Source organism: Ensifer adhaerens (genome assembly GCF_020035535.1).
Lineage (GTDB): Bacteria > Pseudomonadota > Alphaproteobacteria > Rhizobiales > Rhizobiaceae > Ensifer.
The window spans coordinates 4,091,422-4,145,100 of sequence record NZ_CP083349.1; the positions used below are offsets into that span (position 1 = coordinate 4,091,422).

The window sequence follows — 53,679 nt, forward strand, 5'->3', positions numbered from 1 at the left end:
CGAACAGCGTGTTGTAGAACAGAACGCCGCTCGCCGAGATCGGTGAGGAATGCGGCACCAGCGCCACTTCGCCGAGCCGGCGCGCGCCCTCGTCGGTATCGAGCACCTTGTTCAGCACTTCCTCGCCGCGCGATGCCTTCGCCTCGACGATCCGGCCGCCTTCGAAGCGCACCTGGATGTTGTCGATCAGCGTGCCCTGGTGCGACAGCGGCTTGGTCGAGGAGACGTGGCCCTCGACCCGCAGCGCATGCGGCGTCGTGAAGACCTCTTCGGTCGGGATGTTCGGGTTGCAGGTCACGCCGTTCTTGGCTTCCGATGCACCGCCGCACCACAGATGCCTATCGGCAAGCCCGACAGTCAGGTCGGTGCCCGGGCCGGTGAAGTGCAGCGCCGCAAAGCGCTCGCCGTTCAGCCAGGCCGAGCGCCGGGCGAGGTTGGCGTTGTGCTCCTTCCAGGCGGCGACCGGATCGGCGACGTCGATGCGCGAGGCGGCGAAGATCGCGTTGGCGAGCTTCTCGACGGCCACGTGTTCCGGATCATCAGGGAAGACCAGCTTCGCCCAGGACGGATTCGGGTAGGAAACGATGTTCCAGTTGATGTCGAAGTTCGAGATCTTTTCGAGCGCGGGTTTGTAGGCGATCGAGTTCGCCTTGTTGGCACGCGCGACCTTGGCCGGGTCCTGCGCCGACAGCATCATCGGGTTGTCGCCGGAGATCGCAAGCCGTGCAGCGCCGCCGGCAAAGGCCTCGGCCATGCCCTTGAACAGCCAATCGCTCGCCCGGTCGAAGCTTTCGTCGGGAGCGTAGGCGTAGCGCGCGAGCGTCGTGTCCTCGTCGGAATAGAGCGTCGTCACCAGTCCCGCACCCGCCTTGTATGCGTGCTTGGTGATGAGGCGGACGAGCGGCATGGCCGCCACCGGCGCGGTCATCACCAGGTCCTGGCCGCGCTGAAGCTGCAGGCCGACCTGGATCGCGACTTCCGCGAGCTTGTCGAGTTTTACCGGATCAATCGGATTGGGCGTATTGGCGGGATAGGTCATGATCTGCCTGTCTTTTGAATCGGAAGAAGAAGACTTAGAGCGCTTTGCGGCGAAAATGAAGGCTGGTGGTCATCGTGGTGTCGCGGCTCAATCCGTCCGGAGAACGGCCCGCATTCGCTCGATGTTGCTCCGGTGCACCGCCTCGTAAGGTGCGAAATAGCGGATCGCGCCGGAGGCGATCTCTTCGGCCGCGAATTCCTCGAGCGTGCCGACTACCGTCCCGGCCGAAATGGCGCCCATCAGTCTTTCGATATAGCCGCGATTGGCATCGATCAGGTCCGGCCCATAGCCGCCGGTGGCGATGCGCTCGCGGTCGCCATGGGCCGGCAGGATTCGAGCAATCGGCCATTGCCGCAGACGCCTGAGCTCCGCGATGTGCGTCGCCGTCTGGTCGGCCTCGCTGATGAAGGTTGTCGTATCCTCGAGCGTATCGCCGGCCAGCAGCAGCCTTTCCTCAGGCAGCCAGATGACATTGCCGTCGGCGCTGTGGATGGCGAAGTGATGCAACTCGACGCGACGTTCCCCGACGGTCAGCGCAAGCGTCTCCGCAAACAGCCGGTTCGGCATGACGAGGGGATGGATCGGCGGCGTCGCCGTCTCGATCCGTTCGCGATTTTCTTCAAGCTTCTCTGCCGTCAGCCTGAGCGCGATGATCTCGCAGTCGGCGAAGACGGCGTTTCCGGCCACATGGTCCTTGTGCCAGTGGCTGAGCACGACGCGGATCGAAGTGACACCGAGGCTCTCGAGGTGATTTCGGATCGCCCGGGCATGGGCGAGCGAGATATGGGTATCATAGACCAGCGCTTGCTCGCCGCCGACGATCGCATACGAGGCGACGCCCAGTTCATAAGCGCCGTCGTCGAGCCAGTTCGGACCCTCCGAAAAGAGCCGCACCCCGGCGATGCGCCCGTCGTAATAGGCGTAGAGACCGGGGTAGGGCTCCAGGATCGTCAAGGTCGAGGTCATGTCCGTCATATGCAGTTCCTCCCGCATGGCTTGGTGATGTCATAGGCCAGTGCGAAACGAAACTGAAGGACGGGATGCTGCCCTCGATCCTATCCGTCTATCCCTGACGGGCGCGCAGCAGATAGGCATCTTGCTCCCGCAGAAAAGTCATCAGCCGCTCGCCGTAATCCGCCGTCACCGCCGTCTTGACGCTCGGCCGGTCCGCCAGTGCTGCACGCCAGGCACGGATACGATCGAGCCCGTCGAAGATGCCGTGATCGGCGAGCGTGTCGAAGAGGTCGAAGTAGCGGAAGATCGGCGCGAAGACCGCATCGACGAGCGAAAATCGTGTGCCGGCGAAATAGGGGCCGTCGCCGAGCGCCGCTTCGACAGTCGCGAATTTTCCGGCCAGTGTCTTGCGCTTCTGTTCGTAGGTTTCCCGGTCACTGGCGGTCTCGAAGCCCCAGAGATCCGAGAGGATCGACGAGCCGAACTCCATCCATCCGCGATGCCGGGCGCGCTCCAGCGCATCTTCAGGGTGAAGCTTCGGTCCAGCTTGGCTTTCCTCGACATATTCGGCGATGACGGAGCTTTCGAACAGCACCGTTTCACCGCCTTGCTGCGGCACCTGCAGCAGAGGCACCTTGCCGAGCGGCGAGATCTTCAGGAACCAGTCGGGCTTGGCCTTGAGGTCAATGTAGGTCCGCTCGAAGCGAACGCCTTTTTCGTCGAGCGCGATCGAGGCGCGCTGCACATATGGGCAGAGATGGTGGCTGACGAGGGTAAGCATGGCAGTCTCCCGGTTGAGGCAAGTAGATGCATTTGCATGTATGTAGGCTTGCTTCGACTTTCAAGGTGGATGTAATTGCATCTATGAGCGAAGAGACAAAAAATGATGGAAAGCGTCCCGGACCGGAAACGACCGAGGCCTGGATCGGGCTGATGCGGGCGCGCGAGCGCGTGCTTGCGCGGATCGAAGCCGATTTCAAGGCAGCCAGCTTGCCGCCGCTTGGCTGGTACGACGTGTTGTGGGAGCTGGTTCAGGCGGAGCATGGACGGCTGCGTCCCTTCGAGATCGAGGCGCGCACGCTGCTCGCCCAGTACAATCTCTCCCGGCTGATCGATCGTCTGATGAAGGAGGGCCTTGTCCGCCGCGAAACCTTCGACGCGGATGGTCGCGGCCAATGGGTTGTCATTACCGAGGCCGGCCGGGCGATGCGCGCGCGCATGTGGCAGACCTATGGCCCCTCGATCGAGGCCCATGTCGGCGCCAGACTGACTGAAGCGGAGGCGCGGCAACTGGCGGCGCTGCTGGCGAAGCTCAAGTAGAGCAGCTCAGTTCTCAAACCGCATACCGGCGAACGATCGGGTCGCGCCTTCCAGGCAAGTTGCCCCTCACCTTGGCGCTCTTCCTGCGGGCGGGGAGAGAGCGTGCTGTTCGTAGCGCCGCCGACCAGAGCCGTCACAGGAGAGGGGTCGTCCTTGCTGAGATGAACGGGTGCTACGTGTCTCCTTCGCCCCGTTTGCGGGGAGAAGGTGGCCGGCCGGATGAGGGGCGCCGATGGGGCGAGCGTCAATCTAGGACGCCGTCGTCGCCTAGCTGCTGAGGCCGAAGGATTTTTCCAGGGCTTCCCAGGTCTCGTCCATGGCAAAGGTGCCGGACAGATAGGGAATGGCCACATGGCCGTAGAGCGGCGACAGCTGCCACTCGGCCGTCTCCTCGTCGACGCCGGCGATCTGCTGCAGGTAGATCGTCGAGACCAGCCCGGTGCGGTCGGCGCCGGCCTTGCAGTGGATCAACAGCGGCTTCGGTGCGTCCTTGAGGATCGCGATCAGCGCGTCGGTTTCCTTGCGGTCGATCTCCGCCGAGGCGGACATGGGGAAGTTGATGAGCCGGATACCGTTGCGCTCGGCGGCGGCAACCTCGTCGCGATACCAGCTTTCGTCCGGCCTCTCGCCGCGCAGGTTGATAATGGTTCGGATGCCGTAGGCCTTGGAATAGGTGGCGATCGCCTCCGGCGTCGGCTGTGCCGAGCGGTAGACCTCACCGGCGACGAGCGTGTGGAAGTTGCCGGTCCATTGCAGGCCAACGAGATAGAGAACCATGGCCGAGACGAGCGCAGCCGTGCCGACGGCGAGGCGTTTTAGAAGACGCTTCGCGCGCAGAAACCTTGCAGATGCCATGAAACAACTCCGAAGCGGCCCCAAGCTCCAAACCGTGAGCGGGATGCGGGCGGAAAACGGCGAATGTTTTCCTCATCCCGCTTTGGCTGCTCCTATATGCCATCCGTGATATTTTGATGGCAAGATCAGGCGATCAGCGGCGCTGCGATCGCCTTCAGCGCAGCCTGCGCATCGCGCGGCGCCAGCCGCACTTGCAGCCCCCGCTGACCGCCATTGATATAGACCTGCGCCTCGGCAAGCGCTGCCTCCTCGATGGCCGTCGGCACCAGCTTTTTCTGGCCGAACGGGCTGATGCCGCCGACGTGGTAGCCGGTCAGCCGCTCGGCATCCGCCGGCTTCATCATGGCGGCCGATTTGCCGCCGAAGGCGGCGGCCAGTTTCTTCATGCTCACTTCGCGATCGGAGGGCACGACGCAGCAGACCGGCTTGCCGTCGACCTCCGCCATCAGTGTCTTCAGCACCCGGCTCGGATCCTCCCCGAGCGCTTCCGCCGCCTGCAGGCCGACGCGTTCGGCATTGGGGTCGTAGTCATAGGTATGCACGCTGAAAGCGACGCCGGCCTTCGAAAGCGTCTGCGTGGCACGCGTGGTCTTCGACATCGTCGTCGCTCCGAATGGGGATCAGGCTTTGGCGAGCAGTGCCTCGTAGAGGTCCGGCTTGAAACCGATCAGCAGGTTGCTGTCGGTTTCGAGCACCGGACGCTTGATCATCGAGGGCTGCGCCAGCATCAGCGCAATCGCCTTCTGCTCGTCAAGGTCCTGCCTGTCCGCCTCGTCGAGCTTGCGGAAGGTCGTGCCGGCGCGGTTCAGCACCGTTTCCCACCCGGCTTCCTTGCACCAGCGCTCGAGATGCGGGCGGTCGATACCTTCGGCCTTGTAGTCGTGAAAGCGGTAAGCGATGCCGCGGCCATCGAGCCAGGTACGCGCCTTCTTCATCGTGTCGCAGTTCTTGATGCCGTAGATCGTAACCGTCATGCCCATGCTCCAGCGTCGTCGTCGTGTATCCGGGAAACCGTCCGGAATCACACGATTTGAAAGGGTGGCAGGAGTGATAGCCGCCCAATGCGCGGGAGGGAAGACCGAGACCTAGCGTCAGGTCACACCGGCGTAGCGGCCGGGCTTGTGGTTGATCGCCAGGGTCATGTTGACGACGGCCGCACCGATGACCGAAAGCACGAGGTTCGATGGCGGCAGCACGAAGAAGGCGGCAGCCAGAATGGTGAGATCGACCGCAAGCTGGAAATATCCGGCACGGATGCCGAACCTCTCCTGGAGATAGATCGCCACGATGTTGATGCCGCCAAGCCCGGTGCGGTGGCGGAAGAGGATCAAGAGACCCATGCCCATCAGCCCGCCACCGACAACCGCCGCATAGATCGGGTCGAGCCGGGCTATCTCCACCCAGCCGGCCGTCAGCCGAGAAAATAGGGAGACGAGGCTGACGGCGATGAAGGTGCGCAGCGCAAACATCCAGCCGAGCCGTTTGACCGCCAGGATGTAGAAGGGCAGGTTGACGAGCGAAAAGACCAGCCAGAACTCGGCGCCGGTCGCATATTGCAAAAGCAGCGCCAAGCCCGACGTGCTGCCCGTGAGTAGCATCGCCTTGCTGTAGATGATGATGCCGAGCGACATGATCAGCGTGCCCGTCAGGATCGCCAGCGCATCCTCGTAGAGGCGATGGCGTTCGGTCGGGATTTCTGTCGCGTCGATGCTGCGCTCGGCCATCATGGTCCTCAGAGGTTCTTGAAGTTGGCGATGACGCCGTCGACTTCCGCCGTCTTCAGGCCGGCAATGTTGATGCGGCCGGAACCGGGCATATAGATGCCGTGCTCGTTCCTGAGCCGCATGACGTCGGCCTCGGCGAGCGGCAGCAGCGAGAACATGCCTTCCTGGCTGGCCACGGCGCCGAGCGCCTGCCAGCGGTCACGCAAGCCTTCGGCGAGCGCGCGGCGGATGTTGGTGATGCGCAGTCGCATGGTTTCAAGTTCTTCTTGCCAGTCACGCTTGAGCTCGGCGTCGGAAAGGATCATCCGCACGATGGCCGCACCGTGATCCGGCGGCATCGAGTAGCTGGTGCGTGCGAGACCTGCGAGGTTGGACCGGACCGTATCGGCAGAGGACGACGAAGTCGTCACGGCGAAGATCGCTCCGGCGCGCTCGCGGTAGAGGCCGAAGGACTTGGAGCAGGAAACGGCGACCAGTGCTTCGGGCACGACGCCGATCAGGTGGCGGAGACCGGCGACATCCTCGTCGAGGCCGCGGCCGAAACCCTGGTAGGCGAGGTCGATCAATGGCAGCAGGCCGCGCTCGGCAATGACGGCGGCAAGCTCCATCCACTGCGCTTGCGTGATGACACCGCCCGTCGGGTTGTGGCAGCTGGCATGCAACAGCACGGCATCGCCGGCGGCAGCGCCCTGCAGCGCCGTCATCATGTTGTCGAAGAGGACGGTCTGTGACGGCACGTCGAAGAACGGGTAGCCGGCTGGCTCAAGGCCAGCGGTCTTGAAGATGCTGGCGTGGTTCGGCCAGCTTGGCAGGCCGATCCAGATGCGCTTGCCGCCCATCTGGTGAATGAGGTCGGCCGCGAGCCTGAGCGCGCCGGAACCGCCCGGCGTCTGCACGCCGGCGATATGGCTGCGATCGATGGTATCGCCACCGACCAGCGTCCAGAGATGATCGATGAAGACGAGATCGCCCTCGGGGCCGACATAGGACTTGCTGTCCTGCGTTTCGAGCAGGCGCGTCTCCGCTGCCTTGACGGCGCGGAAGATCGGGGTGTGGCCGGTTTCGTCGCGGTAGACGCCGACGCCGAGATCGACCTTTCCGGGGCGTTCGTCCTTGCGGTAGAGCCCGATCAGGGCGAGCAACGGATCGTCGGGTTGGCGGGTCAGAGCGTCGAACATGCCGGAAATTCCCCCTTGAGTGGCAGCGATGCGTTATCGGTCGAGAAAGCCTGCCGGCCGCCGTTTCTCCGGCTGCCCTGCGGTCTCCTTCATAAGTCAGCGCATGCGCAAAATCGATGCGATTTTTGCCACGGAGACAATATGGACAGCGTGCTATTTGCGCAAAACTCTGCAATTGATTTGCTGATTTGCGCGCTAGGGGCCGACGATGGTTGAAAAGGTGGCGATGGAACTGGATCAGGTCGACCGACGGATCATCCGTCTGCTGGTCGAGGATGCGTCGTTGAGCAACAACGAGCTGGCAGCGCGCGTCGGTCTCTCGCCGGCGCCGCTGTCGCGCCGCCTCGCCAGGCTCTATGCGACGGGCGTCATCCGCCAGACCGTAGTGGTCGATCCGAAGGCTGCCGGCATCGGCTTCCAGGCCTTTGTCGAAGTGACGCTGGAGCGCACCGCAAGCAAGGTCGGTCACCGCTTCATCGAGCTGGTTTCGCGCATGCCTGAGGTGGTGGAGTGCCATACGGTCGCTGGCGACTTCGACTTTCTCCTGAAGATCGCGGTGCGCGACGTCGCAGACTACAAACGGCTGCTCTGGAGTGAGTTCGAGCAGATTGCCGAGATCAAGACGCTGCGCTCGACCATCCTTCTCGACAGCCCGAAAATGACGGCCGCCACCTTGGGTGACGGCCGCTGAATAAGGCGAGCCGGGACGCCTTCACGCTGTCCCGGGATTGCTCTCAGGCCTCGAGTGGTCCTGGCTTGCGCGCAGCGCTGGAAGCCGTGGCGCAGGCGATCTTCATCAGGTCCGAACGTCGCCGCGCAAGCCGCGTCGAGACGCGGGTGACGATCAGCCCATCCTGCGGCGCGCGAACCTCCAGCGCGCCGTCAGGCCGGCCTGGACGGGTGAGAATGGTCGCGAGCAGGTCGCCGGCCTTCACTGTCTCGCCGATATCGCGATAGAACAGGATTGCGCCCGCCTCCGGTGCGCGGATCATCTCGATATTGTCGAGTGGCGCGACGATGCCGGCGAAGGGTGCGATCGTTTCTTCGTCACCGGCAACGACGCCGCGGGCGACGAGGAAGCGGAAGACACCGTCGGCGTCTTTGCGCGCAAGCTCGGGATAGACGTCACGTGTGCCGCGAAGCTCGACGGTGACCGAAAGGCGTCCCGGAAGGCGTGCCTTTTTCTGCCCGCTTTCGTACTTCCAGGCATAGGCGACGGCCTCCTCGAAGGCGGAGCTTTCGCCATCCGAGAGGAAGACCGCCTCCATGTCCAGCGCCGAGGCTAGGTCCCCCGCCTCGGGCCAGAAGGCGTCGTCGATATAGGCGTATTGCAGCGCCTCGTCGTCACAGTGAAGGTCGAGCATCAGGTCGGCGTCGAGCGCCATATGCAGCAGCTGCCGCTTCAGGCGATCCGTCGCCGAGTAGCGGTCGAGATCGTCGATCAGCCGGTCACGGTCGCCAAGCGCGATCAGCGGGAAATCGCGGTTGAAGTTGGTGCGCGAACCGAGGTCGAACCGCCCCTGCAACTCGCCGAAGTGCGACTGCGCCGTGCCGATCGGGTTCGCCTGCGGCACGACGGTGATGTCGCCGAAAATGGCGCCGTCTTTCTCCGCCTGCTGCAGCCGCTGCAGAAGGAAATGGGCGAGTGCGGTGCCCGGCAGTTCGTTGGCGTGCAGCGCCGCCTGGATATAGGTCCTGGGTGCCGCAGCGCTCCTGCCCTTGAAGCGGTAGACCGGCAGGCGCCATTCGATACCGGGCGTATCGCCGGCGATGATGATTTCGGAAATGTCCATGGAGCTCCTCCCGTATCGTTTATTGCTGGCGCTTATCGGCATTCCCACAACACTCCGCAAGTCGCTAAGAACAGGGGTGCGGTCTTGGCTTGCGCTGAAGCTGCTTTGACTTTGACACGAGGGGGAGGGCTGTTGTCCCCTGAGACCGTTCCAGAGGGAGGAGCTTGAACCATGATCCTGATCGGCCAGTATGACTCGCCTTTCGTGCGTCGCGTCGGCATTGCGCTGGTGCTCTATGATATCCCGTTCGAACATCGCCCCTGGTCGTCCTTCGGCAATGCGGACGCGCTTCGCGCCTACAATCCGCTGACGCGCGTGCCGACGCTGGTGCTCGACGACGGGACGGCGCTGACGGATAGCCATATCATTCTCGACTACCTCGATAGCCTCGTCTCGCACGATCGGGTCATGTTCCCGCGAACCGAGCCGGCGCGACATCGGGCGCTGAGGATCGCTACGCTTGCCACGGGCCTCGGCGACAAGGCCGTCAGTCTCTTCTATGAAAAGCGCCTGCACGGTGAAGTCTCGGCTGTCTGGGTCGATCGATGCCGCCGCCAGATCGAGGAAACGCTTGCCGTGCTGGAAGGAAGCCGCGCGGAAAGCCAGAGCGAGTACTGGTTCTCGGAGCGCATCGGCCATGTGGATATCGCCGTTGCCGCCGTGTTGCGCTTCCTCAACGAGGTGCATCCCGAACTCGTCGCGATTTCCAGCTACCCCCGGCTGCACGCGCATGCCGGGAAGCTGGAGGCGCTGCCCGTTTTCCAGGCGATCAGCCAGCCGTTCATTCCACCGGCCTGATGCAATTGTCGAGGGTAGTCGGCCCGGCCATGGCGAACCAGGCAGCCGGCGAAAGTCTTCCATCATCCGGTCACAAACGGGGAGGATTCTTTCGGTGAGGCCGGCGTTCAAGAGCCTCTTGGGCGTTTGATGCCTCTTGAAAAAGGGGAATTCCCATGAAGATTACCCGTATTGCAGCAATTGCCGCCCTCGCGTTTTCCCCCATCCTTCTGACATCCCCCGCGCACGCGTTGAGCATGACCGAATGCAGCGCGAAATATAAGGCCGCGCAAGCCGCCGGCTCGCTCAACGGGATGAAATGGAATGACTTCCGCAAAGCACAGTGCGGAACCGATACCGCTGCCAAACCCGCAGCCATGACGAGTGAAGAACCAACGGCCGCCAACACCGACAACGCGCCCGAGCCGGCGGCGACGACCGCAAAGGCGCCGAAGGGCGTGGTTTTCCCGAAGGCAGTCGATCCGAAATATTCAAGTGAATCCGCTGGAAAGGCGCGCATGCACACCTGCCTCGACCAGTACAAGGCCGACAAGGCAAACAATTCCTTGGGCGACCTTACCTGGATCAAGAAGGGCGGCGGTTACTACAGCATGTGCAACACGCAGCTGAAACACTCCTGAGGTCAGACATTCGCGAAGCGACATCAGCGAGACCGGTGTCGCTGCCTGATATCGTGGCTGCCTTTGGTTGCCGTAGTCGGCGCGCGACCAAAGGCCAGCCATGACGTGCCATTCTCCTCGGCGGGCGGCGCTGCATCGCGCGCAAGACGCAGCACGCCAGTTCGAGATCGGAACCTAGACCGGCGGCGCAAGGCGTTGCCGCCTCAGGCCGGCGGCATCTTCTCGAATTTCACCAAGGCCGGATCGAGGTGGTCCCAGGCATGGCCGCGGATCGCATAGGTCACCGCCTGCGGCTTGTAGCGGCCGGGATCGTCCAGGCTTGCTGCGCGAACGCTGAAGAACTCCGGCATTGCCGAAAAGGTCATGTAGACGGGCGAGCCGCAGGTGGGGCAGAAACCGCGCGTCTTCACATGACCGCTGTCGGCGACCATTTCCCAGTGCGTCGCCTCGCCTTCGAGTTTCACGCCGTCGCGGCGGAAGGTCATATGCGATCCATGCCCGGTTCCGCTTTCGTGCTGGCAATCAAGACATTGGCAGTCGTTGGAGAAGACCGGTTCTCCGGAGATTTCGTAGCGGATCGCACCGCAGGCGCATCCGCCGATATAGGCCTTGCTCATACATTTCCTCCTGTTGCGGGCACGGCAAAGCCTGGCGCGCGGCCGCAAGTGCGACGCCAACCATTGTCTTTGCCTGTTTCGGGTTTGTGAGGTGCCGGATCGCCGTGACGATCCGGTTTCGGCTTTCAGTGCTGTTCGTTGGAGACGGCGCCGAGGCGCGACAGGACCTTCGGCCAGCCGTTGCTCATGTTCGCGTAGGCGCTGTCGTTCTTCGGCGTGACGAAGCCGGAATGCACCAGGCGCAGCCGGGTGCCGGTGTCGACCTTTGTCAGTGTCCAGGTGACGACGGTATCGAGGCGGGACCCGTAGCCGGCATTGCCTTCATGCCCGCCCTGCCAGGAGTAGACGAAGCGCTCATGCGGACGTACCTCCAGGACCTGGCAACGAATGGTCCCGTCCCAGGCGCCGGCGGGCGTCGTCTGGAAAGTGAAATGCGTGCCTTCCACCGCTTGAAACCCTGCCGGCGGCATGATCCAGCGGCCCATCAATTCGCCGTTGGTCAGCGTTTTCCAGATCGTCTCGGGCGTATGCGGAAAGACCTCGTCGACGACGATATCCTGCGTCTCGAGTTTCAGAGCTGCTGCGTCGGTCATGGATCGATCTCCTTGAGAAGAGTGCGCAGATTGGCAAAGCGGTCGCGCCAGAAGGTGCCGTAGTGGCTCATCCAGTCGACCAGCGGCGCCAGGCCCTCGGGCTCGGCGCGGTAATAGACGTTGCGGCCCTCCGGACGCTCGGCGACGAGACCCGCCTGCTTCAGCGACTTGAGGTGCTGCGAGATCGCCCCCTGCGTCACACCGCTGCCGCGCGTCAGTTCGACGACGGTGATTTCCTCGGCATTGGCGATGCGCTCGAACACGGCGCGACGTGTCGGATCGGCAAGGGCACGCATGACGGCGGTGATAGGGGCGGTTTCGATCATCATGGCTAAATAATTAGTACAGACTGATTGATTAGTCAACACTATTGATTAAGGCGGCACTTCCGAAATGAAAAGGCACGCCCGAGGCGTGCCTTTTCATTTCGGATTGCTTGCCGCCGGCGCACTTCAATGCGGGCTCGCCGTCGGGCGCACGATGATCTCGCTGACGTCGACATCAACCGGTTGGCCGATGGCATAGGCAATCGAGGAGGCGATGGCGTCCGGGCTGATGCAGATGGCCCGCCATTCCTTCATCGCCGCGCGCGCGGTGGTATCGCTGATCGTATCGGCGAGCTCGGACGTCGTCGTCCCGGGCGAGATGACGGTGACGCGGATGCGATCAGTCTCCTGCCTCAGGCCATCGGAGATGGCCCGGACGGCGAACTTGGTCGCGCAGTAGACGGCGGCCGTCGGCGACACCGAATGCCCACCGATCGAGGAAACGTTGACGATCTGCCCGGACTCTTGCGCACTCATGATCGGCAGGGCCGCCGCAATGCCGTAGAGAACGCCCTTGATGTTCACGTCGACCATGCGGTCCCACTCGTCGACCTTGAGTGCCGCCAACGGCGACAGCGGCATCACGCCGGCATTGTTGACGATGACGTCGAGGCGGCCGAATTCGGCTTCGGCAAAGCGGGCAAAGGCAGCGACGTCATCGCGGTCGGTAACGTCGAGCATGCGAAAGCGGATCTCGCCGCCGGCGGCGGCGATTTCGTCGGCGATGCGCTCCAGCCGATCGGACCGGCGGGCGCCGATTACGACCCTGGCTCCGGCGGTCGCCCATGTCTTCGCTGTGGCTTCGCCGATGCCGCTGCTTGCGCCGGTGATGGCCACGACTTTTCCTTGAACATTCTCCATGGGTATTGTCCTTTCGAGGGGTCCGTTTCTGATTGGGGTGTGGTTCGTTCCACTTACCGGCAGAGGGGCGTCGATTGCTCGGGGGAGGGCTATCAGCGGCGGCGAAGGATCATGCCGCCATGGTGCAACGTGTCACGGTCGACGAAGTTGCCGTCCGCCGTGAAGCCGGTATCGTCCCAGTACTCGATGTGCGTCCCGGTGATTTCGTAGCGCCCGCGATAGGCGCTCTCCCGTGTGCCTCGGGCCTCGTCGTAGCGCCCGCTCGCCAGCAGTTCGTGACGCACGTAACCGTCGTCGGTCACCCACATGCCCACATATGGGTGTTTTGCCGTTTCGCTTTCACTGTGCTCCACTTGGGCATTCTTGCCCGGTGTCTTGCCGCCTGCCTCCGCCGGGGTTGCGTCGCCGGCAGTGACGGCCAGTGCAAGCCATGCGGCTCGCGGAAATAGGGAGGTCGCCATGTCTGTCTCCATCTCGTTCGGTCCGGCGTAGACGCTTTGCCTTTGCTCCGGTGAAGCAGAAGATAGAAAAGGCGATCTGATCGATCGAGTTGCCAATCGGGGATGGCGTGGTTAGAAATTCTAACCAATGACCGATACACTCGAAGGAATGTCCACATTCATCGCCATCGCCGAGGCGCGCAGTTTTCGCCTTGCCGGCGAGCGGCTTGGCGTCACCCGCTCTGCCGTCAGCCAGGGCTTGCAGCGGCTGGAGGATCGCCTGGGAGTGGCGCTGGTTCAGCGCACCACCCGAAGCGTCCGCCTGACCGAGGCCGGCGAGCAACTTTATGCCAGCGCTCGTCCGGCTCTGACGGACCTCGCGACGGCGCTGCAGGCGGTGACGGAACTGCGCGCGCGGCCGCGCGGCCGGCTTCGCATCAGTGTCTCCTCGATTGCAGAGAGCTTCCTGTCGGGCTCCGTCTTGGCTGCGTTCATGGAAGCTTACCCCGATATCAACCTTGACCTCACCGTGACCGATGAGGAATACGACATCGTGCGCGAAGGCTTCGACGCCGGCGTTCGGCTCGGCGAGGTCATCGAACAGGACATGATCGCCATTCCGGTATCGCGGGAGCAGCGGCAGGTGGCCGTGGCGTCGTCGCGTTACCTCTCTCGCTGCGGCGTGCCGCAGCACCCGCGCGATCTCGTCGCACACACCTGCATCGGCTGGCGTGCGCGGCCGGATATCGCCCCCTACCGGTGGGAGTTCACGGAGGACGGCCGTGACTTCGATGTCGCCGTCGAGCCGCGGGTGACGACCAACGACATGAACACGATGGTTCGGCTTGCCTGCGCTGGCGCCGGCATCACCTTCGGCATGCGCGAGACCTTCGAGCCCTATATGGAACGGGGCGAACTGACGCCGCTGCTGGAGGCGTTCTGCCCGCCATTCCCCGGCTTCTATCTCTATTATCCGCGCCGACAGCCGCAGCCTCAGAAACTGCGCGTGCTTATCGAGCATCTGCGAGAGTGGAGCCGGCAGCACCGAGCCAGTGTCCGCTAGCATCTGCCGAGCGGCTCGGAGACAAACAAAAAGGGCGAAGCTTCGCGCTCCGCCCCTGTATCGTTGTCGGTCGGCGTAGCTTACTCGCTCGCTTGAGCCGCCTGCTCGATGAGCGCTGCGACCGCTTCAGGCTTCGAGACGTAGACGGCGTGGCTGCCCGATGTTTCGACAACCGTGGAGCCGGCGCGTTTGGCCATCTGGCGTTGGGCGGCCGGCGGGATCATGTGGTCGTTGGTCGCAACCAGATAGAAGCTCGGCTTTTCCTTCCAGGCCGGAGCGGTGACCGCGCCGGCGGCCGCTTCGACGCCCCACGGCACCTGGGAGTCGGCCATGAAGGCTGCAGTCTCGGGATCGACATCAGCCGCGAAGGCAGCGGCGAACTTCGCCTTGTCGAGCGAAAGGAAGCCATCGACCGGCGGCAGGATCGGCGGAACGGGTGCACCGGTCGGCGGGTTGGCGATGAGCGAGGACACCGACTCGCCCTTGTCCGGCGCGAAGGCGGCGATGTAGACGACGGACTTTACCTTCTCGTCGGTGCCGGCTTCCGAAACGACCACGCCACCATAGGAGTGGCCGACGAGCACGACAGGACCGTCCTGCGCGGCGATCGCGCGCTTGGTGACGGCGACATCGCCAGCAAGCGTCAGAGTCGGGTTCTGCACGATGGTGACGTTATAGCCGTCCTTCTTGAGGATGTTGTAGACGCCCTGCCAGCCCGAGCCATCTGCGAAGGCGCCGTGTATGAGCACGACATTCTTGGCGGCAGGGGCGGCCTGGGCCGGGGTGAGCGCGCTTGCGGAGAGGGCGAAAGCGGCAGCGGTGATCAGGGACTTGAGCATTTCGGGTCTCTTTGTTTTATTTATTTCGCAATAATTATTATCGCGATAACAATCGTATACGACGACTCAAAATTTTTGTAAAGATACTTATTATCGCGATATTGATTTTCGCGGCAGGAAACCCTCAATGTGCCGCAAGGAGGCTGAGATGCCGGAAGGACCGACTACGCTGCCGCTGGACAGCCAGCTCTGTTTTTCGATCTATTCCGCGTCGATCGCCATTAACCGCGTCTACAAGCCGATGCTCGACGCGCTCGGCGTGACCTATACGCAGTATCTCGTCTTGAGCACGCTCTGGGAAAGGGATGGTCTGACGATCTCGGCGATTGCCGATCGACTTGGCCTTGAATCGAGCACCATCACGCCGGCCGTCAAACGGCTGGAGGCCGCCGGTTTCCTCGGCCGGCATCGCAGCGTCACCGACGAGCGACAGGTGGAGGTTCACCTTTCGGCAAAGGGACGCGGCCTGCATGTGAAGACCGGTTGCCTGACCGATGCCCTTTTGGAGAATTCGGGCTTCACCGTGCCGGAGATGATCGACCTCAACGAACGGGTCCGGAAACTGCGCGATGGAATGCGCGACGCGGTGAAATAGCGCCGATACGCATGCGTAGATCTTGAAGGGTGGAAGCGCGGTGCCGGCCTGCGGCGAGCCTAACGCAGCCGGCCGATCGGAATGATCTCGGGTTCGGAGGCTTCGAAAGGCCTGCCGTCCCAGCCGCCAAGCCAGGTTTCGACCACAAGTCCGGCTTCGTCGACCATCGTGACCAACTCTTCATGGGAAGGGAAGGCGATTTTCGACCGGCCCGTGTAGGCGCGTCCATCCGCTGCGACCCGGTAAAATGTTCCATACTCCACGACGCCCGTGGTGGGGTCGTGCTGCACATCGTTCCAGGCAAGGACCTGGCCGAGAACCGGATGAACGATATCCCGTTCGGAACCGGCCGGCGTCCATTCCCGCCATTCCTCGACCAGCGGATTGCGGCTGTCGAAGATGAAACGCCCGTCGGGCGAGAGATGCGCGGCGATGGTCTTGAGTGCGGCGAGTTGATCCTCTCTGGTGAGGAAAACCTGGAAGGCATGGCCGCTGAGCAGCACCATGTCGAAGGTCTCGCCTAGGCGGATGGTCCGACCGTCGCCCTCGGCCCAGCGCACCCGGTCACCACCGGGCCTCTGCCTTGCGACATGCAGCATTGCGGCCGCCGGATCGACGCCGACGACGCGCTTGCCCTTTTCCGCCAGCGCGGCTGTCAGCATGCCGGTGCCGCACCCGAGATCGAGGATCGAGGCGCGGCCCGCGGCCATGGTCTTCAGATATTCGGAATCGGCGGTCCAGCCGTTCTCGATGTCGTAGAATTCTACAAGCCCCGGATCGTTATAGAGCTGGTCTGACGGCATCGAGACGACTGCTTATTCCCACTCGATCGTGCCCGGCGGCTTCGAGGTCACGTCGTAGACGACGCGGTTGATGCCGCGGACCTCGTTGATGATGCGCGTTGCGGCGCGGCCGAGGAATTCCATATCGTAGTGGTAGAAGTCCGCCGTCATGCCGTCGACCGAAGTGACGGCGCGAAGCGCACAGACGAACTCATAGGTGCGGCCGTCGCCCATGACGCCGACGGTCTGCACCGGCAGCAGCACGGCAAAGGCCTGCCAGATGGCATCGTAGAGGCCGGCCTTGCGGATCTCGTCGAGATAGATCGCATCCGCTTCGCGCAGGATTTCGAGCTTTTCGCGGGTGATGCCGCCCGGGCAACGGATGGCGAGGCCCGGACCCGGGAAGGGGTGGCGGCCGATGAAGCTGTCGGGCAGGCCGAGCTCGCGGCCGAGCACGCGCACTTCGTCCTTGAAGAGTTCGCGCAGCGGCTCGACGAGCTGCATGTTCATGCGTTCGGGCAGGCCGCCGACATTGTGGTGCGACTTGATCGTCACCGACGGGCCGCCGGTGAACGAGACGCTTTCGATGACGTCGGGATAGAGCGTGCCCTGAGCGAGGAAGTCCGCGCCGCCGAGCTTCTTCGCCTCTTCCTCGAACACTTCGATGAACAGGCGGCCGATGATCTTGCGCTTGGTCTCGGGGTCGCTCTGGCCTTCCAGTTCGCCGATGAAGCGGTCGGATGCGTCGACGTGTAGGAGGTGCAGGTTGTAGTGCTCCTCGAACATGGCGACGACGTTCTTCGCCTCGTCCTTGCGCATCAGGCCGTGGTCGACGAGGATGCAGGTGAGCTGGTCGCCGACGGCCTCATGGATGAGGAGTGCGGCGACCGAGCTGTCGACGCCGCCCGAGAGCGCGCAGATGACCTTCTTGTCGCCGACTTGGCGGCGGATCGCTTCGACCGCCTTGGCGCGGTAGGCGGACATCGACCAGTCGCCCTTGATGCCGGCGATCTTGTGCACGAAGTTCGAAATCAGCTTCGCGCCGTCGGGCGTGTGCACCACTTCCGGATGGAACTGCACGGCGTAGTACTTGCGCTTCTCGTCGGCGATGAAGGCGAAGGGAGCATTGGCGGAGGTCGCGACGACCTCGAAGCCCGCGGGGATCGCGGTGACGCGGTCGCCGTGCGACATCCAGACCTGGTGGCGCGAGCCGACGGACCAGAGGCCCTCGAACAGCGGGCAGTCCTTCTCGACTTCCAGGAAGGCGCGGCCGAACTCACGGTGATGGCCGCTTTCGACCTTGCCGCCGAGCTGGGCGCACATGGTCTGCTGGCCGTAGCAGATGCCGAACACCGGAAGGCCGGAATCGAAGATCACCGACGGGGCGCGCGGCGAGCCGATGTCGAGCGTGGAGGCCGGGCTGCCGGACAGGATCACGGCCTTCGGCTTCAGTCGCTGAAAACCTTCTTCCGCCGACTGGAACGGCACGATTTCGCAATAGACACCGGATTCGCGGACGCGTCGGGCGATGAGCTGCGTCACCTGGCTGCCGAAGTCGACGATGAGAACGGTGTCGGGATGGGCTGTCTGGGTCATTGGAAGCCTTCAAACAAGCTTGATCATGGCGAGCCTTTAATGAAAGGCCGCCATCAGCGCAACGATTCAATTGCACCCGGACAATTCCGGGGTTTCAGAGCGGGATGGGCATCTAGAGCCGGATCGCGCCGCTCGAAACCGCATTCTCCATCCGGTCGATCACATCAGCAAGTTTCTCGTCGATGATGTGGAGATATTCCGTCCAGTCGTTGACGTGCTTAAGCTCCGCCTTGCCGTCGGAAATGCCGCGAAGCGCAATCAAGGGAACGCGGAAGGATTGGCAGGCGCGTAAGACCGCGAAGGTCTCCATCTCGACCATGTCGGCGTCGATTGCGTCATAGGCTGCGCCCGAGACGATGTTGGCGCCGGTCGAAAGCCGCGCCTCCGGCACACCAGGGATGCGCAACGACAGCGGAACCACGGCAGGCAGGTCGAGAAACGGCGTTCTCCCTTTCTCGAAGCCGAGCGGCGAGGCATCCATGTCGCGGTAGCCGACGGAGATAGCCTGGTAGACTTCCGTCTGTTCGAGCTGGGCTGCACCCGCCGAACCGAGGGAAACGACGAGATCGGGCAGTGCCCGCTCGGCCGCGAGTTCGGCAAGCGTACGCGTCAACACGACGGCCGCCTCGACCGGACCGACACCGGTCATCAGCGGCTTGATCCGTTCTTTAAGGTGCGGGCCGTATTCGGCATCCACGGCCATGACGTAGAGGACCCTGCGTCCGGCGACGTCCTTGACGGCAAAACTCATCCTTCGATCCCCTCGCGTCCGCGTACCACCATCATCGTCCCCGTCATCGACGCGATCAGCTTTGCCGGCCCATCGGAGCGGATCGCATAGCCGCGGCCGTCGGAAACGATGATCGTCGAGCCGGGCTTGGTGACTTCGCCGCGGAACAGGAATCGCTCGCCGCGCCCCGGCGAAAGCAGGTTGACCTTGAACTCGATCGTCAGGATCGAGGCATCCGGGTCGATCACCGAATACGCCGCATAGGTGCCGGCCGAATCCAGTGCCGCCGAGATCACGCCCGCATGCAGGAAACCGTGCTGCTGCGTCAGCTTCTCGTCGAAGGGCAGCTCGATCTCAACCGTGCCCTGTTCGACGAGCGTCAGTTCTGCGCCGATCGTGCGCATCGCCGCCTGCCGCGCAAAACTGTTGCGGATGCGGTTTCGGAAATCGGGGGGATCGCGGTCGTCCATCAGTCCATGGGCCTTTTGTGTCGGGCAGCATCATTGTGCTCGGCGGACAGTGGCACGGTCGTGAAGGTCCGACAAGTTCAATTCATGAGCAAAATCGCGCTGTTGAGTACCGCCGCATACGCAACCCAGGCGAGATATGGAAGGAATAGCAGGGCCGAAATGCGGTCCTGTCGCCAGCTTGCGATGGCGAAGCCGGCAACCGCGATCAGGAGCGCGATGATGACGATCAGGGCCGAGGAGATGTCCTGCATCCCGAAAAACAACGGGGACCAGAGGAAGTTGAGGATCATCTGCGCCAGCCAAAGGCGCATGGCGGCGGTTCGGCGATGGTCGAGAAACATCCGGGCGCCGACAATGCCGATTATCACGTAAAGGATCGACCACACCGGCGCGAAGACCCAGTTCGGCGGATTGAAGGCTGGTTTTGCCAGCGACTGGTACCATTCTCCGGGGATGTTGTTGTAGCCGATGAGAAGACCGAGGCCGAGAACGGCGGCGACGAAGACGATGTACACGATGGTTCTGTTCATGGCTTCGACAGATAGAACAGAGTTTCAGCCTTTCCATGGGGCAGCCGTTTTGAAGCCACGATGTGCCACCTATATCATGGGCCATGAAGAGCTTCAGACGCATCGATATCCGACCGGCCGGGCCGGATGACATCATGATGATCGCCTCCGTCATCGTCGAAAGTTGGCGATCGACGTTTCGCGGACTGATTTCCGACGCTTTTCTCGATGGCATGAGCGTCGAGGAACAGGCGCTGCGCCATGCAAGGCGCATGCGCGTCGCCGATGTCTTTCATATGGTCGCAGTCGACATGAGCACGAACAGGGTGATCGGCTTTGCCAATTATGGAAAGGCCCGCTCGATGCCTCAGCGGTTCGATCGTGAGCTCTATGCGCTCTACATCCTCAAGGAATTCCAGGGTGCTGGCATCGGCTCGGCGCTGGTGCGCAGCGTTGCCGGCCACTGCCGGGAGCTGGGCGGCAAGTCTCTGTTTGCCTGGGTGCTTTCCAGCAATCCGAACCGGGCATTTTATGAGCACCTCGGTGCGGTCGCCGTCGGCCAGGGTCAGGTTAGCCTCGGCGGCGAAAACCACGAGCAGACCGCCTATCGCTGGGACGACCTGGTTAAGCTCTCCGGCGCGGGTCGCTTTTCCGCTTGAGGGAGTTGAGACGCGAGATGTCTACGAATTCTTGCCGGAGTTGCTTCAGCTGCGGCCGAGCCGGACGATGTGCTGGTCCCAAGCAACGCGGCTCTGGCTATCCTTGAAGTGGCCGTCATAGGAGGAGACGGCGAAGCCGTGGTCGGCGCTGGCAACCCCCGCCGCATCGGCGACGCGTTCTTCCTTCAGTACCGCGCCGCTCCGGGCATCGAGCGTCACCGCCACGCCGCCCTTCGGCGAAGTCAGCCCGATCAGCCCCTCGTTCCGGTTGACGGCGATCGCGCCGACATAGTTCGCCAGCGCTTCCGTCGTGCGGTCGGGCAGCGACAGGAATTTCAGGTCCTCGCCTTTGGAGAAGGATCCGACGAGCGGCGGCAGGTCGTTGCGCGCGCCTTCGTACTGGCAGGCGAACCAGATCTCACCCTTCGGGCCGATATCGACATGCCGGGTCGAAAGGCGGCTGAGATACTCAGGCAGGCGGTGCTTCTGCACGAGCGCGCCGGTTCGCGTATCGACCAGCGTCAGGCTCGGCTCCATATGGTCGAGATTGAGCTTGGTACGGCCGAAATCCGGATGGGTCTCGATGCCGCCATTGGCAATCGCCAGCAGTTTCCCATCGGCGCTCAGCGTCATGTCGTGCGGGCCGATGCCATAGGTCGGGAATTCGCCGATGCGGGCGAAGTTGTCGGTGCCGTCATAGATGCCGACCATGCCGCGATTGGCGGCAAAGTCGTTTTCCGTGGCGTAGAGCAGCTTGCCGTCTGCCGAGAAGCAGCCGTGCCCGTAAAAATGCCGGCCGTCGGTTGCGGCGATCACCACCGGCTCGGCCGCGCCGTCGGTTGAAAGGATCATCGCATAGGTGCCGGGCCTGCGGGCGAAGGCGACGGCGCGGCGGCTGACCGGCGAATAGGCCATGCCATGCGCGCGTGCCGGCAGCGCGGTGCGGTCGATGATGTCGCCGGCCTCCGTGAGCGTCGCAACGCCATAGCTCCCATCCGGCGCCATGAAGGCCGAGGCAAAAACGGCATCTGCTCTGGCCAGGGCGAAGGCCCGGTCGGGTGCAAGGCTCGCCACCCAGGCGGCGCCCGCCATTTTCAGGAAACTGCGCCGGTCGATCAGGCCCGTGGCGGCTTTCATGCCATCCTCGCTCGTCGTGGAATTCTGCAGGCCTGAACGGAGGACCCGCTCAGGGCTGCGATTTAGCAGGCTGCGCGCTCAGAGCCAGCCCCGGCGCTTGAAGTAGAAATAGGGCACGATCGCCGAGAGCACCATCAGCATCAGTGCCGCAGGGTAGCCGAACTCCCATTGCAGTTCCGGCATCACGCCGAAGTTCATGCCATAGATCGAGGCAACCAGCGTCGGCGGCAGGAAGACGACGGCAGCGACCGAGAAGATCTTGATGATCTGGTTCTGCTCGAGATTGATGAGACCGAGCGTCGCGTCGAGCAGGAAGTTGATCTTGTTCGACAGGAACAGCGCGTGATCGCCGAGCGATGTCGCGTCCCTCTGGATCAGCTTGATCCGCTGCCGGCTTTCCTTGCCCGCCTTGCGCGGCCCCATGCCTTCGAGCGCCACGTGATAGGCAACGAGCCGCCCGATGCTGACGAGGCTCTCGCGGATGACCGTCAAAAGGTCGCCCTTCTGGCCGATCTGCTCGATCAGCGACTGCAGGTCGCGCGTCTTCTTGGTGGCGCTGGCATTGGTCTTGCGGAACACTTCGCGCGAGATCGCGTCGACCTCGCTGCCGGCGCGCTCCAGCGCGTCCGCCGTGCGGTCGATGATCGCCTCCAGCAGACCCAGCATCACCAGTTCGCCGCTCTCGCAGATCTGGCCGTTTGCCTTCTGGATGCGGTTGGAGAAGGTCTGGAATGGCTTCGGATCGGCATGGCGGACGGTGACCAGCGTCGTGCCCTTGAGAATGAAGGTCACCGGCACCTTGACCGGATAGTCGCTGTCGAGCTTGGCGGTCGCCGTCATCGTCATGAATTCGGCGCCGGCCTCCTGGTAGAGTCGGTCGGAAAGCTCGATTTCCTGCATCTCGTCGCGGGTCGGAATCTCGATGCCGAGCTGCCCCTCGACGAGGCGCGTTTCCTCGACGGACGGATTGAAGAGATCGAACCAGATGGCTGGCGTCGGCGAGGCGATGCCGTCAAGCATGTCGACGAGCACGAGGTGGCTGTTCTGGCTTTTGTAGATGCGCAGCATTTGGGGCTCCATAGGGCGAGTCATCCGACCGCCTGAAGCCCTGATCAAATCAGGACCGGACGGCCGTGAGCGTGAAGGCTCGACTTCGACTGTCGGGGTTCATTGTGGGTTGGTCCTTGTGGTGAAACGTGCCCGCGAGAGCCGGCACGAAAGCGCTTTGCGCCTAAAAGCCTTGATTGTCAACACTCTGTCCGAGCAGCGGTTTTTCTCAATCGCCGTCGGCAAAGGAGAAGCCTGCGCCAAGACCGATCGCGCCGCCGAAATCGTTGTTCAGGCGGTTGAGCAGGTCATTGGTGTTGAGCGACAGGAAGGCGAGCTTGGCGCGCTTGTCGTCGTCGGCCAGTGCCGCATCGATCGGACCGTCGATGTTGCCGGCCGCGCCGATCACCGACTTGAAGACGAAATCGGCCGAACCCGCCACGGAGCGGCTGTCTTCCGGCAGCAGGCTTTGCATGTCGGCTGCATCGAACAGCGTTTTCAGGCCCCGCACGTTGGCGGCGATCGAGGCCATGGTGTTGCCGGAGCGCCAGTAGATCGCGAGCTTCGGATGGCCCTTGTCGTTCTTGCCCTCGTAAAACGGCTTCAGTCGCTGGTCCTTCACCGTCTCGACGCCATGGACGAGAATGCCGAGCAGTTCGGTAGCAGCCTCGCGGTTGTCACGGAATTCGGGATTGTCAGGGCCTGGATGTTTCCAGGCCGCCTGAATGCCGTCGGGCTTCTGCCAAGCGGCCAGGAACTCGTTGGCGATGATGTCGAGGTTCCTGGTGATCGCAAGGCCATAGCGGCAGCGGAAGTCACCTTCCTTGTTCAGAAGCGTCTCGGCGCCGGTGCCGTAGAGCACGTATTCGAGCGCGCCGAGGCCTTGCGCTGCGACGCTCTTGCCCTTGAGCTTGGCTTCGTCCGTTGCGCTTTCGTCCTTCTTCAAAACGATCGCCTGCACCTGCTTCAAGCCCGTGCTCTTGCGATCGGGGTAGAAGAGGAAACGCTCGAAGCGGTTCTGTTCGAGGGCCGGGCCAAGCCGCACGACCTCGATCGCCGACCAGGCGCCAACCAGGTCGGAGAACGCCCGCTGCGTGTTCTGGAGTGCCGGCTGCGACGGCGCCTCGCAGAGCTTGGCCGTCGCCTGCGTCGCGGCCGCGGTCTTTTCCGTGAGGTTTCGATAACCGGGAATGATGAAGTCGTCGACGGCCTTGGCCATGACGGTGGGCACGGCGGCCTCGTTGACGACGCGCGGCGAGAGTGCGCTTCCTTCCTGGGCCATTGCGGGCCATGCGGCCGTCAATGTCAGGGCGAATGCGAAAGTGAGCGTATGTTTGGGGGACATCAGAGAGACTCCAGGAAGGCAAGGAGATCGCGGCGATCGCTTGCGGCAAGGGCGGCGAAAGCGTCGCGGGCCTTCTGCCCTTCGCCGCCATGCCACAGGATCGCTTCAGTGAAATTGCGCGCGCGTCCGTCGTGCAGCAGGAAAGTGTGCCCACTGACGGTCTTCGTCAAGCCGATGCCCCAAAGCGGCGGCGTGCGCCACTCACTTCCGCTTGCAACGCCCACCGGCTGCCCGTCCGCGAGCCCTTCGCCCATGTCGTGCAGCAGGAAATCGGAATAGGGCCAGATCAGCTGAAATGATTGCGCCTTGTTGGCCGCGTCGCGGCGGGTGACGAATTTCGGCGTGTGGCAGCTGGTGCAGCCGAGGTCGTAGAAGACCTTCTTGCCGCTGAGCGTTTCGGCAAAGCTCGCCTTGCGTCGCGCCGGAACGGCAAGGTTCTCGGAATAGAAGGTAACTAGGCCGAGCACCGGATCGGGCGCCTCGGTCGGCCCCAGGCGCGCCTGCACCCCGGTTGCCATCGTCAGGCACTTCGCCTGGGCCGGCGTGCAATCGCCATGCGGCCGGTCAGCATCAGGTGAAGAGATGCCGATGTCGGTGGCGAAGGCATCGGCGCTCTGTTGCCGCACGGTGGCGTTCTGCGCCTTCCAGCCGAAACGCCCGAGCATCAACGTGCCGGTCCTGGCATCCCGCGTGTGCGCCGGTCGGCCGCTGATCCCGTCGCCATTGGCGTCGTCAGGATCGGCAAGCGCCAGAATATCCGCCTCGTGGATCGCCTCGATCAGGCCGAGCCCGATCATCGGCTGCGCCACGCGCGGCGAGAGCGTCGTCGCCGGATCGAGCGGTCCATAGGCGAGGTCCGCCACCGCGTAGCTTGGCCGACGCAATGAAACCGTCTCGCCGTCGGGGAAGGTAAAGGGCTCCTCGGTGTAGCTGACCTTTAGATGCCCTTCAGCCGCAAGGCCAGGCACGGCGCTATCCTGAAGCTGGGCGCCATAGACCGGGTCCGGGAAATTCACGACCCGATGTGTCTCGACCAGTCGGCGCTCTTCGTCGTCGCGCGGCGGGCGTGCCAGGCGGAAGAACATCGACGTCGTATCGTTGGAGCCTTCGGGCGGGCGTCCGCGCCCATCCTTCAGGTGACAGCTCTGGCAGGCCCGCGCGTTGTAGAGCGGACCGAGGCCGTCGGAGGCCTGGGTGGAAGACGGAGAGGAAACCCAGAGCTTGCGAAACAGCGCATTGCCGAGCTTGAAGCCTTCTTCTTCCTGGAAAGTGAGATTGGCCGAGAACTGCGAGAAGCTGTCGGCGTTCACAGGCGCGATCGAGGTCGCAGCCCCACCGGACATGGCCTCGAAGCTTTCCGCCTTGGAGAAATCATCGGTCGGCCGCGTCACCGCTCCAACACGGTTACGATCGGCAGCGTTGAGGTCGGTGCGTTCAGTTGGAAGGACGTCGCCGGCTGCGGCGGGCAGCGCCGTGGAGAGCGCCTGAGCAAGAAGCAGCGCGAAAAGGCGAGAAGCGCCAGGTTTCATCGATGGAGGACCGGGCCGCACCGGTCACGATGCGGCCCGCCTTTTCAGCTTATTGGAAGACGGCGTTAGGATTGTCCAGGCTGTCCGAACCTTCAAGCTCGATCGTGCCGAGATCGAGCGACGCAATGACGCGCTGCACGGTCTTTGCCTGGGCGATCAGCCCGTCGATCGCGGCCTGGATGGTGGCGTTGCCCTCGGCATTGCCTTCGCCGATCATCTGGTCGTAGGCCTCGGTCGTTTCCGCGCGCTTGGCCATCGCCTGCATCTTCTCGACCGTGGTGGCGAGGTTGCCCGCCATCTCCTTGCCGAGCGCGGCATCCTTGGCCGCGACGAGTTCGGAGAGCGACGGGCCGGTCATCTTCGTGCCGTCGACGCGTGTGTATTGCCCGGTATAGGCCGACTGGATGCCGATCGCGTCATGCAGATGCGAGTTGTGCGTGTTGTCGGAGAAGCAATCATGTTCTTCCTCCGGATCGTGCAGCAGCAGGCCGAGTTTCATGCGCTCGCCGGCAAGTTCGCCATAGGAGAGCGAGCCCATGCCGGTGAGGATGGCGACGAGGCCGGCCTTCGGATCGGCCTCGACCGCCTTGGTCGCGGCGCCGTCCGGCGTCCAGTTTGCGAGCATTTCCTTGAGGTCGGCGACGAGGAGCTCGGTAGCGGCCTTCAGGTAGGCGCCGCGGCGATCGCAGTTGCCACCGGTGCAGGCCTTGGTGTCGTAGTCCGTGTAGGGGCGGTTGCCGGCGCCGGCCTTGGTGCCGTTCAGGTCCTGGCCCCAGAGCAGGAACTCGATCGCGTGGTAGCCTGTCGCGACGTTCGCCTCGATGCCGCCGGCTTCCTGCAGCGTTCCCGCCAGGAACTCCGGCGTAATGTTGGTGGCATCGACGTCCTTGCCGTCGATCTTGATCGTCTTGTTGGCGATGACGTTGGCGGTGAAGAGCGCGTTCTCGTCGCTTTCGCTGCCGTAGCTCGGGTCGACATAGTCGATCAGGCCTTCGTCCAGCGGCCAGGCGTTGACCTTGCCTTCCCACTCGTCGACGATCGGGTTGCCGAAGCGGTAAACTTCGGTTTCCTGGTAGGGGTTGCGGGCCTTCTTCCAGGCGTCGCGCGCGGCCGTCAGCGTTTCCTCGCTCGGCGTCGCGATCAGCGCGTCGATCGCCTTGTCGAGGGCTTCTGCGGTCGTCAGCGCATCTTCGAACTTGGCGTGGGCGACGGCGGTGTAGTGCTTCACTACGGCGGCGGCGTCGGTTGCGGCGTAGGCCGGCTGCAGGGCCAGCGCCGACGTTGCCGTCATGAACGCCAGCGTGGCGCCGCGGATGAATTTCTTGGTCATGACCCTCTCCTGTTGCTTCCTTCGGCACAGCCGAGCGAACCCGCAAACGCGGTGTCGTTCAGGCGTCGGGCCATGAGAAAAGGCCCCGGCCGGGCCCGCCTCTCATGAACGAAAACTAAACTTGTGTCAAAGTGTATAGTTTAGAACGTTTCAATCTGATGCCGGCCTTCGGCGGCCTGCAAAGGGCCTCAGCCCTTGCGTTGCATCAGGCAGAAGAAGAAGCCGTCCGTGCCGGTCGAGGCGGGCGTCAGCGTCACGGTCTTCATGTCGGCCGACCAGGGCTGCGGCTTGTCGGTGCCGAACAGCGTTGCCCAGATATCGGCCGCCGACAGGATCTCGAATTCCGGATTGTCTTCGCAGAAGCCGTAGACCTGGGCTTCGTTCTCCTCGGGCAGCACCGAGCAGGTGACATAGATCAGGTGGCCCCCGGGACGCACGAACTGTGCGGCACTCGCCAGCGCCTCTTCCTGCTGGGAGATACGCTCTTCGAGGTTCTTCTGGTTGAGCCGCCATTTGGTGTCCGGTCGCCGGCGCCAGGTGCCGGTTCCGGTGCAGGGGGCATCGACCAGCACGCGGTCGAAACGGCCGGCAAGCGGCGCGAGGCTGTCTGCGGACTCGTGCACCTGGACATTGCGGGTGCCCGCACGCTTCAGCCGCTCGATGATCGGCGCGAGGCGCTTGCGGTCGGTGTCGTAGGCGTGCACCTGACCCTTGTTGTTCATCGCCGCCGACATGGCGAGCGTCTTGCCGCCGCCGCCGGCGCAATAGTCCAGCACCTGTTCGCCTTCCTGCGGGTAGGCGAGATCGGCGACGATCTGCGAGCCCTCGTCCTGCACTTCGAACCAGCCCTTCTGGAAGGAAAGCTCGGCCGTCACGTTCGGCAGGCGCGAAGCGCCTTCGCCGGCGGGAATGCGGATGCCGTTGCGGGCGATCGTCGCGGCCTCGGCGCCGCTACGCTCCAGCGCCTTCAACACCTTGGCGCGTGTGGCTTTCAGCGTGTTGGCCCGCAGGTCGAGCGTCGGCCGGCCGGCGAGCGCTTTCGCTTCGTCGAGCCAGTCGTCGGAGAAGTTCTCTTCGAAGGAGGCCTGGGTCCACTCGGGGATATCGCCCTGCACATAGGCGGGCGCGTCTTCGAGCCTCCGCGTCGTGAAGGCCTGCATCCGCTCGGCGGAGGGGGCCTCCGGCGCGAACTTGTCGCCGTCGAGTTCGGCTGCGAGCTTGTCCGGGGTGAAGCCCCATTGCCGGTACATCACGGCATGGCCGAGGGCCGACGCGCTGTCGCTGTCCATCAGGTAGGCGTGGGAGAGTTTCATGCGAAGGGCGTCGTAGACGATGTTGCCGATCGCGGAACGGTCGCCGGATCCGGCGAAACGGTGGGAGAGGCCCCAATCCTTGAGCGCGTCGGCGACCGGGCGCTTCCGCTTTTCGATATCCTCAAGAACCTCAATGGCTCCAGCGAGCCTGCCGCCCAAACGCATCTTCGATCAACTCCTTTTTCGCCGTGGTAGCGGCGATGGCATCGAAGAGCAAGACGGCGGCGAAGATTAACCGTCGAGAACGGTCTTTCTCAAGTAAACCCATCCGACTACTGGCCGGATGTCAGTATTCAGGATCAGGAGTTGATGACGCGGTAACAGACGCTGGCGGTGCCGGAGCGGACCATGCCGATCTGTGAGGCTGCAGCCTTGGAAAGATCCATGACGCGTCCGCGAATGAACGGTCCACGGTCATTGATCCGAACGACTACGGTCTTGCCGTTGCGCTTGTTGGTGACCTGAACCTTGGTTCCGAACTTCAGGCTACGATGGGCGGCTGTCAGGTGCGCGGCATTCATTCGCTCGCCTGAGGCGGTCTTGGAACTCAGCGCATACCAGGATGCGCCGCCGCAGCCGGCGCCGGCTGCATGGCTATCGGAAACGGAAACGAGACCGAAAGCGGTCGTGAACAGCGCTGCAGCGGCAGCAGTCTTGAACTTCGCTGGCGTCAAACTGGCGATCCCCTCGGTCAAAACACTTGGTTAAAAACTTCTGAGAAACGCTAATTGGGGCGAAAAATGGCAAAAACGTGCTTCAACCATTTACACTCTATTAGGATTTATTAAAAAAGGACGAAAATTCAAAAACGAAGATCGTTTGAAATAGTTTAAACGGGGCCGGGAAGTTCTTTGGAATCAGTGGTTGAACGCTAACAGCCTTCCGCACGCAGGCGCAACTCAGTGGTAAACGAAAAATTTCATTAAAAATTTCGAATTGGACGAAATTTCCGGAATCTAGATGGTCGAAAAATCGATACTAGCGCACAGGTTGTATTCAATTCGTCAAGTATCGAAGGAATATCCAGAGAATGTCACAATTCTGGCGGCGTTTCCGTTATCAATACTGATGAGCAGACTATCGGCATTCTATAAGCATTTCGGATTATGTTATTGAATAAGCACCGAGTTGCGTTTCAAGCGTTGCGCCAGGTGCCGGATTTCCAGAGCTGCGCAAGCGAAACGCGATAATCGGGGTACGTGAACTCGAAACCGGTGGCGCGCATGCGGGCGTTCGAAACGCGTTTGTTCTCGCCATAGAAGGAGCGGGCCATCGTCGACAGTTCGGCCTGCTCGAAGGGCGTCTCCGGGGGAGGTTCGACACCCATCAGCCGCGCGGCTTCGGCCACCACGTCCTGTGGCGGCGCCGGCTCGTTGTCGGTGATGTTGAAGACGCCGCTCGTACCGTTGTTTGCGAGGAACAGAGACGCCGCCCCGATATCCTCGACACGGATGCGGTTGAACACCTGACCCGGCTTGATCAGGCGTCGGGCCGTGCCATTTGCGAGATTGCAGAAAGCGTTGCGCCCTGGACCGTAGATGCCGGCGAGCCTTAGTACGGCGACCGGGATGTTCTGCTTTGCGCCGAAGGCGATCCAGGCGTCCTCCGCTTCCACCCGTTCGACTGAGCGGGCAGAGACCGGTTTGCGCAGCATGTCCTCGGTGACCCATTCTCCGCCATGGTCACCATAGACACCCACCGTCGAGAGATAACCGATCCATTCGAGGTTTGGTGCGAGCCGTGCGAGATCCGGGGTGGAAGCGCGGAACATCGGGTCGCCATCGCGGCCGGGCGCGATCGACTGGATCAGGTGGGTCGCCTGGCCAAGTGCGGCAGCGAGTTCGTCGGAGATCGTTTCACCGTCGAAGAGGATCGGGCGAATACCGGCCTTTTCGAGGTTTGCCGCCTTCTCCTCGGTGCGGGTGGTGCCGACGACGCTTGTCGCCGTCGGAGCCATGGCCCGTGCGATTGCCATGCCGGAGTAGCCGGCGCCAAGGATCAGGACTTGCATCGGCTCACTCCCGCCATCTGCCATTCGTTGAGGACGTCTTCGTCCGTCTCTGGCTCGCATTGTTCGGCAATTTCCGCAAGCGCTGTGGGCGCGACCAATCGTGACAGCGCCCAGACCGCCATTGCCCGCACCACCGGTGAGGCGTCATCGATGCGCGCCTTGACAGCAGCGACAAGTGCCTGGTCGCCGGAGTTGCCGGCGGCGATCAGCGCGTTGCGTACGAAGCGGTCGCGGCCGATCCGCTTGACCGGCGAGCCCGAGAACAGGCTGCGGAAGGCGGGGTCGTCGAGATCGAGCAGGCCGTCGAGCGCCGGCGCCTTCAGATCGTTGCGCGCCTTCAGCTTCATTTCGGAAGCCGCCTGCGCGAACTTGTTCCAGGGACAGGCGGCGAGACAGTCGTCGCAACCATAGATGCGGTTGCCCATCAACGGGCGAAGGTCCGGGTCGATCGGCCCCTTGTGCTCGATCGTCAGGTAGGAAATGCAGCGCCGCGCGTCGATCTGATAGGGCGCTGGAAACGCGTTGGTGGGGCAGGCGTCAAGACAGGCGCGGCAGGAGCCGCAATGGTCCCGCTCCGGCGCGTCGATGACGAGTTCGGCTGTGGTGAACAGGCTGCCGAGAAACAGCCAGGAGCCATATTCGCGGCTGACGAGGTTGGTGTGCTTGCCCTGCCAGCCGAGGCCGGCCTTCTCCGAGAGCGGCTTTTCCATCACCGGGGCCGTGTCGACGAAGACCTTGACGTCCTCGCCGGCGCGCGCGGCGAAACGGGTCGCCACTTCCTTGAGCTTGCCCTTGATGATGTCGTGATAATCGCGGTTCTGGGCATAGACCGAGATCGCGCCGCGGTCGGTCCTTTCGAGAATCCCGCGCGGATCCTCTTCTGGCCCGTAGTTCATCGCAAACATCACCACCGAGCGCACGTCGCTCCAGAGCGTGCGCGGGTCGGAACGGCGTTCGGCCGTTTCGGCGAGCCACTCCATCGTGCCGTGGAAACCGTCGTCGAGAAAATCTTGGAGCCGAGCCGGCGCCTCGGGAATGGCGTCCGGCCGGGTGATGCGACAGAGATCGAAGCCCTTGTCTGCCGCTTCGGCCTTCAGGAATTCGGTCAGCTTTAGCCGCCGTCGTTCCCCATTGTCAGCCTTGGCAGCGATGCCGGGCACAGCTTCAGCCTCAGAAGTCGAGGTCCGCATAGTGCGGAACCGGGGTCACGCCGCGTACACGCTCGGAGAGCAGCGGGCGGAAGGAGGGGCGGGACTTCAGCCGCTGGTACCACTCCTTGGCGGTCGGGGCATCCGACCAGTCGATCTCGCCGAGGTAATCGAGCACGGACACTGTCGCTGCCGCTGCAAGGTCCGCATAGGAGATGCGGTCACCGGCAAGCCAGGTGCGCGAACCGGCGAGCCAGGAGAGATACTTCATATGCTGGCGGATATTGGCGCGCGACGTGCGCAGGATCTTGCTGTCCGGTGCGCCGCCGCCCTGGTCCGGGGTCATCTGCAGCTTGAAGATGCGTTCGCGCACCAGCGGCCGGGTGACGTCCGCTTCCATCTTCTGCAGGAACCATTCGACGAGGCGCCGGATTTCCGCGCGCTGGAACGGGTCCTCGGCCAGAAGCCTGCGATCCCGCTTCATGATTCCATTCGTCTCGTCGAGATATTCCGAGATGATCGTGGCGCCACAGAGCGCTCTCATACTGTCGTCAACATAGACCGGTAGCGTCCCGGCCGGGTTCAGGGCCAGGAAGTCGCGCCGGTTCTCCCAGGGCTGCTCCTCGGACAATTCCGTCTGATAGCCATATTCCGAGAGGATAAGGCGAACGAAGCGTGAAGCGGAGGACATGGGGTGATGATACAGTGTCGGCATCGATGATCTGGCTTCTCAGCGTCTTTTTTCTGGGGGCGTCAGCGTGGCGGCGCAAGCGTCTGGCCACGGCTCCTGTGATAAAGCTATAGAAATTTGTGGTGGTAAACACAAGCGAATCAGCCTTTTCCTCCCACTCCAAAACTTGTCAGGAAAATCTCATACATGGCGGATCAATCGATCATCAGCGCGCTCGTCCTCGGGCTCATCGAGGGCTTGACGGAGTTTATCCCTGTCTCGTCGACGGCGCATGTCCTCCTCGCCGGCCACTTCCTCGGTTTCAAGTCGCCTGGCAACACCTTCGCCGTCCTCATCCAGCTCGGCGCCATTCTGGCGATCCTGCTCGTCTATTTCCAGAAGCTTCTGTCGATTGCGCTGGCGCTGCCGACGAGCATCAAGGCGCGTCGCTTCGTCCTGTCCGTGCTGATCGCCTTTTTGCCGGCAGCCGTCATCGGTGCGATCGCCCATGATTTCATCAAGACGGTGCTGTTCGAAACGCCTGTGCTGATCTGCATCGTGCTGATCGTCGGCGGCTTCATCCTTTATGCGATCGACCATCTGCCGCTGAAGCCGCGCTACAAGGACGTGATGGACTATCCGCCGTCGCTGGCGCTGAAGATCGGCCTGTTCCAGTGCCTGGCGATGATCCCCGGCACCTCGCGTTCCGGCGCCACGATCGCCGGTGCCTTGCTGATGGGAACCGACAAGCGCTCGGCTGCGGAGTTCTCGTTCTTCCTGGCGATGCCGACCATGCTCGGCGCCTTCACGCTGGATCTTTACAAGAACCGCGACGCGCTCTCCTTCGACGATTTCACTCTGATCGCCGTCGGCTTCATTGCGGCCTTCGTCGCCGGCGTCTTCGTCGTACGTTCGCTGCTCGACTTCGTCTCGCGGCGTGGGTTCACGCCCTTCGCCATCTGGCGCATTATCGTCGGTACCGCCGGCCTGATCGGCCTCTGGCTGCTCGGCTGAGCGGCATCATCAACGGCCCAAACGAAAAAAGGCGCGTCACGGACGCGCCTTTTTCTTTACCCTCGGTTTTCTCCGGGCCTGGGCCGGCCCTAAAAACAAAGCCGCGTGCGTTTCAAGGTGAAACGCACGCGGCCGCTGGCCCCCGCCAATAACTTTAGATGCCCCAAACGCAATTCCAGGAATTGCATGATCCAGAGGGCGCCGGCCTTAGTTGCCGGAAAGGTCGATCGATGCCGTCGTGCACGGATCGACGCCATAGGCCGGCGCACAATCCTTGCCGCTGCTGGCGACCGTGTTCGGCGCCATGAATGAGCCAGCCAGAATGATCAGTGCCGCACACGCAAAAAAGATTGCGATCGACTTGCCCATGGACGCGATGCCTTTCGAGATTGATGCTGCCGCCGCCGTGCCTTGCGATCGGGGCGCGAGGCGGTGTTTAGTCGCTGGATATGACATGATCAATATCAGGACATGTTGAATTTGCGGTAAATGCCATTCGCTTTGTTAACTGCGGCAGAACTGCAACGCTGTTGCCTCGATGCCACAGAAAAACGGCCACCGGTGGGTACCGGCGGCCGTTTAAAAGAAATTGGCTTTGGAGCCGATCAGGCGGCGCGGCCGCTGCGGGTATACTGGCCCTGCGGGCGATAGCGCACCAGATAGGTCGGCAGGATCGGCTCCAGCATCGTCGGATCGATGCCGATGCCGGAGAGCGTGCGTCCTTCCGAAACCGCCTTTGCCGAGACGACATTGTCGGATTTCAGCAACACCACTTGGTCGGCCGTGAGCGGCGGCGTGACGAAGGGCACCATCGAGGCGATGCTGCCGATGAAGGACGCGACGCCGAAGGGAAGCGAGACGAGCGGACGCTTGCGGTCGATCGTGTTGAGCATGATCTCGAGACAATCGCGGAAGCTCAGGACATCGGGGCCGCCGAGTTCGTAAATCTTGCCCTTGGCAATCTTGCCGTCGACAGCGCGCGCCACCGCCTCGGCGACATCGGTCACGTAGACGGGCTGGAACTTGGTGTGGCCGCCGCCGATCAGCGGCAGGACCGGCGAGAAGCGCGCCATGTCGGCGAACTTGTTGAAGAACCCGTCCTCGGGACCGAAGACGATCGAGGGGCGCAGGATGATCGCGTCGGGCTTCGTTTCAAGGATTGCCGCCTCGGCGCGACCCTTGCTGCGGGCGTAGTTCGACGGCGAGGAAGCGTCCGCGCCGATTGCCGAGATGTGTGTCAGCGTTGCGCCGACGCTACGCGCTGCTTCCGCAACGGCACGTGCGCCGAAATCCTGGACGGCGTCGAAGGTGTTGCGGCCGCTTTCAAAGAGCACGCCGACGCAGTTGATGACGTGGTCGGAGCCTTCGACGGCGCGGTCCACCGACTTGCGGTAGCGCAGGTTCGCCTGCACGAAGGAGATCTGGCCGACATTGCCGAGTGGTTGCAGGTGACCGGCAAGGTCAGGCCGGCGAACGGCGACGCGAATGCGGTAGCCGCGCTTGGCGAGCGCGCGCACGACATGACGGCCGACGAACCCGGATCCGCCGAAAATCGTCACCAGCGGCGGAAGGTTGGACAAGGTCATGGGAAACGCACTCCTGATCGCAGAGGAAAGAATTGATTGCTACATAGCCCAACAGCCGCGAGAGGTGAAGGCCAATCCACGCGGCTTGTCGGGTCTGTCGGAAGATGATGATGGTGGGTCGTCAGACGCCTTCGACGACGACCATCTCTGCGTCGGCGACTTCCTGGCGGATCGCGGCGGCAATCTGGTATTCGGGTGAGTTGTAACAGTCGACCGCGGCCTGCAGCGACGGAAACTCGATGACGACGTTGCGGGCGCGCACGCCGCCTTCCAGGCGCTGGTGTTCACCGCCGCGCGCGAGAAAATTCGCGCCGTATTTCTCGAAGGCCGGCTTTGCAGCCGCCACATAATCCTTGTACCGCTCGGTATCGCGGACATCGACCCGCGCGATCCAGTATCCCTTGGCCATTTTTGAGCTCCTCGTTTTGCGGCGCTGTAGGCTGACGGGAGTGTTACTTCCGGCAAATTTGGGTCGAGGTCAAGCGGATCGGCGCGGTCGCTGCGTGCGGGGAGCGTTCCTCGCGTCAGCGCGCGAGTGCGCCGTCCATTTCCGCGAGGATTGCGCGCGCGGCGGCGAGCGGCTCGGCGACTGCGACGATTGGGCGCGCGACGACGAGATGACTGGATCCGGCCTTCAGGGCTTCGGCCGGCGTCATCACCCGCTTCTGGTCGCCCTTGTCGGCGCCGGCAGGGCGGATGCCCGGCGTCACCAGCGCCATGTTCGGGCCGATGATCTTGCGAACCGCAGCCGATTCTTCTGCCGAACAGACGATGCCCCCCATGCCGGCCGCGCGTGCCTGTTCGGCCCGGCGCAGCACCAACGTGTGCGGATCGTATTCGTAGCCGGCGTCGATCACGTCCTGCTCGTCCATGGAGGTCAGCACCGTGACGCCGAGCAGGCAGAGATCGGAGCCTTTCGCAGCCTCGACGGCCGCCTTCATGGCCTTCGGATAGGCGTGCAGGGTCAGCATCGACATGCCCATCTTCACGATGTTCTCGACGCCCTTGGCAACCGTGTTGTCGATGTCGAGCAGCTTCATGTCGAGGAAGACCTTTTTCCCGCTCTTGGCAAGGTCGCGCGCGAACTCGAGCCCGCCGGCAAAGACTAGCTGATAGCCGATCTTGTAGAAGGAGACGTCGTTTCCGAGCGTCGAGACGATCTTCTCGGCATCGGTGATCGTCGGAAGGTCGAGGCCTACGATCAGTCTGTCGCGCGCGGTTTCGGTCATCGTCTACATCCCCTGCCAGTGTTCCATCGGGGTCCAGTCGCACGCGACGGCTCGATCCGCAAGGCGGAAAGCGAAGACGTTGCCGCCGCCACCACCCTTCTGGTCGGCGGCACGCGAGATCGGCGCGCCGAGCAGCCGGCATTTCAGGAGGGTGCCGACGCCGCCATGGCCGACGAAGGCGATCGGGATCTTCGGATCGTGGACGTCGAGGACGCGAAGGATCGCGTCCGCGATGCGGGTCTGGGCGTCGATCGCGCGCTCCCAGCCCTTGAAGCTCTCGGTCGGATTGGCGAAGAACCAGTCGGCCGCCTTCTCGAATTCCGGCGGCGGCAGGAAGCCCGTGGCGGAGCGATCGTTCTCGCCCATGTCGTGATGGATCTCGACGGTGGTGCCGGCCGCATCGGCCAGCAGTTGTGCCGTCTCGACCGCCTTGGTTTCGTCGCTCGAGACGATCCTCCCGAGCGAACGCACCCACGGCAATGATGCGGTGAGGGCCGCGCGCTCGCGGCCAACAGCCGAAAGCCCCCATTTGGGGACGGGCACGTCCGGATCGATCTGGACCTGCGGATGGGTGACGTAGACGCCGAGCATCCCGTCAGTGCGCCCGGCGATAGACCCAGAGCTGTGCCGGCGGGATGTTGCGCACGACGAAGTCGAGATGCTGGATGCTGTAACGATCCGGCATGGCGACGACGGGCGAAAGCGGCCCGTAGGAAATCTGCACCACCGGCCGACCGACCGGGATGCGCGACAGCAGGTCATCGATCAGTTCGACGCGCCGATGCATGGGGAAGTTCAGGAGCGGAACCGCAGAGACGACGCTGTCGAAGGTCTGGCCCTTCAGTTCGCCAAGAGTGTGTTCCAGATCGAAGGCGTCGCCATTGACGAAGTTCACGCCGGCGAAGTTGGCCCTGAGCTGGTTATAGAAGTCGGTGGAGTATTCGACCGAGACAAGGCTCTCTGCGGGCAGGCCGCGTTCCAGAATCGCCTTGGTAATGACGCCCGTGCCGGGGCCGAGCTCAAGCACCGGCAGGCCCGAAGCTGGATTGATTACACTCGCCATTCGGCGCGCGGTGACGGAAGAGGTCGGCAGAATTGCGCCGACAGCCTTGGCATTGCTCATCCATCCCTTGAAAAAGCGAATTTCCTCATCGAACTTCCGTCCGAGCCGTTCCTTCACCTTCACGCGCAAATTCATTGAACCCCTCAAAACCGTCGTCCTCTCCTCATACGGCCGCCCGCTTATGTCCCCGCTCGATGATTCGAGCCGGCTTGGACGGCGGCAATCATAATGTGTCCCCATCTGCGGCAAAAACAAGTCTATCTGCGCCTGAAAGCGTCCGCTTATCAACAGCCGCCGGATGGATCGACCAACAAAAAACCCGCCACGCGTGGGCGTGACGGGTTGGCATTTCGCCTCGCGTCAGACCCGGTTACACGCGCATCGGCATGAGCACGTAGAGCGCATCTTCAGCGGCAAGATCGCGAACGAGCGTCGGCGAACCTGGATCGGCCAGCATGAAGATCGCATCGGTGCCGGTCAGCTGCGAGGTGATGTCGAGCAGATACTTGGCGTTGAAGCCGATCTCGAGCGGATCGTGATCGTAGCCGACGGGCAGTTCTTCGGTAGCACTGCCGGAATCCGGATTGTTGACCGTCAGCGTCATCTGGCCTTCGTTCAGCGCCAGCTTGACGGCGCGGCCGCGCTCCGACGAGATCGTCGATACGCGATCGACGGCCTGGGCGAAGGACTGGCAATCGACGCGCAGTTCCTTGTCGTTGTTGGCTGGGATCACGCGCTGGTAATCCGGGAACGTGCCGTCGATCAGCTTCGAGGTCATGACGATCGAGCCGATGGTGAGGCGGATCTTGGCATCGGACACTTCGACCGTGACGACGAGATCCGGATTGTCGAGCAGCTTCTGCAGTTCGCTGACGGTCTTGCGCGGGATGATGATGCCCGGCATGCCCTCGGAACCGGATGGCGCTTCCACGTCGGCGCGCGCCAGACGGTGGCCGTCGGTGGCAACGGCGCGCAGCTTCAGCTCGCCCTTGCTCTCGACGGTGTGCACGAAGATGCCGTTGAGATAGTAGCGGGTTTCCTCGGTCGAGATCGCGAACTGGGTGCGATCGATCAACATCTTGAGGTCGGTCGCCTTGAGGCGGAACGAGTGCGAGAAGCTGCCGGCGGTCAGATCCGGGAAGTCGGATTGCGGCAGGCACTGCAGCGAGAACTTGGATCGGCCCGAGGCGACGGTCATCGCCGTGCCCTCGGCATTTGTGGCGAGCAGCACTTCCGAACCGTCGGGCAGCTTGCGAACAATGTCGTAGAGCAGGTGCGCCGGCACGGTGGTCGCGCCTGCCTGTTCCACCTGCGCCGGCGTCGCCTCGGTAATCTCGAGGTCGAGGTCGGTCGCCTTCATTTCGAGGCTGGCGCCGTCGGAACGCAGAAGCACGTTCGAGAGGATCGGGATCGTGTTTCGCCGCTCCACCACGCGGTGCACGTGGTTCAGCGATTTCAGGAGGTTGGACCGCTCGAGAGTAATGCGCATGGGATGCCGCTTTCAACCATTGCCCGGCGGACGAGGCGCCCGCCTGAGCGTCAACTGCGAGTGTCCCGGCCGACGGACCGGAAAGTTGTGGACCGGCAAAATGGCAGAAACAGCGCCCGGAAAGCAAGGGGTTTGAAGGGTTCTGTCCCCAGATGCGGCGCGTAGCCCCCTGCCTTGCCCTTGCTCTGCCATGGTGGCTCACTCATAAAGACCGGATAGACACATCGGCGAGCACGATCAGGACGTTACAGGTGGAAAAACAGAAGACAGCGGAACCGGCCGGCGGACAGAGGGAGCGCAGCTATCGCCTGCACAATGTCAGCGTTCCGGCCCGCCCCCTCGATGGCGCGCTCTATCTGGTGGCGACCCCGATCGGCAATCTTGGCGATATCACTCTGCGTGCGCTGGAGACGTTGGCCGGCGCCGATGTGCTTGCCTGCGAAGACACACGGGTCACCCGCGTGCTGCTCGACCGCTACGGCATCGTGAACCGGCCCTATGCCTACCACGAGCACAATGCGGACGAGGCCGGCCCCCGGCTGCTTGCAGCACTCGCCGAAGGGCGATCGGTAGCGCTGGTTTCCGATGCCGGCACACCGCTCGTCTCCGACCCCGGCTACCGGCTGGGCCAGCTTGCGATCGAAGCCGGGCACCGCGTCGTGCCAATCCCCGGCGCCTCGGCGCCGCTCGCAGCGCTCGTCGGTTCCGGCCTGCCGAACGACGCTTTCCTCTTTGCCGGTTTCCTGCCGACCAAGGACAAGGCGAAACGCGATCGTCTCAGGGAATTGGCAACTGTGCCGGCGACAATCATGTTCTTTGAATCGCCGCACCGGATCGCCGCAACGGTAGCGGCCGCCTCAGAGGTGCTGGGCGAGGGCAGAAGGGCCGCCGTCTGCCGCGAGCTCACCAAGACCTTCGAGGAGTTCCGCCGCGGCACGCTCGGCGAGCTTGCCGCCCATTATGAAGAGGCAGGGGCGGTGAAGGGCGAGATCGTGCTCGTCATCGGCCCGCCGGATGCCGCACCAGAGCCGGAAGCGGCCGATGTCGACGCGTTGCTTACGCGTCTCGTCGCCGACATGCCGGCCGGCAAGGCGGCGACCGAGGCCGCCCGCCAGACGGGCTTGCCGCGCAAGGAACTTTATGACCGGCTGCTGCAACTGAAGGAGCGCCATGACGACTGATGCGGGCGATCGGCGGAAGCTGAAGGCGCTCAGGCGGGGATACCTCGCCGAGTATCGCGCGGCGCTCTGCCTGTTGTTGAAGGGCTACCGTATCGTCGCCATGCGCCACCGCACCAAGCTCGGCGAGATCGACATCATCGCTCGGCGCGGCGATCTCATCGCCTGCGTCGAGGTGAAGGCCCGCCGCTCGGCTGAAGAAGGCGTCTTCGCGGTGACGGCCACCGCGCAAAAGCGCATACGTGCCGCGAGCGATCTCTGGCTGGCCAAACAACCGGATTTCAACAGACTTTCAGTACGTTACGATATCGTCACGGTGACGCCGTGGGGTTGGCCGCGGCATCTGCCGGATGCCTTCTGAGGCGGCGCGGCCGAGGAGAAAATGGTTGATGCGTTCCGTCCGCGCCGCGACTTGGAACATATTCTCGAATTTGTAATCGTTCCGACACAAAAGCGTAACCAGCCTGTCATTGAAGGTCACTAGTCCACTGCCATCCGTAATCCGGTGGAGAGGACAGTCATGTTCAAGAAGTTTTCGCTCGCAGCCCTTACAATTGCTTTTTCCGCAACGTCGTCGTTTGCCGCAACCAACATCACCTGGTGGCACGGCATGGCCGGCCGCAACGGCGAAGTCATCAATGAAGTTTCCAAGAAGTTCAACGAAGCCCAGAGCGCCTGCGCGCTGACCCCGGTTTCGAAGGGCACCTACGAGGAAGCGCTCGCGTCCGGTATCGCCGCATTCCGCTCGGGCGAGCAGCCGAACATCCTGCAGGTCTTCGACGCTGGCGCCGCCACGATCATCAATGCCAAGGGCGCAGTCATCCCGGCCGAAGACCTGATCATCAAGGCCGGCCACAACTTCGACCGCAATGCCTTCATCGACGGCGTGCGCTACTTCTACGCCGACAGCGAAGGCAAGTTCGTCGGCATGCCGTTCAACTCCTCGGCGCCGATCATGTACATCAACGACGAAGCCCTGAAAAAGGCCGGCGTCGAAGCGCCGAAGACCTGGGAAGAGTTCGAAGCCGCGGCGCCCAAGCTGAAGGAAGCCGGCTACATCCCGCTCGTCCAGTCGCAGCTGACCTGGCAGTTCACGGAGAACTTCTTCTCCCGCAACAACATCCAGTTCGCCACCAACAACAACGGCTATGACGCCGTCGTCGACACGCAGCTGAAGGTCACCGACCCGAACCTCATCATGATGTTCGACAAGCTCAAGGCTTGGAAGGACGAAGGCTATTTCGCCTTCTACGGTGCCGGCTGGAACGACAACCAGAAGGTCTTCGAAGAAGGCAAGGCCGCGTTCTGGATCGGCTCGTCGGGCTCCTTCGGTGGCCTGCAGAAGACGGCGCAGATGCCGTTCTCCGCGACCTTCCTGCCCTACTGGGGTTCCATCAAGGGCGCCGGCACCAACTCCTTCATCGGTGGTGCTGCTCTCTTTGCCATGTCCGGCAAGTCGGATGAAGAAAACAAGTGCGTTGCCGACTTCTTCCAGTTCCTGACCTCGCCTGAGATCCAGTATTTCTACCACAAGGCCACCGGCTATGTGGCCATCACCAAGGCAGCCTACGAGCTTGCCCAGAAGGACGGCTACTACAAGGAAAAGCCGGTTGCCGAAGTCGGCATCAAGCAGCTGATGCTGCCGGCCGGCGACTGGTCGAAGGGCTACCGCCTCGGCTTCTACCCGCAGATCCGCGAAATCATGGAGCGCGAATACGGCCGCATCTTCTCGGGCGAAACGACCGTCAAGGACGCTTTCGACACGATCGAGAAGGAAGGCAACGAGCTTCTCGCTCGCTTTGCCAAGACCGCCGGCTGATTTCCATGTCGACCGCGACAGATCTCCTCCCCGCGGCGCGGGGAGGGACCGGAACAAAGACCGGGGGGCGTCGCTTCGGCGCTTTCCGGCTTTTCGGTGGCCAGTCGAGCGGAGGGGAAAGCGCTGCCAAGCGCGTTCAGTTCTCCTCGCCGTTCCTGCCTTACCTCTTCCTCGCGCCACAGCTCGCGATCATCTTCATCTTCTTCTACTGGCCGTCGGTTCAGGCGATCCAGTCGTCCTTCTATCTCGAAGATCCCTTCGGCTTCGGCTCGACCTTCGTCGGCATGACCAACTACACCGACGTGCTGAAATCAGGCGAATATCTAGGCATTGCCCGCTTCACCGCGGTCTTCACGGCGCTCGTCACCTTCTTCGCGCTGTCGATCGGCCTGCTGCTCGCCGTCAAGGCCGATGGCGTGATCCGCGGCAACGCCGCCTACAGGACGCTGCTGATCTGGGTCTATGCCATTGCCCCGCCGGTCGCCGGCCTCATCGGCATGATGTTCTTCGATCAGCATATTGGCCCGATCGTCGAGCTCGCCCGCTGGTTCGGCTGGGATATCAAGGTTGGCCTGAACTACTTCGACACTGCCTTCTCCATGGTGGTCGTCTCGGTGTGGAAGCAGATCCCCTATAATTTCATCTTCTTCCTCTCAGGGCTTCAGGGCATTCCGGTCTCGGTGCGCGAGGCAGCGGCGATCGATTGCCGCTCCGGCTTCCGCCGCTTCTGGACCGTTATCCTGCCGCTGCTCGCGCCGACCGCCTTCTTCCTTCTGATCATCAACGTCACCTATGCGCTGTTCGACACTTTCGGCGTCATCGACGTGATGGTGAAGGACAAGGCCGCCAACAATCCGATCACCCTTGTCTACAAGGTCTACATGGACGGTTTCCGCGGCAACGATCTGGGCGGCTCCTCGGCCCAGTCGGTGATCCTGATGCTGATCGTCTTCGTGCTCACCATCTTCCAGTTCCGCTTCATCGAGCGGCGCGTGCACTACAACTGAGGTGGGGCCGATGTATCGCACCAAGATTTTCGACCACGTCATCCTCATGTTCGGCGTCTTCATCATGGTGGCGCCGGTTGTCGTCGCCTTCATGACCTCGACGCACGAGGCAGCCGATATCCACCGCAATGGCCTCAGCCTCACCTGGGGTGGCCATTTCGTCGAAACCTATCAGACCGTGCTGACGCGGGAGGGCGGCTTCACCGGCAAGATCACCGGCTTCAACATGATGCTGAACTCGATGATCCTCGGCCTGGGCTTCGCCGTCGGCAAGATTGTGCTGTCGATGCTGGCCGCCTATGCGCTGGTCTACTTCCGCTTTCCGCTGGCGACGTTCTTCTTCTGGGTGATCTTCACGACGCTGCTCCTGCCGCTCGAAGTGCGCATCCTTCCCTCCTACGAAGTGATGAACACGCTGAAGCTGACGAACACCTATACCGGCCTGATCGTGCCGCTGCTGGCGTCTGCGACCGGCACCTTCTATTTCCGGCAGTTCTTCAAGTCGGTGCCGGACGAGCTGCTTGAGGCGGCGCGCATCGATGGCGCCGGACCCTTCAAGTTCTTCATCGATGTGCTGGTGCCGCTCTCGCGCACCATGATGGCAGCGATCTTCATCATCATGTTCGTCTATGGCTGGAACCAGTATCTCTGGCCGACGCTGATGACCACGGACGAAGGCTTCTTCACGCTGGTGCGTGGCATCAAGCAGATCCTGCTCGTCTGGGTCGGCTCGAACATTCCTGATTACAACGAGGCCTTTGCACTGGCGATCCTCGCCATGCTGCCGCCTGTGATGATCGTGGTGATCTTCCAGCGCTGGTTCATCAAGGGCCTGACGGAAAGCGACAAGTAAGCGGAGCAGCGGCGGGACGAACGTTCCGCCCGCTCCTGAAACCTACCAATTCAACGGAGGCAGCCATGGCGGCCATAACCATCGCCGAGGTCTCGAAGATCTATCACGGCAATGTCGAGGCGGTGAAATCCGTCTCGATCGACATCGAGGACGGCGAATTCATCGTGCTGGTCGGCCCGTCCGGCTGCGGCAAGTCCACGCTCCTGCGCATGGTCGCTGGCCTTGAAACGATCTCCAAGGGCACGGTGACGATCGGTTCGCGCGTCATCAACGACGTCGATCCGGCCGAGCGCGATATCGCCATGGTCTTCCAGAACTACGCGCTCTATCCGCACATGACCGTTTATGAAAACCTCGCCTACGGCCTGAAGAACCGCAAGACGCCGAAGGCCGAGATCGACGCCCGCGTCGCCGAAGCCGCGCGCATGCTGGAGATCGAGCCCTATCTTTCCCGCAAGCCCCGCGCTCTCTCGGGCGGCCAGCGCCAGCGCGTCGCGATGGGCCGAGCCATCGTGCGCAAGCCGGCGGCCTTCCTCTTCGACGAGCCGCTTTCCAACCTTGACGCCAAGCTGCGCGTCTCCATGCGCGGCGAGATCAAGCGGCTGCAGAAGCGGCTCGGCACGACCTCCCTCTATGTCACACACGACCAGCTCGAGGCGATGACGCTCGCCGATCGGCTTGTGGTGCTGAACGGCGGCCGCATCGAGCAGATCGGCCAGCCGCTCGATGTCTATCACCGTCCGGCCTCGACCTTCGTTGCGAGCTTCATCGGCTCGCCGGCAATGAACCTGATCAAGGGGCAGATCGAAGGCGGCAGGCTGCAGATCGGCCTCTACCGGATAGACCTCGCCGGCCGCGCGCCGGTGGAGGGCGCTGTGACCGTTGGCCTGCGCGCCGAGGATCTCCGGCTTGCCGGCGTAGGCGAAGACGCGATGCTGTTCCAGGTCGACTATGTCGAGGAACTAGGCGCCCAGCGGCTCGTACATGGCACCATCGAGGGGCAGGCCCTCACCATTGCGCTGTCGCCGGAAACGCCGCTGTCGGGCGATCTCGCTGTGACCATCGCCGTCGACCGCCTCCATTTCTTCTCGCCGGAGACCGGCAAGCGGCTGGAGCGCGGCACGTCGTTTGCGGGCGAAGCTCCGGCGCAAACCCTTCGCCTGGAGACCGCATCGTGATCTTTGAAACCGTAGAGCAGCTAGCCGTTCCCTCGCTCGAACTGCGCCAGGGATTTGCGTCGATCGTGCGCACCATTGCGGCCCATGACGCCGCTATGGGCGCACGCCCGGAGATGAACAGCATCGAGGTCGGCGGCACGTCTTCGTCGGATACGCCGCTCGCCTTTCCGCTTACCGTTGCTGCCTGGAACCTGGAACGCTGCCTGTTCCCGGCGGAAAGTGCCGCGCATCTGGCCGCAACGAATGCTCCGGTCGTCCTGCTTTCGGAAATGGACAGCGGCATGGCCCGCACCAGCCAGCGTCATCCGACCGCCGAAGTCGCCGACACGCTCGGCATGCACTATGCCTATGGCATCGAGTTCATCGAGATGGGTCTCGGCTCCGATACGGAGCGCGAATTCTGCGAGGATGATTTCAACGCCAAGGGGTTTCACGGCAATGCGCTGATGGCATCCGTGCCGCTCGGACGACCCTTCATGCTGCGCCTCTGGGGCGAACGCCTCTGGTTTACGGATGGCGAGCAGCCGCGTCTCGGCGAGCGCTTCGCGATCGGCGCGGTGATCGAAACGGAAGCCGGTCCCTTCGTCGCAGTCTCCACTCATCTCGAAAGTGCCACGACCGCCGTCTATCGCGAGCGCCAGGTCAAGGAATTGATCGATGCGCTCGATGAAACGTTTCCGGATATGCCGGTGCTGATCGGCGGCGATCTCAACACCGGCAACCACGCCGGCGGCGACTTCGAGGCCGAAGGGCTCTTTGCCTTGAGCGCTGCCAGGGGCTTTACCCGCCACGGCGGACCGCTCGACGTCATGACCACGCGCCCGAGCTTGATCACCCGCTGGCCGGAACGGGCGATGAAGCTCGACTGGTTCCTGTCGCGCGGTTTGAAGATCGGCGAGACCCGCGTCGTCCCTTCGCTCGATGAAACCGGTCGTCCGCTTTCGGACCACGATCTCATCACCTGCGCCATTGAGGGCTTTGAATAGGCTCGCCTCTCCTTGCCTAAGGCGCGCCCGCATTCTACATGTCGAGGGCTTTGCCAGTGCGGCAGAGGGCAGCGGTTTTCCGTCCTCTTCCGTTCCGGCGGTTTGAAATCGATCACGGCTATCCGTGATCCATGAGGGATGGGTAGATGGCGAAAATCGTCAATGTCGGGGTCCAGATGGACCATGTCTCGGGCATCAACATCGCGGGGGATTCCACCTTCGCCATGAGCCTCGAGGCACAGTCGCGCGGCTATCGTCTCTTCCACTATACGCCTGAGAAACTGTCGCTGCGCGACGGCAAGGTCTATGCGAGCGCGCAGCAGATGACGCTGCGCGACGTCAAGGGCGATCACTTCACGCTTGGCGAAGCCGAGCGTGTCGATCTTTCGACGATGGACGTCATCCTGCTCCGCCAGGATCCGCCCTTCGACATGGCCTACATCACCTCGACGCATCTTCTCGAGCGCCTGCATCCGAAGACGCTGGTCGTCAATGATCCGGCCTGGGTGCGCAATTCGCCGGAGAAGATCTTCGTCACCGAATTTGCCGACCTGATGCCGAAGACGCTGATCACCCGCGACCCCGCCGAAATCGCCAGCTTCCGCCAGGAGATGGGCGACATCATCCTGAAGCCGCTCTACGGCAATGGCGGCGCCGGCGTCTTCCATTCGACGCGCGACGATCGCAACCTCTCTTCTCTTCTGGAAATGTTCGGCCAGATGTTCCGCGAGCCCTTCATCGCCCAGGAATACCTGCCGGCGGTGCGCAAGGGCGACAAGCGCATCCTGCTCGTCGACGGCGAGCCGGTCGGCGCCATCAACCGCGTTCCGGCCGAGCATGACGCCCGCTCCAACATGCATGCCGGCGGCCGCCCGGAGCCGACCGAACTGACGGCGCGCGAAAAGGAAATCTGCGATCGCATCGCTCCGGCGCTGAAGGCCCGCGGCTTCCTCTTCGTCGGCATCGACGTCATCGGCGACTACATGACCGAGATCAACGTGACCTCGCCGACCGGCATCCGCGAAGTCAAGAAGTTCGGCGGCGCCGATGTCGCCAGCCTTCTCTGGGATGCGATCGAGCGCAAGCGCGCCTGATCGGCGCTAGCGGATAGACTACTCCGGTCGACGAAGCGTGCTGCGGGCCTTCGCCCGCGGCCGTTTGCCGGAACGGCACCTTTGCCGATGCGTCCGCCTCCTTTCGAATGTTCTGTAATTGTTCTTGTTTTTGTGCGTAATCCGTGCAAGGCTTCTGCCTGCAACCCTGGGCGGTTGTGGCGCCCGATAGCCGGGCTGCCTGGGCGAGGGGGCAAGCATGGTCGCGCGCGTCAGCACGGTCGCATTTCAGGGTATCGAGGGTCTGCCTGTTGATGTGCAGGTGATGGTCGCACCGGGCAAGGTCGGGATGCAGATCGTCGGCCTGCCGGACAAGGCCGTCGCCGAAAGCCGCGAGCGGGTGCAGGCAGCCCTGCATGCCTCCGGTCTCGCCCTGCCGGCCAAGCGGGTCACCGTCAATCTCGCCCCCGCCGACCTTCCCAAGGAAGGCAGCCACTTCGATCTTGCCATCGCGCTCGGCCTGATGGCGGCCCTCGGCGCCATTCCGGGCGATGCGCTGGCGCCCTATGTGGTGATCGGGGAACTGAATTTGGACGGTACGATTGCGGCGGTTGCCGGAGCGCTTCCGGCGGCAATCGGCGCCAATGCGCTCGGCAAAGGGCTGATCTGCCCGGCCGAAAGTGGACCCGAGGCGGCGTGGGCCGGGGCCGAGATCGATATCCTGGCGCCGCGCAGCCTGATCGCGATCGCCAACCATTTCCGCGGCACGCAGGTGCTTTCGCGGCCGGACGCCGCAATCCGCTCGGGCGCTACCGACCTGCCCGATCTCGCCGACATCAAGGGCCAGGAGAGCGCCAAGCGGGCGCTCGAGGTGGCCGCTGCCGGCAACCACAATCTCTTGATGGTTGGCCCGCCCGGATCGGGCAAGTCGATGCTCGCCGCCCGCCTGCCGTCGATCCTGCCGCCGCTCAACCCGACCGAGCTTCTCGAAGTGTCGATGATCCATTCGATCGCCGGGCAGCTTCCGGGCGGTAAGCTGTCGGACCGACGGCCGTTCCGCACGCCGCACCATTCCGCGACCATGGCCGCCATGGTCGGCGGGGGCTTGCGCGCCAAGCCCGGCGAGGCGTCGCTTGCCCATAACGGCGTGCTGTTTCTCGACGAATTTCCGGAATTCTCGCCGCAGGTGCTCGACGCGCTGCGCCAGCCGCTCGAGACCGCCGAATGCATCATCGCCCGTGCCAATCACCGCGTCAGCTATCCCGCCGCGATCCAGCTTGTCGCCGCCATGAACCCCTGCCGCTGCGGCATGGCCGGCGAACCCGGTCGCAGCTGCGCCCGCGGCCCGCGCTGCATGTCCGACTATCAGGCGCGCATCTCCGGTCCGCTGATGGACCGCATCGATATCCGCATCGACGTGCCGGCCGTCAGCGCCGCCGATCTCCTGAAGCCGGCCGCAGCCGAAAGCAGCGAGGTCGTTGCCCGCCGGGTCGCGCATGCCCGTGCCATGCAGATCGACCGCTTTGCCGTCCTCGGCCATGCGGACTTGACCAGCAATGCCCGCGCGTCGACCTCGCTGATCGAGAAGATCGCGGCACCCGACGCGGCCGGGCTGCAGCTTCTTCGGGACGCCGCCGAAAAGATGAAATTCTCCGCACGCGGCTACCACCGTGTCCTGAAGGTCGCCCGCACCCTCGCCGATCTCGATGGTGCCGCAACGGTCGGCCGCATTCATCTTGCCGAAGCGATTTCCTATCGCATTGCCGGCGAGCGGCTACAGGCGGCGGCATAGCGATCGCCCCCACTGCGGCAATCGATCCATGTTTCGTGTTTTGAGGTTCCGACACCATGTTCTCCCCAGGCATGGCCGTTGCGCGAAACGCTTGGCCGGGCTGATCAGTCTTTTGATGTGCGGGTCTTTCCCGGGGCAGCGGCGCGCTTGCCGATCTCGCGCAAATTCTCGACGTTGCGGATGAGCTGTATTTCACCGCCGCAAACTCCAGTACGATCATCCTGAAGTGATTGGCCGACAGGGGGTGAACCGGATGACGGATGCATCAAACGGCAGAAGAACCGATCGCGCCGAACGTCTGATCAAGGCGTTGCCGTCGGCGGTTTATGCCGCGCTGATCGATCCTGCTGCGGTGGCAGTCTGGTTGCCGCCCGAAGGCATGAAGGGGCAGGTGCTGGCCTTTGAGCCCCATGTTGGCGGCGCCTTCCGCATGGCGCTGATCTATGACAGCCCGCACGATGGAACTCGTGGCAAGACCTCACAAGATGCCGACATCGTTTCCGGCCGCTTCGTCGCGTTGGAGCCGGATCTGTGCGTGGTGCAGGAGACCGAGTTTCAATCCGACAATCCGGCCTTTGCCGAGACGATGCGGATCACCTGGGCGCTGGAGCCGATGGCAGATGGCACCCGCGCCAGCGTCACCTGCGAAAACGTGCCGGAGGGGATTTCCAAGGAAGATCACGACGCCGGCCTTCGCTCAACGCTCGCCAATCTCGCCGGCGTCACGGAGCAGTCTAGTTGAAGCGGGGTCGCCGGCCGATAGGCAGAAGGAAAAAAGGGCGCCCTCGGCGCCCTTACTGAACGTTGGAGAATAGTGGACTAACCACCCAGACCCTCGAACAGCACCGTCGAGAGATAGCGCTCGGCAAAGGACGGGATGATGACGACGATGGTCTTGCCGGCGTTTTCTTCCCGCTGGCCGACCTCGATCGCTGCCGTCAGCGCAGCACCTGCCGAAATGCCGACCGGCACGCCTTCGAGCCGTGCGACGAGGCGGGCGGCCTCGATCGCCTCAGTGCTGTTGACCGTGACGATCTCGTCATAAACCGTGGTGTCGAGGATCGCCGGGGCAAAACCTGCGCCTATGCCCTGGATCTTGTGCGGTCCGGGGTTGCCGCCGGAAAGCACGGGAGACTCCTCCGGCTCGACGGCGATCACCTTGATCGACGGCTTGCGCGCTTTCAGCACCTGCCCGGCGCCGGTAATCGTGCCACCGGTGCCGATGCCGGAAACGAAGATATCGACGGCACCGTCGGTGTCGTTCCAGATTTCCTCCGCCGTCGTCTTGCGGTGGATTTCCGGGTTGGCCGGGTTTTCGAACTGCTGCGGAATAACTGCGTCCGGCAACGTCTCGACCAGTTCCTGCGCCTTGGCGATCGCGCCCTTCATGCCCTTGGCGCCTTCAGTCAGCACCAGTTCGGCGCCGAACAGAGCCAGCATCTTGCGCCGCTCGACCGACATGGTCTCCGGCATGGTGAGGATCAGCTTGTAGCCCTTGGCGGCGGCAACGAAGGCGAGCGCGATGCCGGTATTGCCCGAGGTCGGCTCGATCAGCGTCGTGCGGCCGGGTGTAATCTTGCCCTGCGCTTCCAGGCTCTCGATCATCGCCACGCCGATGCGGTCCTTGACCGAGGCGATCGGGTTGAAGAATTCGAGCTTGGCGAGCAGGTTCGCCTTGACGCCCTTTTCCTTGGCAAGCTTGTCCAGTCGCACGATGGGCGTATCGCCGATCGTTTCCGTGATCGAGGAATAGACGCGGCCGCGGCCGGGCTTGCGTGTGTCGGACATCGGTTTCTCCCTTGGGCGTGAACTCTTGGCCTAAAGCATGTCGCACAAAAGTGTGCAGCGGTTTTGTGATGACGACATGCGAAAAACCATAAACTTGAAGCGCGGCGAGCGGATCTGAAGATCCGCGACGCGCTTTAAGAATAGGAACAATGGCCGCGCAATTCCAGAACGGCAAACACGGAGAGACGATCCGCCGAAGGAAAAACCACCGGCGAAGTCGTTGTTCGGGAAAAGTTTTTTCAGCTCGCGCGGACGGCGATATAGGCGGCCGTTCCGGCGAGCACGCTGGCGGCAACGCGGTTCAGCGCCTTGAGTGCCTTGGGTTGCTTGAGCAGAAGTCGTGCGCGCGCGGCGAGCAACATGTAGGGAACGAGCACCGTCAGGAGCATAAGGAAGGTTGCCGTCAGCAGCAGGCCGTAGTCGCGCGGGCCGATCGCCGCGATGTCGATCAGCGTCGGCACCAGCGCCACATAAAACAGCATCGTCTTCGGGTTTCCGAGCGTGACGAGCAGGCCCGAGAGGAAGGACATCGCCGCATTCGTCGGGGGCTTCGCCTTGATATCCTCGGGCAGCAGCCCCGCGGTCCAGAGCTTCCAGGCGATATAGCCGAGATAGAGGACGCCGGCGAGTTTCACCACCAGGAAGAGGGTGGTGAAGGTCTGGGCGATCAGGGCCAGCCCGAGCACGACCGCCGTCAGGTAGATCATGTCGCCGAGGATGACGCCGAGACCCATGAAGAAGGTTTCGCGAAAGCCGGAGCCGAGCGCGCGCGCGACGAGCGCCGTCACGCCGGGGCCCGGGATGGCTGCAGCGATGAAGAGCGCGCCGCTATAGGCGATAAGGGCCGCGAGCGTCATGGGACTTCCTTCCGATGGTGATGCCGGTTTCTAGCGCAAACGGGACGAAAAAGGAAATCAAGGAGCGACGACCAATGGGCACGCGGCGACAAAATTGATCCGGTGACAAGTCTCGCATTGTCCGCTGGCGCCGGATCGGTAGAGCTTGCAGAAAACGAGCGAAAGGCGCCTCTCGATGCCCGAGTTGAAAGACATGATCGGCTTTGCCCTGCTTGCCCTCGGCATGGTGCTGACGCCGGGGCCGAACATGATCTATCTGATCTCGCGCTCGATCAGCCAGGGGCCGGGTGCCGGCTTGATCTCGCTCGGTGGCGTGGCGCTCGGTTTCGTCGTCTACATGGTCTCGGCCGCGCTCGGTATCACCGCACTCCTGTTGGCGGTGCCCTTTGCCTATGACGCCCTTCGGATCGCCGGCGCCGGCTATCTGCTCTATCTCGCCTGGCAGGCTGTGCGGCCCGGTGGGCGTTCGCCCTTTCAGATCAAGCATTTGCCGAAGGATGGGCCGAAGAAGCTGTTCGCCATGGGGTTTCTGACGAGCTTGCTCAATCCCAAGGTGGCGGTGCTCTATCTCTCGCTGCTGCCCCAGTTCATCCGGCCGGAGCTTGGCAACGTGCTTGGCCAGTCGCTGGTCTTCGGCTCGATCCAGATCATGACCAGCGTCACGGTCAACGCGATGATCGCGCTTGCCGCCAGCGGCATCGCCGCCTTCCTCGCCGGTCGGCCGCTGTTCATGGTGGTGCAGCGCTGGGCGATGGGGACGGCGCTGTTCGGCTTCGCGCTGAGCATGGCATCGGAGGCGCGGCGCTAACGCGCGCTTGCTGATGCCTTCCTCAACCCCGGAACTGGCTTACTCGAAAACCGGCCGCATGAAGCTGCGCTCATAGCTGACGATGCAGCGCGTCTTCTCGGCATAGGCGAAGGCTTCCTGGCATTCCGGATCCGCAGTCATCTCCTTGCGATAGGTCTCGTAGGCGGCAAGGCTCGGAAAGCTGAAGAGCGCGAGCGCGATGTTGTTCGCCCCTTCATGCGGCAGGAAGTAGCCGTGATGCGTGCCGCCGAGGCGGTTGACCAGCGGAATCCAGAGCTTGGCATAGTGCTCGAACTCGGCCGCCTTGTAAGGGTCGATGACGTATTTCAGGTAGCAGGTGATCATGCGGTTCTCCCTTCGCGCCTACGCTTGATAAAAGAGGGCAGGCGAAGTTGCCAGCCGAGATTCATGCCCGCGGCGGCAATGAGGATCGCAATCGAGCCGACGATCTGGATCGGCTGCAACTGGTGGCCGAAGGCAATGCGGTCGACGACGATCGCGCCGATCGGATAGATGAAGGAAAGCGCTCCCGTCATATGCGTCGGCAGTCGCTGGATCGCGCCGTAAAGCAGCACATACATCAGCCCGGTGTGGATGACGCCGACGGTGACGAGGATCGACCATTGCGCCCCCCCGGACGGGGCAGGGGCCGCAAGCGCCATCGGCGCCAGCATCAGGGTGCCGGTGATCACCTGGATCAGTGCGATCAGATGCGGCGGCGTGCCCTTGAGCAGCTTCGTCGCAATCGCCGCGATCGCATAGAAGAAGGCGGCGCCGATCGAAAGGGCGACGCCGACCAGATAGCTCTCCGGCGCGAAGCCTTGGCCGGGCTTGGCCGCGATGATCGCGAGCATGCCGGCAAAGGAGACAGAGAGCCAGAAGATCTTGGTGGTGGTGATCTTCTCGCCGAGAAACAGCGCGCCGAGCCCCAGGAGCATGAAGGGCTGGGTGTTGTAGACCATGGTCGCGATCGAGATGGAGGCATGGGAATAGGCAGCAAAGAGCAGCAGCCAGTTGACGACGATCGCGATGCCGCCGAGGACGGAAAGCACTAGCATCCTCCGGCTGAAGTGGCGACGGTCGAGCAGTCCGAGCGCCCAGGCGATGGCAAAGAGCGTCACCGCCCCGAAGACGCAGCGCCAGAACACGACGCTCGTCACCGGCTGTCCCGACATCAGCACGAACCAGCCGATGGTCCCGGAGATCAGCATTGCCGCCGTCATCTCGATGCTGCCACGTTTGAGTTCGGTGTTCATGATCGCTGCTCCATGTTGATGATTGGAGAATAGCCGGAGCCTGCGACCTTTCCCATGGATACAGGAAGGCAATTGTGCTATATTGCCTAATTATCTAAGTTCCGTTTGCTGTTATGACTTATGGTGCCGTGATGTTGGACGAGATTGACCGACGAATCCTCGACATTCTTGCCGCCAACGCCCGGGTGTCGCTGAAGGAGCTGGCGCAGGAGTCCGGGCTGTCCTCGCCCAGTGCGGCCGATCGCCTGCGCAAGCTGGAAGAGCGCGGCATTCTCGATGGTTTTACCATCGCGCTTAATCCGGTGAAGGTCGGCTATCCCCTGCAGGCGGTCATCCGCGTGCGGCCGATGCCGGGCATGCTGCACATCGTCGAGCGGCTGATCCAGGACACGCCCGAGATCGTCGAATGCGACAAGGTCACCGGCGACGATTGCTTCATCGCCAAGCTCTTCGTGCGCGACATGGCGCAACTCGACACGATCCTCGACCGCATTGCCGAGAAGGCGCAGACCAACACCTCGATCGTCAAGTCGTCGCCGGTCAAGCGCCGCCTGCCGCCGCTGGTCTAGCTGGAGGGATTGGAGGCTCAGACCCCGGTCGAGCCGAAGCCGCCGGCGCCGCGGTCCGTCTCGCTTGCCCCGTCTGCCTCGCTCACCGCGACCTGCGTGACCGGCGCGATCACCATCTGCGCAATGCGCATGCCGCGCTCGATGAGGAAATCTTCATCGCCGAGATTGACGAGCAGCACCTTCACTTCGCCGCGATAGTCGCTGTCGATGGTGCCGGGTGTGTTGAGGCAGGTGATGCCGTGCTTGAAGGCAAGGCCCGAGCGC

62 protein-coding genes (2 of these 62 cut by a window edge) are annotated in these 53,679 nt (G+C 63.0%); 20 read left to right on the forward strand and 42 right to left on the reverse strand.

From position 1 onward, the window contains the following. The 3 genes from LAC81_RS19905 to LAC81_RS19915 all read right to left on the reverse strand — a co-directional run. Positions 1-1,039, reverse strand: partial view of an aminopeptidase gene (locus LAC81_RS19905; RefSeq protein WP_223726160.1) — the 5' portion only. The gene continues 215 nt to the left of window position 1, outside the view; only the first 1,039 of its 1,254 coding nucleotides appear in the window; the start codon lies at positions 1,037-1,039; its stop codon lies beyond the left edge, outside the window. Between the two features lie 87 nt (positions 1,040-1,126). Beyond that, entirely contained in the window at positions 1,127-2,014 is an 888-nt protein-coding gene (locus tag LAC81_RS19910) for an MBL fold metallo-hydrolase (RefSeq protein WP_223726161.1), read from the reverse strand. A gap of 88 nt (positions 2,015-2,102) precedes the next feature. Beyond that, on the reverse strand, positions 2,103-2,774 hold the full coding sequence (locus LAC81_RS19915; RefSeq protein WP_223726162.1) for a glutathione S-transferase family protein: 672 nt from the start codon (positions 2,772-2,774) through the stop codon (positions 2,103-2,105). A gap of 83 nt (positions 2,775-2,857) precedes the next feature. On the opposite strand from LAC81_RS19915, the gene LAC81_RS19920 reads away from it, so the two are divergent. Next, positions 2,858-3,313 carry a MarR family winged helix-turn-helix transcriptional regulator gene (locus LAC81_RS19920; protein ID WP_223726163.1) on the forward strand — a complete coding sequence of 152 codons (456 nt, stop codon included), beginning with the start codon at positions 2,858-2,860 and terminating at the stop codon, positions 3,311-3,313. 267 nt (positions 3,314-3,580) lie between these two features. Here LAC81_RS19920 and LAC81_RS19925 read toward each other — a convergent pair whose 3' ends face one another. The 5 genes from LAC81_RS19925 to tatA all read right to left on the reverse strand — a co-directional run bounded on the left by LAC81_RS19925 (position 3,581) and on the right by tatA (position 7,070). Next, entirely contained in the window at positions 3,581-4,168 is a 588-nt protein-coding gene (locus tag LAC81_RS19925; RefSeq protein ID WP_328716626.1) for a dual specificity protein phosphatase family protein, read from the reverse strand. 125 nt (positions 4,169-4,293) lie between these two features. Beyond that, the gene (gene ybaK, locus LAC81_RS19930; RefSeq protein ID WP_223726164.1) at positions 4,294-4,767 is read right to left on the reverse strand and encodes a Cys-tRNA(Pro) deacylase; all 474 of its coding nucleotides are present in this window, start codon (positions 4,765-4,767) and stop codon (positions 4,294-4,296) included. A 21-nt stretch (positions 4,768-4,788) separates the two neighbouring features. Then, a complete protein-coding gene (locus tag LAC81_RS19935) occupies positions 4,789-5,142 on the reverse strand; it encodes an ArsC family reductase (protein WP_223726165.1) in 354 nt (117 codons plus the stop codon). A 117-nt stretch (positions 5,143-5,259) separates the two neighbouring features. Further along, positions 5,260-5,892: a YitT family protein gene (locus LAC81_RS19940; protein ID WP_113536738.1), complete on the reverse strand. Its 633-nt coding sequence runs from the start codon at positions 5,890-5,892 to the stop codon at positions 5,260-5,262. Positions 5,893-5,900: 8 nt separating this feature from the next. After that, positions 5,901-7,070, reverse strand: coding sequence for a tyrosine aminotransferase (gene tatA, locus LAC81_RS19945; protein WP_223726166.1), 1,170 nt, complete (start codon positions 7,068-7,070; stop codon positions 5,901-5,903). 208 nt (positions 7,071-7,278) lie between these two features. Here tatA and LAC81_RS19950 point away from each other — a divergent pair, with 208 nt between their 5' ends. Then, positions 7,279-7,761 carry an Lrp/AsnC family transcriptional regulator gene (locus tag LAC81_RS19950; RefSeq protein WP_113536736.1) on the forward strand — a complete coding sequence of 161 codons (483 nt, stop codon included), beginning with the start codon at positions 7,279-7,281 and terminating at the stop codon, positions 7,759-7,761. A 43-nt stretch (positions 7,762-7,804) separates the two neighbouring features. Here LAC81_RS19950 and LAC81_RS19955 read toward each other — a convergent pair whose 3' ends face one another. Then, complete coding sequence (locus LAC81_RS19955) at positions 7,805-8,863, reverse strand: succinylglutamate desuccinylase/aspartoacylase domain-containing protein (RefSeq protein ID WP_223726167.1); 1,059 nt, start codon at positions 8,861-8,863, stop codon at positions 7,805-7,807. Positions 8,864-9,034: 171 nt separating this feature from the next. On the opposite strand from LAC81_RS19955, the gene LAC81_RS19960 reads away from it, so the two are divergent. Both LAC81_RS19960 and LAC81_RS19965 read left to right on the forward strand, forming a co-directional pair. Further along, entirely contained in the window at positions 9,035-9,661 is a 627-nt protein-coding gene (locus LAC81_RS19960; RefSeq protein WP_223726168.1) for a glutathione S-transferase family protein, read from the forward strand. A gap of 155 nt (positions 9,662-9,816) precedes the next feature. Then, positions 9,817-10,281 (forward strand): hypothetical protein, encoded by a 465-nt coding sequence (locus tag LAC81_RS19965; protein WP_223726169.1) that lies wholly within the window; start codon positions 9,817-9,819, stop codon positions 10,279-10,281. A 203-nt stretch (positions 10,282-10,484) separates the two neighbouring features. Here the strand turns inward: LAC81_RS19965 and LAC81_RS19970 are convergent, their stop codons facing one another. The 5 genes from LAC81_RS19970 to LAC81_RS19990 all read right to left on the reverse strand — a co-directional run bounded on the left by LAC81_RS19970 (position 10,485) and on the right by LAC81_RS19990 (position 13,139). Further along, complete coding sequence (locus LAC81_RS19970; RefSeq protein ID WP_223726170.1) at positions 10,485-10,898, reverse strand: GFA family protein; 414 nt, start codon at positions 10,896-10,898, stop codon at positions 10,485-10,487. 125 nt (positions 10,899-11,023) lie between these two features. Beyond that, positions 11,024-11,491, reverse strand: coding sequence for an SRPBCC family protein (locus tag LAC81_RS19975; RefSeq protein ID WP_223726171.1), 468 nt, complete (start codon positions 11,489-11,491; stop codon positions 11,024-11,026). Further along, positions 11,488-11,817 (reverse strand): ArsR/SmtB family transcription factor, encoded by a 330-nt coding sequence (locus tag LAC81_RS19980; protein WP_113536783.1) that lies wholly within the window; start codon positions 11,815-11,817, stop codon positions 11,488-11,490. The genes LAC81_RS19975 and LAC81_RS19980 overlap by 4 nt, the downstream gene beginning before the upstream one ends. A 126-nt stretch (positions 11,818-11,943) precedes the next feature. Beyond that, complete coding sequence (locus LAC81_RS19985) at positions 11,944-12,678, reverse strand: SDR family oxidoreductase (protein WP_223726172.1); 735 nt, start codon at positions 12,676-12,678, stop codon at positions 11,944-11,946. Positions 12,679-12,770: 92 nt separating this feature from the next. Beyond that, positions 12,771-13,139 (reverse strand): Atu4866 domain-containing protein, encoded by a 369-nt coding sequence (locus tag LAC81_RS19990; protein ID WP_113536729.1) that lies wholly within the window; start codon positions 13,137-13,139, stop codon positions 12,771-12,773. 127 nt (positions 13,140-13,266) lie between these two features. Between LAC81_RS19990 and LAC81_RS19995 the strand changes: the two genes are divergently transcribed. After that, complete coding sequence (locus LAC81_RS19995; protein ID WP_223726173.1) at positions 13,267-14,181, forward strand: LysR family transcriptional regulator; 915 nt, start codon at positions 13,267-13,269, stop codon at positions 14,179-14,181. A gap of 80 nt (positions 14,182-14,261) precedes the next feature. Here LAC81_RS19995 and LAC81_RS20000 read toward each other — a convergent pair whose 3' ends face one another. Beyond that, the gene (locus tag LAC81_RS20000) at positions 14,262-15,020 is read right to left on the reverse strand and encodes an alpha/beta fold hydrolase (RefSeq protein WP_223726174.1); all 759 of its coding nucleotides are present in this window, start codon (positions 15,018-15,020) and stop codon (positions 14,262-14,264) included. Between the two features lie 148 nt (positions 15,021-15,168). Between LAC81_RS20000 and LAC81_RS20005 the strand changes: the two genes are divergently transcribed. Beyond that, complete coding sequence (locus tag LAC81_RS20005) at positions 15,169-15,615, forward strand: MarR family winged helix-turn-helix transcriptional regulator (RefSeq protein ID WP_223726175.1); 447 nt, start codon at positions 15,169-15,171, stop codon at positions 15,613-15,615. A 59-nt stretch (positions 15,616-15,674) separates the two neighbouring features. Here LAC81_RS20005 and LAC81_RS20010 read toward each other — a convergent pair whose 3' ends face one another. The 5 genes from LAC81_RS20010 to LAC81_RS20030 all read right to left on the reverse strand — a co-directional run bounded on the left by LAC81_RS20010 (position 15,675) and on the right by LAC81_RS20030 (position 19,723). Further along, the gene (locus LAC81_RS20010) at positions 15,675-16,418 is read right to left on the reverse strand and encodes a class I SAM-dependent methyltransferase (protein ID WP_223726176.1); all 744 of its coding nucleotides are present in this window, start codon (positions 16,416-16,418) and stop codon (positions 15,675-15,677) included. A 12-nt stretch (positions 16,419-16,430) separates the two neighbouring features. After that, complete coding sequence (guaA, locus tag LAC81_RS20015; RefSeq protein ID WP_113536725.1) at positions 16,431-17,993, reverse strand: glutamine-hydrolyzing GMP synthase; 1,563 nt, start codon at positions 17,991-17,993, stop codon at positions 16,431-16,433. Positions 17,994-18,105: 112 nt separating this feature from the next. Continuing rightward, positions 18,106-18,744, reverse strand: coding sequence for a 5'-methylthioadenosine/S-adenosylhomocysteine nucleosidase (locus tag LAC81_RS20020; RefSeq protein WP_113536724.1), 639 nt, complete (start codon positions 18,742-18,744; stop codon positions 18,106-18,108). Next, entirely contained in the window at positions 18,741-19,193 is a 453-nt protein-coding gene (locus tag LAC81_RS20025) for a PaaI family thioesterase (protein WP_113536723.1), read from the reverse strand. The genes LAC81_RS20020 and LAC81_RS20025 overlap by 4 nt, the downstream gene beginning before the upstream one ends. A 77-nt stretch (positions 19,194-19,270) precedes the next feature. Beyond that, positions 19,271-19,723: a TspO/MBR family protein gene (locus LAC81_RS20030; protein WP_223726177.1), complete on the reverse strand. Its 453-nt coding sequence runs from the start codon at positions 19,721-19,723 to the stop codon at positions 19,271-19,273. 83 nt (positions 19,724-19,806) lie between these two features. Between LAC81_RS20030 and LAC81_RS20035 the strand changes: the two genes are divergently transcribed. Then, positions 19,807-20,361, forward strand: coding sequence for a GNAT family N-acetyltransferase (locus LAC81_RS20035; protein ID WP_113536721.1), 555 nt, complete (start codon positions 19,807-19,809; stop codon positions 20,359-20,361). Positions 20,362-20,406: 45 nt separating this feature from the next. Here the strand turns inward: LAC81_RS20035 and LAC81_RS20040 are convergent, their stop codons facing one another. The 10 genes from LAC81_RS20040 to LAC81_RS20085 form a co-directional block, all read right to left on the reverse strand. Further along, a complete protein-coding gene (locus LAC81_RS20040; RefSeq protein ID WP_223726178.1) occupies positions 20,407-21,498 on the reverse strand; it encodes a DUF1513 domain-containing protein in 1,092 nt (363 codons plus the stop codon). Between the two features lie 78 nt (positions 21,499-21,576). Further along, positions 21,577-22,566 carry a magnesium transporter CorA family protein gene (locus LAC81_RS20045; RefSeq protein WP_223726179.1) on the reverse strand — a complete coding sequence of 330 codons (990 nt, stop codon included), beginning with the start codon at positions 22,564-22,566 and terminating at the stop codon, positions 21,577-21,579. 208 nt (positions 22,567-22,774) lie between these two features. Continuing rightward, a complete protein-coding gene (locus LAC81_RS20050; protein WP_419195833.1) occupies positions 22,775-23,893 on the reverse strand; it encodes an imelysin family protein in 1,119 nt (372 codons plus the stop codon). Next, complete coding sequence (locus LAC81_RS20055) at positions 23,890-25,419, reverse strand: di-heme oxidoredictase family protein (protein ID WP_223726181.1); 1,530 nt, start codon at positions 25,417-25,419, stop codon at positions 23,890-23,892. Before LAC81_RS20055 ends, LAC81_RS20050 begins: the two co-directional genes overlap by 4 nt. Before the next feature lie 49 nt (positions 25,420-25,468). Continuing rightward, on the reverse strand, positions 25,469-26,749 hold the full coding sequence (locus LAC81_RS20060) for an imelysin family protein (RefSeq protein ID WP_223726182.1): 1,281 nt from the start codon (positions 26,747-26,749) through the stop codon (positions 25,469-25,471). 188 nt (positions 26,750-26,937) lie between these two features. Then, complete coding sequence (locus LAC81_RS20065) at positions 26,938-28,227, reverse strand: RsmB/NOP family class I SAM-dependent RNA methyltransferase (RefSeq protein ID WP_223726183.1); 1,290 nt, start codon at positions 28,225-28,227, stop codon at positions 26,938-26,940. 134 nt (positions 28,228-28,361) lie between these two features. Continuing rightward, positions 28,362-28,736 (reverse strand): septal ring lytic transglycosylase RlpA family protein, encoded by a 375-nt coding sequence (locus tag LAC81_RS20070; RefSeq protein WP_223726184.1) that lies wholly within the window; start codon positions 28,734-28,736, stop codon positions 28,362-28,364. A gap of 461 nt (positions 28,737-29,197) precedes the next feature. Then, the gene (locus LAC81_RS20075; protein ID WP_223726185.1) at positions 29,198-30,073 is read right to left on the reverse strand and encodes an SDR family oxidoreductase; all 876 of its coding nucleotides are present in this window, start codon (positions 30,071-30,073) and stop codon (positions 29,198-29,200) included. Continuing rightward, the gene (queG, locus tag LAC81_RS20080; RefSeq protein ID WP_223726186.1) at positions 30,061-31,233 is read right to left on the reverse strand and encodes a tRNA epoxyqueuosine(34) reductase QueG; all 1,173 of its coding nucleotides are present in this window, start codon (positions 31,231-31,233) and stop codon (positions 30,061-30,063) included. Before queG ends, LAC81_RS20075 begins: the two co-directional genes overlap by 13 nt. Before the next feature lie 10 nt (positions 31,234-31,243). Further along, on the reverse strand, positions 31,244-31,936 hold the full coding sequence (locus tag LAC81_RS20085; protein ID WP_113536712.1) for a glutathione S-transferase family protein: 693 nt from the start codon (positions 31,934-31,936) through the stop codon (positions 31,244-31,246). 162 nt (positions 31,937-32,098) lie between these two features. Between LAC81_RS20085 and LAC81_RS20090 the strand changes: the two genes are divergently transcribed. Beyond that, entirely contained in the window at positions 32,099-32,905 is an 807-nt protein-coding gene (locus LAC81_RS20090) for an undecaprenyl-diphosphate phosphatase (RefSeq protein ID WP_223726187.1), read from the forward strand. A 207-nt stretch (positions 32,906-33,112) separates the two neighbouring features. Here the strand turns inward: LAC81_RS20090 and LAC81_RS20095 are convergent, their stop codons facing one another. The 7 genes from LAC81_RS20095 to dnaN all read right to left on the reverse strand — a co-directional run bounded on the left by LAC81_RS20095 (position 33,113) and on the right by dnaN (position 38,272). Then, positions 33,113-33,274: a hypothetical protein gene (locus LAC81_RS20095; RefSeq protein WP_043615437.1), complete on the reverse strand. Its 162-nt coding sequence runs from the start codon at positions 33,272-33,274 to the stop codon at positions 33,113-33,115. 236 nt (positions 33,275-33,510) lie between these two features. Further along, on the reverse strand, positions 33,511-34,491 hold the full coding sequence (locus tag LAC81_RS20100; RefSeq protein WP_223726188.1) for a complex I NDUFA9 subunit family protein: 981 nt from the start codon (positions 34,489-34,491) through the stop codon (positions 33,511-33,513). A gap of 121 nt (positions 34,492-34,612) precedes the next feature. Then, positions 34,613-34,900, reverse strand: coding sequence for a DUF1330 domain-containing protein (locus tag LAC81_RS20105; protein ID WP_113536709.1), 288 nt, complete (start codon positions 34,898-34,900; stop codon positions 34,613-34,615). Positions 34,901-35,015: 115 nt separating this feature from the next. Further along, positions 35,016-35,720, reverse strand: a complete 705-nt coding sequence (gene pyrF / locus LAC81_RS20110) for an orotidine-5'-phosphate decarboxylase (RefSeq protein WP_223726189.1) — start codon at positions 35,718-35,720, stop codon at positions 35,016-35,018. A 3-nt stretch (positions 35,721-35,723) separates the two neighbouring features. After that, on the reverse strand, positions 35,724-36,311 hold the full coding sequence (locus tag LAC81_RS20115; RefSeq protein WP_223726190.1) for a histidine phosphatase family protein: 588 nt from the start codon (positions 36,309-36,311) through the stop codon (positions 35,724-35,726). Between the two features lie 4 nt (positions 36,312-36,315). Continuing rightward, positions 36,316-36,918 carry a phospholipid N-methyltransferase PmtA gene (gene pmtA, locus LAC81_RS20120; RefSeq protein WP_113536706.1) on the reverse strand — a complete coding sequence of 201 codons (603 nt, stop codon included), beginning with the start codon at positions 36,916-36,918 and terminating at the stop codon, positions 36,316-36,318. Positions 36,919-37,153: 235 nt separating this feature from the next. Next, the gene (gene dnaN, locus LAC81_RS20125; protein ID WP_223726191.1) at positions 37,154-38,272 is read right to left on the reverse strand and encodes a DNA polymerase III subunit beta; all 1,119 of its coding nucleotides are present in this window, start codon (positions 38,270-38,272) and stop codon (positions 37,154-37,156) included. 152 nt (positions 38,273-38,424) lie between these two features. On the opposite strand from dnaN, the gene rsmI reads away from it, so the two are divergent. The 10 genes from rsmI (at position 38,425) to LAC81_RS20175 (ending at position 48,879) form a co-directional block, all read left to right on the forward strand. Further along, entirely contained in the window at positions 38,425-39,453 is a 1,029-nt protein-coding gene (gene rsmI, locus LAC81_RS20130; protein WP_419195786.1) for a 16S rRNA (cytidine(1402)-2'-O)-methyltransferase, read from the forward strand. Continuing rightward, positions 39,443-39,811, forward strand: a complete 369-nt coding sequence (locus tag LAC81_RS20135) for a YraN family protein (RefSeq protein ID WP_223726193.1) — start codon at positions 39,443-39,445, stop codon at positions 39,809-39,811. The genes rsmI and LAC81_RS20135 overlap by 11 nt, the downstream gene beginning before the upstream one ends. Before the next feature lie 159 nt (positions 39,812-39,970). Further along, a complete protein-coding gene (locus LAC81_RS20140) occupies positions 39,971-41,269 on the forward strand; it encodes an extracellular solute-binding protein (RefSeq protein ID WP_223726194.1) in 1,299 nt (432 codons plus the stop codon). 5 nt (positions 41,270-41,274) lie between these two features. Beyond that, positions 41,275-42,276 (forward strand): ABC transporter permease subunit, encoded by a 1,002-nt coding sequence (locus LAC81_RS20145; protein WP_223726195.1) that lies wholly within the window; start codon positions 41,275-41,277, stop codon positions 42,274-42,276. Positions 42,277-42,286: 10 nt separating this feature from the next. After that, positions 42,287-43,129, forward strand: coding sequence for a sn-glycerol-3-phosphate ABC transporter permease UgpE (ugpE, locus tag LAC81_RS20150; RefSeq protein ID WP_113536701.1), 843 nt, complete (start codon positions 42,287-42,289; stop codon positions 43,127-43,129). A 65-nt stretch (positions 43,130-43,194) separates the two neighbouring features. Next, entirely contained in the window at positions 43,195-44,307 is a 1,113-nt protein-coding gene (locus tag LAC81_RS20155; protein WP_223726196.1) for a sn-glycerol-3-phosphate import ATP-binding protein UgpC, read from the forward strand. Then, positions 44,304-45,293, forward strand: a complete 990-nt coding sequence (locus tag LAC81_RS20160; protein WP_223726197.1) for an endonuclease/exonuclease/phosphatase family protein — start codon at positions 44,304-44,306, stop codon at positions 45,291-45,293. The genes LAC81_RS20155 and LAC81_RS20160 overlap by 4 nt, the downstream gene beginning before the upstream one ends. Before the next feature lie 146 nt (positions 45,294-45,439). Beyond that, complete coding sequence (gshB, locus tag LAC81_RS20165; protein WP_223726198.1) at positions 45,440-46,387, forward strand: glutathione synthase; 948 nt, start codon at positions 45,440-45,442, stop codon at positions 46,385-46,387. Between the two features lie 217 nt (positions 46,388-46,604). After that, on the forward strand, positions 46,605-48,137 hold the full coding sequence (locus LAC81_RS20170; RefSeq protein ID WP_223726199.1) for a YifB family Mg chelatase-like AAA ATPase: 1,533 nt from the start codon (positions 46,605-46,607) through the stop codon (positions 48,135-48,137). 253 nt (positions 48,138-48,390) lie between these two features. Beyond that, positions 48,391-48,879 (forward strand): SRPBCC domain-containing protein, encoded by a 489-nt coding sequence (locus LAC81_RS20175; protein WP_223726200.1) that lies wholly within the window; start codon positions 48,391-48,393, stop codon positions 48,877-48,879. A gap of 77 nt (positions 48,880-48,956) precedes the next feature. On the opposite strand, the gene cysK is transcribed toward LAC81_RS20175, so the two are convergent. Both cysK and LAC81_RS20185 read right to left on the reverse strand, forming a co-directional pair. Continuing rightward, on the reverse strand, positions 48,957-49,925 hold the full coding sequence (gene cysK / locus LAC81_RS20180) for a cysteine synthase A (protein WP_223726201.1): 969 nt from the start codon (positions 49,923-49,925) through the stop codon (positions 48,957-48,959). 239 nt (positions 49,926-50,164) lie between these two features. Further along, entirely contained in the window at positions 50,165-50,782 is a 618-nt protein-coding gene (locus tag LAC81_RS20185) for a LysE family translocator (RefSeq protein WP_223726202.1), read from the reverse strand. Positions 50,783-50,957: 175 nt separating this feature from the next. Between LAC81_RS20185 and LAC81_RS20190 the strand changes: the two genes are divergently transcribed. Then, on the forward strand, positions 50,958-51,590 hold the full coding sequence (locus tag LAC81_RS20190) for a LysE family translocator (RefSeq protein WP_113536694.1): 633 nt from the start codon (positions 50,958-50,960) through the stop codon (positions 51,588-51,590). 39 nt (positions 51,591-51,629) lie between these two features. Here the strand turns inward: LAC81_RS20190 and LAC81_RS20195 are convergent, their stop codons facing one another. Together LAC81_RS20195 and LAC81_RS20200 are read right to left on the reverse strand one after the other, a co-directional pair. Then, positions 51,630-51,935: an NIPSNAP family protein gene (locus LAC81_RS20195; RefSeq protein WP_223726203.1), complete on the reverse strand. Its 306-nt coding sequence runs from the start codon at positions 51,933-51,935 to the stop codon at positions 51,630-51,632. Next, positions 51,932-52,846 (reverse strand): DMT family transporter, encoded by a 915-nt coding sequence (locus LAC81_RS20200; protein ID WP_223726204.1) that lies wholly within the window; start codon positions 52,844-52,846, stop codon positions 51,932-51,934. Before LAC81_RS20200 ends, LAC81_RS20195 begins: the two co-directional genes overlap by 4 nt. A gap of 131 nt (positions 52,847-52,977) precedes the next feature. On the opposite strand from LAC81_RS20200, the gene LAC81_RS20205 reads away from it, so the two are divergent. Beyond that, the gene (locus LAC81_RS20205; RefSeq protein ID WP_113536691.1) at positions 52,978-53,415 is read left to right on the forward strand and encodes an Lrp/AsnC family transcriptional regulator; all 438 of its coding nucleotides are present in this window, start codon (positions 52,978-52,980) and stop codon (positions 53,413-53,415) included. 17 nt (positions 53,416-53,432) lie between these two features. On the opposite strand, the gene dut is transcribed toward LAC81_RS20205, so the two are convergent. Beyond that, positions 53,433-53,679: the 3' portion of a dUTP diphosphatase gene (gene dut / locus LAC81_RS20210; RefSeq protein WP_223726205.1), read on the reverse strand. 227 nt of this gene lie beyond the right edge of the window; the window shows 247 of its 474 coding nt (coding positions 228-474); its start codon lies beyond the right edge, outside the window; its stop codon occupies positions 53,433-53,435.

Coding starts and splice junctions, on each gene's coding strand:
- LAC81_RS19910 (WP_223726161.1), bottom strand. CDS start 2,014: ATGACGGACATGACCTCGACCTTGACGATCCTGGAGCCCTACCCCGGT.
- LAC81_RS19915 (WP_223726162.1), bottom strand. CDS start 2,774: ATGCTTACCCTCGTCAGCCACCATCTCTGCCCATATGTGCAGCGCGCC.
- LAC81_RS19920 (WP_223726163.1), top strand. CDS start 2,858: ATGAGCGAAGAGACAAAAAATGATGGAAAGCGTCCCGGACCGGAAACG.
- LAC81_RS19925 (WP_328716626.1), bottom strand. CDS start 4,168: ATGGCATCTGCAAGGTTTCTGCGCGCGAAGCGTCTTCTAAAACGCCTC.
- ybaK (WP_223726164.1), bottom strand. CDS start 4,767: ATGTCGAAGACCACGCGTGCCACGCAGACGCTTTCGAAGGCCGGCGTC.
- LAC81_RS19935 (WP_223726165.1), bottom strand. CDS start 5,142: ATGACGGTTACGATCTACGGCATCAAGAACTGCGACACGATGAAGAAG.
- LAC81_RS19940 (WP_113536738.1), bottom strand. CDS start 5,892: ATGGCCGAGCGCAGCATCGACGCGACAGAAATCCCGACCGAACGCCAT.
- tatA (WP_223726166.1), bottom strand. CDS start 7,070: ATGTTCGACGCTCTGACCCGCCAACCCGACGATCCGTTGCTCGCCCTG.
- LAC81_RS19950 (WP_113536736.1), top strand. CDS start 7,279: ATGGTTGAAAAGGTGGCGATGGAACTGGATCAGGTCGACCGACGGATC.
- LAC81_RS19955 (WP_223726167.1), bottom strand. CDS start 8,863: ATGGACATTTCCGAAATCATCATCGCCGGCGATACGCCCGGTATCGAA.
- LAC81_RS19960 (WP_223726168.1), top strand. CDS start 9,035: ATGATCCTGATCGGCCAGTATGACTCGCCTTTCGTGCGTCGCGTCGGC.
- LAC81_RS19965 (WP_223726169.1), top strand. CDS start 9,817: ATGAAGATTACCCGTATTGCAGCAATTGCCGCCCTCGCGTTTTCCCCC.
- LAC81_RS19970 (WP_223726170.1), bottom strand. CDS start 10,898: ATGAGCAAGGCCTATATCGGCGGATGCGCCTGCGGTGCGATCCGCTAC.
- LAC81_RS19975 (WP_223726171.1), bottom strand. CDS start 11,491: ATGACCGACGCAGCAGCTCTGAAACTCGAGACGCAGGATATCGTCGTC.
- LAC81_RS19980 (WP_113536783.1), bottom strand. CDS start 11,817: ATGATCGAAACCGCCCCTATCACCGCCGTCATGCGTGCCCTTGCCGAT.
- LAC81_RS19985 (WP_223726172.1), bottom strand. CDS start 12,678: ATGGAGAATGTTCAAGGAAAAGTCGTGGCCATCACCGGCGCAAGCAGC.
- LAC81_RS19990 (WP_113536729.1), bottom strand. CDS start 13,139: ATGGCGACCTCCCTATTTCCGCGAGCCGCATGGCTTGCACTGGCCGTC.
- LAC81_RS19995 (WP_223726173.1), top strand. CDS start 13,267: ATGACCGATACACTCGAAGGAATGTCCACATTCATCGCCATCGCCGAG.
- LAC81_RS20000 (WP_223726174.1), bottom strand. CDS start 15,020: ATGCTCAAGTCCCTGATCACCGCTGCCGCTTTCGCCCTCTCCGCAAGC.
- LAC81_RS20005 (WP_223726175.1), top strand. CDS start 15,169: ATGCCGGAAGGACCGACTACGCTGCCGCTGGACAGCCAGCTCTGTTTT.
- LAC81_RS20010 (WP_223726176.1), bottom strand. CDS start 16,418: ATGCCGTCAGACCAGCTCTATAACGATCCGGGGCTTGTAGAATTCTAC.
- guaA (WP_113536725.1), bottom strand. CDS start 17,993: ATGACCCAGACAGCCCATCCCGACACCGTTCTCATCGTCGACTTCGGC.
- LAC81_RS20020 (WP_113536724.1), bottom strand. CDS start 18,744: ATGAGTTTTGCCGTCAAGGACGTCGCCGGACGCAGGGTCCTCTACGTC.
- LAC81_RS20025 (WP_113536723.1), bottom strand. CDS start 19,193: ATGGACGACCGCGATCCCCCCGATTTCCGAAACCGCATCCGCAACAGT.
- LAC81_RS20030 (WP_223726177.1), bottom strand. CDS start 19,723: ATGAACAGAACCATCGTGTACATCGTCTTCGTCGCCGCCGTTCTCGGC.
- LAC81_RS20035 (WP_113536721.1), top strand. CDS start 19,807: ATGAAGAGCTTCAGACGCATCGATATCCGACCGGCCGGGCCGGATGAC.
- LAC81_RS20040 (WP_223726178.1), bottom strand. CDS start 21,498: ATGAAAGCCGCCACGGGCCTGATCGACCGGCGCAGTTTCCTGAAAATG.
- LAC81_RS20045 (WP_223726179.1), bottom strand. CDS start 22,566: ATGCTGCGCATCTACAAAAGCCAGAACAGCCACCTCGTGCTCGTCGAC.
- LAC81_RS20055 (WP_223726181.1), bottom strand. CDS start 25,419: ATGAAACCTGGCGCTTCTCGCCTTTTCGCGCTGCTTCTTGCTCAGGCG.
- LAC81_RS20060 (WP_223726182.1), bottom strand. CDS start 26,749: ATGACCAAGAAATTCATCCGCGGCGCCACGCTGGCGTTCATGACGGCA.
- LAC81_RS20065 (WP_223726183.1), bottom strand. CDS start 28,227: ATGCGTTTGGGCGGCAGGCTCGCTGGAGCCATTGAGGTTCTTGAGGAT.
- LAC81_RS20075 (WP_223726185.1), bottom strand. CDS start 30,073: ATGCAAGTCCTGATCCTTGGCGCCGGCTACTCCGGCATGGCAATCGCA.
- LAC81_RS20085 (WP_113536712.1), bottom strand. CDS start 31,936: ATGCCGACACTGTATCATCACCCCATGTCCTCCGCTTCACGCTTCGTT.
- LAC81_RS20090 (WP_223726187.1), top strand. CDS start 32,099: ATGGCGGATCAATCGATCATCAGCGCGCTCGTCCTCGGGCTCATCGAG.
- LAC81_RS20095 (WP_043615437.1), bottom strand. CDS start 33,274: ATGGGCAAGTCGATCGCAATCTTTTTTGCGTGTGCGGCACTGATCATT.
- LAC81_RS20100 (WP_223726188.1), bottom strand. CDS start 34,491: ATGACCTTGTCCAACCTTCCGCCGCTGGTGACGATTTTCGGCGGATCC.
- LAC81_RS20105 (WP_113536709.1), bottom strand. CDS start 34,900: ATGGCCAAGGGATACTGGATCGCGCGGGTCGATGTCCGCGATACCGAG.
- pyrF (WP_223726189.1), bottom strand. CDS start 35,720: ATGACCGAAACCGCGCGCGACAGACTGATCGTAGGCCTCGACCTTCCG.
- LAC81_RS20115 (WP_223726190.1), bottom strand. CDS start 36,311: ATGCTCGGCGTCTACGTCACCCATCCGCAGGTCCAGATCGATCCGGAC.
- pmtA (WP_113536706.1), bottom strand. CDS start 36,918: ATGAATTTGCGCGTGAAGGTGAAGGAACGGCTCGGACGGAAGTTCGAT.
- dnaN (WP_223726191.1), bottom strand. CDS start 38,272: ATGCGCATTACTCTCGAGCGGTCCAACCTCCTGAAATCGCTGAACCAC.
- rsmI (WP_419195786.1), top strand. CDS start 38,425: ATGCGGCGCGTAGCCCCCTGCCTTGCCCTTGCTCTGCCATGGTGGCTC.
- LAC81_RS20135 (WP_223726193.1), top strand. CDS start 39,443: ATGACGACTGATGCGGGCGATCGGCGGAAGCTGAAGGCGCTCAGGCGG.
- LAC81_RS20140 (WP_223726194.1), top strand. CDS start 39,971: ATGTTCAAGAAGTTTTCGCTCGCAGCCCTTACAATTGCTTTTTCCGCA.
- LAC81_RS20145 (WP_223726195.1), top strand. CDS start 41,275: ATGTCGACCGCGACAGATCTCCTCCCCGCGGCGCGGGGAGGGACCGGA.
- ugpE (WP_113536701.1), top strand. CDS start 42,287: ATGTATCGCACCAAGATTTTCGACCACGTCATCCTCATGTTCGGCGTC.
- LAC81_RS20155 (WP_223726196.1), top strand. CDS start 43,195: ATGGCGGCCATAACCATCGCCGAGGTCTCGAAGATCTATCACGGCAAT.
- gshB (WP_223726198.1), top strand. CDS start 45,440: ATGGCGAAAATCGTCAATGTCGGGGTCCAGATGGACCATGTCTCGGGC.
- LAC81_RS20170 (WP_223726199.1), top strand. CDS start 46,605: ATGGTCGCGCGCGTCAGCACGGTCGCATTTCAGGGTATCGAGGGTCTG.
- LAC81_RS20175 (WP_223726200.1), top strand. CDS start 48,391: ATGACGGATGCATCAAACGGCAGAAGAACCGATCGCGCCGAACGTCTG.
- cysK (WP_223726201.1), bottom strand. CDS start 49,925: ATGTCCGACACACGCAAGCCCGGCCGCGGCCGCGTCTATTCCTCGATC.
- LAC81_RS20185 (WP_223726202.1), bottom strand. CDS start 50,782: ATGACGCTCGCGGCCCTTATCGCCTATAGCGGCGCGCTCTTCATCGCT.
- LAC81_RS20190 (WP_113536694.1), top strand. CDS start 50,958: ATGCCCGAGTTGAAAGACATGATCGGCTTTGCCCTGCTTGCCCTCGGC.
- LAC81_RS20195 (WP_223726203.1), bottom strand. CDS start 51,935: ATGATCACCTGCTACCTGAAATACGTCATCGACCCTTACAAGGCGGCC.
- LAC81_RS20200 (WP_223726204.1), bottom strand. CDS start 52,846: ATGAACACCGAACTCAAACGTGGCAGCATCGAGATGACGGCGGCAATG.
- LAC81_RS20205 (WP_113536691.1), top strand. CDS start 52,978: ATGTTGGACGAGATTGACCGACGAATCCTCGACATTCTTGCCGCCAAC.